This window comes from Tannerella sp. (assembly GCF_052170195.1).
GTDB lineage: Bacteria > Bacteroidota > Bacteroidia > Bacteroidales > Tannerellaceae > Tannerella.
This window is the reverse complement of record NZ_JBQNAZ010000027.1, coordinates 1-43446: the sequence shown is the minus strand read 5'-3', so window position 1 is coordinate 43446 and position 43446 is coordinate 1. Positions and strand designations below refer to the sequence as shown.

The 43446-nt window shown below is 46.6% G+C and carries 38 protein-coding genes and 2 pseudogenes; 25 read left to right on the top strand and 15 right to left on the bottom strand.

The window, feature by feature from the left end:
- Positions 1 to 701 precede the first annotated feature (701 nt).
- Both ACTTKA_RS08395 and ACTTKA_RS08390 read right to left on the bottom strand, forming a co-directional pair.
- A complete protein-coding gene (locus tag ACTTKA_RS08395) occupies positions 702 to 2264 on the bottom strand; it encodes a SusD/RagB family nutrient-binding outer membrane lipoprotein (protein WP_442724680.1) in 1563 nt (520 codons plus the stop codon).
- A gap of 23 nt (positions 2265 to 2287) precedes the next feature.
- On the bottom strand, positions 2288 to 5500 hold the full coding sequence (locus tag ACTTKA_RS08390) for a SusC/RagA family TonB-linked outer membrane protein (RefSeq protein ID WP_442724679.1): 3213 nt from the start codon (positions 5498 to 5500) through the stop codon (positions 2288 to 2290).
- A gap of 326 nt (positions 5501 to 5826) precedes the next feature.
- Here ACTTKA_RS08390 and ychF point away from each other — a divergent pair, with 326 nt between their 5' ends.
- Entirely contained in the window at positions 5827 to 6930 is a 1104-nt protein-coding gene (ychF, locus tag ACTTKA_RS08385; RefSeq protein ID WP_442724678.1) for a redox-regulated ATPase YchF, read from the top strand.
- 52 nt (positions 6931 to 6982) lie between these two features.
- On the top strand, positions 6983 to 7723 hold the full coding sequence (locus ACTTKA_RS08380) for a helix-hairpin-helix domain-containing protein (protein WP_442724677.1): 741 nt from the start codon (positions 6983 to 6985) through the stop codon (positions 7721 to 7723).
- Positions 7724 to 7840: 117 nt separating this feature from the next.
- Here the strand turns inward: ACTTKA_RS08380 and ACTTKA_RS08375 are convergent, their stop codons facing one another.
- The 3 genes from ACTTKA_RS08375 to ACTTKA_RS08365 form a co-directional block, all read right to left on the bottom strand.
- A complete protein-coding gene (locus tag ACTTKA_RS08375) occupies positions 7841 to 10018 on the bottom strand; it encodes a DPP IV N-terminal domain-containing protein (protein ID WP_442724676.1) in 2178 nt (725 codons plus the stop codon).
- Between the two features lie 63 nt (positions 10019 to 10081).
- Entirely contained in the window at positions 10082 to 11515 is a 1434-nt protein-coding gene (locus ACTTKA_RS08370; RefSeq protein WP_442724675.1) for a THUMP domain-containing class I SAM-dependent RNA methyltransferase, read from the bottom strand.
- Positions 11516 to 11519: 4 nt separating this feature from the next.
- Positions 11520 to 11978, bottom strand: coding sequence for a hypothetical protein (locus ACTTKA_RS08365; RefSeq protein WP_442724674.1), 459 nt, complete (start codon positions 11976 to 11978; stop codon positions 11520 to 11522).
- 278 nt (positions 11979 to 12256) lie between these two features.
- Here ACTTKA_RS08365 and ACTTKA_RS08360 point away from each other — a divergent pair.
- From ACTTKA_RS08360 to ACTTKA_RS08335, 6 genes and pseudogenes are all read left to right on the top strand, one after another.
- Positions 12257 to 12367: pseudogene (locus tag ACTTKA_RS08360) on the top strand (integrase); the annotation flags it as partial.
- Between the two features lie 158 nt (positions 12368 to 12525).
- Positions 12526 to 12750, top strand: coding sequence for a hypothetical protein (locus ACTTKA_RS08355; RefSeq protein WP_442713150.1), 225 nt, complete (start codon positions 12526 to 12528; stop codon positions 12748 to 12750).
- A gap of 29 nt (positions 12751 to 12779) precedes the next feature.
- On the top strand, positions 12780 to 13634 hold the full coding sequence (locus tag ACTTKA_RS08350) for a GLPGLI family protein (protein WP_442724673.1): 855 nt from the start codon (positions 12780 to 12782) through the stop codon (positions 13632 to 13634).
- Positions 13635 to 13824: 190 nt separating this feature from the next.
- The gene (locus ACTTKA_RS08345; RefSeq protein ID WP_442724672.1) at positions 13825 to 14475 is read left to right on the top strand and encodes a hypothetical protein; all 651 of its coding nucleotides are present in this window, start codon (positions 13825 to 13827) and stop codon (positions 14473 to 14475) included.
- Entirely contained in the window at positions 14456 to 16456 is a 2001-nt protein-coding gene (locus tag ACTTKA_RS08340; protein WP_442724671.1) for a hypothetical protein, read from the top strand. The genes ACTTKA_RS08345 and ACTTKA_RS08340 overlap by 20 nt, the downstream gene beginning before the upstream one ends.
- 138 nt (positions 16457 to 16594) lie before the next feature.
- Positions 16595 to 16979, top strand: a pseudogene (locus ACTTKA_RS08335) (transposase); the annotation flags it as partial.
- A gap of 182 nt (positions 16980 to 17161) precedes the next feature.
- Here ACTTKA_RS08335 and ACTTKA_RS08330 read toward each other — a convergent pair.
- Positions 17162 to 17866, bottom strand: a complete 705-nt coding sequence (locus ACTTKA_RS08330; protein WP_442724670.1) for a peroxiredoxin — start codon at positions 17864 to 17866, stop codon at positions 17162 to 17164.
- Positions 17867 to 18025: 159 nt separating this feature from the next.
- Between ACTTKA_RS08330 and ACTTKA_RS08325 the strand changes: the two genes are divergently transcribed.
- From ACTTKA_RS08325 to ACTTKA_RS08295, 7 genes are all read left to right on the top strand, one after another.
- The gene (locus ACTTKA_RS08325) at positions 18026 to 18472 is read left to right on the top strand and encodes an outer membrane beta-barrel protein (RefSeq protein ID WP_442724669.1); all 447 of its coding nucleotides are present in this window, start codon (positions 18026 to 18028) and stop codon (positions 18470 to 18472) included.
- Complete coding sequence (locus ACTTKA_RS08320) at positions 18402 to 18734, top strand: outer membrane beta-barrel protein (protein ID WP_442724683.1); 333 nt, start codon at positions 18402 to 18404, stop codon at positions 18732 to 18734. Before ACTTKA_RS08325 ends, ACTTKA_RS08320 begins: the two co-directional genes overlap by 71 nt.
- 741 nt (positions 18735 to 19475) lie before the next feature.
- Positions 19476 to 20099, top strand: coding sequence for an SPASM domain-containing protein (locus ACTTKA_RS08315; protein ID WP_442724668.1), 624 nt, complete (start codon positions 19476 to 19478; stop codon positions 20097 to 20099).
- Between the two features lie 103 nt (positions 20100 to 20202).
- A complete protein-coding gene (locus tag ACTTKA_RS08310; protein WP_442724667.1) occupies positions 20203 to 22458 on the top strand; it encodes a TonB-dependent receptor domain-containing protein in 2256 nt (751 codons plus the stop codon).
- 4 nt (positions 22459 to 22462) lie between these two features.
- Positions 22463 to 24667, top strand: a complete 2205-nt coding sequence (locus tag ACTTKA_RS08305) for a peptidase domain-containing ABC transporter (protein WP_442724682.1) — start codon at positions 22463 to 22465, stop codon at positions 24665 to 24667.
- Positions 24668 to 24669: 2 nt separating this feature from the next.
- Entirely contained in the window at positions 24670 to 25137 is a 468-nt protein-coding gene (locus tag ACTTKA_RS08300; RefSeq protein WP_442724666.1) for a hypothetical protein, read from the top strand.
- Between the two features lie 291 nt (positions 25138 to 25428).
- Positions 25429 to 27750, top strand: coding sequence for an outer membrane beta-barrel protein (locus ACTTKA_RS08295; RefSeq protein WP_442724665.1), 2322 nt, complete (start codon positions 25429 to 25431; stop codon positions 27748 to 27750).
- Between the two features lie 82 nt (positions 27751 to 27832).
- On the opposite strand, the gene ACTTKA_RS08290 is transcribed toward ACTTKA_RS08295, so the two are convergent.
- The 7 genes from ACTTKA_RS08290 to ACTTKA_RS08260 form a co-directional block, all read right to left on the bottom strand.
- A complete protein-coding gene (locus tag ACTTKA_RS08290; protein WP_442724681.1) occupies positions 27833 to 28519 on the bottom strand; it encodes a UDP-2,3-diacylglucosamine diphosphatase in 687 nt (228 codons plus the stop codon).
- Positions 28520 to 28596: 77 nt separating this feature from the next.
- Complete coding sequence (locus tag ACTTKA_RS08285) at positions 28597 to 28914, bottom strand: metal-sulfur cluster assembly factor (RefSeq protein WP_014224788.1); 318 nt, start codon at positions 28912 to 28914, stop codon at positions 28597 to 28599.
- Positions 28915 to 28979: 65 nt separating this feature from the next.
- Positions 28980 to 29687 carry a RadC family protein gene (radC, locus tag ACTTKA_RS08280; protein ID WP_442724664.1) on the bottom strand — a complete coding sequence of 236 codons (708 nt, stop codon included), beginning with the start codon at positions 29685 to 29687 and terminating at the stop codon, positions 28980 to 28982.
- Positions 29688 to 29731: 44 nt separating this feature from the next.
- Complete coding sequence (efp, locus tag ACTTKA_RS08275; RefSeq protein WP_014224790.1) at positions 29732 to 30295, bottom strand: elongation factor P; 564 nt, start codon at positions 30293 to 30295, stop codon at positions 29732 to 29734.
- 683 nt (positions 30296 to 30978) lie between these two features.
- Entirely contained in the window at positions 30979 to 31452 is a 474-nt protein-coding gene (locus tag ACTTKA_RS08270; protein WP_442714576.1) for a CYTH domain-containing protein, read from the bottom strand.
- 4 nt (positions 31453 to 31456) lie between these two features.
- Entirely contained in the window at positions 31457 to 32521 is a 1065-nt protein-coding gene (locus tag ACTTKA_RS08265; RefSeq protein ID WP_442724663.1) for a DUF2027 domain-containing protein, read from the bottom strand.
- Positions 32522 to 32645: 124 nt separating this feature from the next.
- Positions 32646 to 33491 carry a CvfB family protein gene (locus ACTTKA_RS08260; RefSeq protein WP_442724662.1) on the bottom strand — a complete coding sequence of 282 codons (846 nt, stop codon included), beginning with the start codon at positions 33489 to 33491 and terminating at the stop codon, positions 32646 to 32648.
- A 166-nt stretch (positions 33492 to 33657) separates the two neighbouring features.
- Here ACTTKA_RS08260 and ACTTKA_RS08255 point away from each other — a divergent pair, with 166 nt between their 5' ends.
- From ACTTKA_RS08255 to ACTTKA_RS08230, 6 genes are all read left to right on the top strand, one after another.
- Positions 33658 to 34032 (top strand): hypothetical protein, encoded by a 375-nt coding sequence (locus ACTTKA_RS08255; RefSeq protein WP_442724661.1) that lies wholly within the window; start codon positions 33658 to 33660, stop codon positions 34030 to 34032.
- 25 nt (positions 34033 to 34057) lie between these two features.
- The gene (locus ACTTKA_RS08250; RefSeq protein ID WP_442724660.1) at positions 34058 to 36415 is read left to right on the top strand and encodes a TonB-dependent receptor; all 2358 of its coding nucleotides are present in this window, start codon (positions 34058 to 34060) and stop codon (positions 36413 to 36415) included.
- Between the two features lie 30 nt (positions 36416 to 36445).
- The gene (locus ACTTKA_RS08245) at positions 36446 to 37483 is read left to right on the top strand and encodes a histidine kinase (protein WP_442724659.1); all 1038 of its coding nucleotides are present in this window, start codon (positions 36446 to 36448) and stop codon (positions 37481 to 37483) included.
- Positions 37480 to 38544, top strand: coding sequence for a sensor histidine kinase (locus tag ACTTKA_RS08240; RefSeq protein ID WP_442724658.1), 1065 nt, complete (start codon positions 37480 to 37482; stop codon positions 38542 to 38544). Before ACTTKA_RS08245 ends, ACTTKA_RS08240 begins: the two co-directional genes overlap by 4 nt.
- Positions 38541 to 39254, top strand: coding sequence for a LytR/AlgR family response regulator transcription factor (locus tag ACTTKA_RS08235; RefSeq protein WP_442714569.1), 714 nt, complete (start codon positions 38541 to 38543; stop codon positions 39252 to 39254). The genes ACTTKA_RS08240 and ACTTKA_RS08235 overlap by 4 nt, the downstream gene beginning before the upstream one ends.
- A 233-nt stretch (positions 39255 to 39487) precedes the next feature.
- The gene (locus ACTTKA_RS08230) at positions 39488 to 39613 is read left to right on the top strand and encodes a hypothetical protein (protein ID WP_442714568.1); all 126 of its coding nucleotides are present in this window, start codon (positions 39488 to 39490) and stop codon (positions 39611 to 39613) included.
- Between the two features lie 273 nt (positions 39614 to 39886).
- Here ACTTKA_RS08230 and ACTTKA_RS08225 read toward each other — a convergent pair whose 3' ends face one another.
- Together ACTTKA_RS08225 and ACTTKA_RS08220 are read right to left on the bottom strand one after the other, a co-directional pair.
- Positions 39887 to 40576 carry a response regulator transcription factor gene (locus ACTTKA_RS08225; RefSeq protein ID WP_442724657.1) on the bottom strand — a complete coding sequence of 230 codons (690 nt, stop codon included), beginning with the start codon at positions 40574 to 40576 and terminating at the stop codon, positions 39887 to 39889.
- Positions 40573 to 41757, bottom strand: a complete 1185-nt coding sequence (locus ACTTKA_RS08220; protein WP_442724656.1) for a sensor histidine kinase — start codon at positions 41755 to 41757, stop codon at positions 40573 to 40575. Before ACTTKA_RS08220 ends, ACTTKA_RS08225 begins: the two co-directional genes overlap by 4 nt.
- A 334-nt stretch (positions 41758 to 42091) precedes the next feature.
- On the opposite strand from ACTTKA_RS08220, the gene ACTTKA_RS08215 reads away from it, so the two are divergent.
- The 4 genes from ACTTKA_RS08215 (at position 42092) to ACTTKA_RS08200 (ending at position 43303) form a co-directional block, all read left to right on the top strand.
- On the top strand, positions 42092 to 42280 hold the full coding sequence (locus ACTTKA_RS08215; protein WP_442724655.1) for a hypothetical protein: 189 nt from the start codon (positions 42092 to 42094) through the stop codon (positions 42278 to 42280).
- A gap of 196 nt (positions 42281 to 42476) precedes the next feature.
- Positions 42477 to 42650: a hypothetical protein gene (locus tag ACTTKA_RS08210; RefSeq protein ID WP_442724654.1), complete on the top strand. Its 174-nt coding sequence runs from the start codon at positions 42477 to 42479 to the stop codon at positions 42648 to 42650.
- Between the two features lie 21 nt (positions 42651 to 42671).
- Positions 42672 to 42845, top strand: coding sequence for a hypothetical protein (locus tag ACTTKA_RS08205; RefSeq protein WP_442724653.1), 174 nt, complete (start codon positions 42672 to 42674; stop codon positions 42843 to 42845).
- 326 nt (positions 42846 to 43171) lie between these two features.
- Positions 43172 to 43303 carry a hypothetical protein gene (locus tag ACTTKA_RS08200; RefSeq protein ID WP_442724652.1) on the top strand — a complete coding sequence of 44 codons (132 nt, stop codon included), beginning with the start codon at positions 43172 to 43174 and terminating at the stop codon, positions 43301 to 43303.
- Positions 43304 to 43446: the final 143 nt, after the last annotated feature.

Genomic DNA, 43446 nt, shown 5'->3' with positions numbered 1-43446 from the left:
AAAAAATATACTTTTATTCCTTTTTATTCAAAAAAATCAATTGTTAAGGAGTGACGAAATAATTCGGGCTTTCAGCCCTTTCGGACAATGGTTAATGGTTATGCGTGGTACACGCCGAATCATGTACCCGGCAAATAACCACTAATCATTGACAATTAACCATTGAAAAACAGCCTTGAAAGGGCGAGATAATTCAGCCCAATGCGAAGCGTTGGGAAAAAGGCATCGCATCTCGGCGGAGGGCTGTAAGCCTGAATGAATATTGATTTAGATACCCCTTTGTCATTCCGAACACCTCCTCTTGTCATTCCGAACACAGTGAGGAATCTCGCGGGGAAAAGGAGGAGATTCATCGCTTCGCTCTGAATGACAAAAGACCGAACGCAGAGGAACATCCCCCCTCCCCCCCTTCAAAGGGGGGAAGAGCGAAGCGAAGGGGGATGTTACCCCTTCAAAGGGGGAAGAGCGGAAGCGAAGCGTTGGGGAAAAAGGCATCGCATCTCGGCGAAGGGCTATAAGTCTGACGTAACCATTGTTGTACATTCGCACATCCATTATTAATGGTAAACGCCGAACAGTGTATCGCGTAATTTGGGTTAAACTTTAGCGCGATACTATTTCAGGACGAAACATTTTAGCGAAAAAAAGGACTGCTTTATGTTGGAGCAGTCCTTTTTATTGTTTGTAAATCAGTATTTTATTCAATCGTTATCTTTCGTATCCCACCATACTCGTGTTTCGAAATTATCCGGTCCCTGAGCAGCTATGGCAGCATCGTAATTTTCTTTGTTGACCTCATAGTCACCCAAATGATAGTATCTGCGATAAGGAACATGCTTAATTGTTCCCGCTGCCGCTTCACCCGGAGTCAACTTCGGTATATTCAATCGTCTCCAGTCAGACCAAGCTTCAATACCGTCTTCCATAAAACCATTCATCCAGCGCTGCATACCGATCTTTGCAATTTTCTCTTCCATAGTTCCTGTCAGAGCAACATTTGCCTGGGCTACATATTCATCCACATTCGTTATGAATCCATATTCATCCTGTAACTTTTTGAGAAGTTCAGGGTCGCTGTTTTCATATTTGGCTATATCGCTCTTAAAATCTTTCTCTTCAAACGACGCTTTGATAGCTTTTTTGTACAATTCCGCAGCATCCGCCGTAATCCAACCTCTCACAGCCGCTTCTGATTCCACAAGCAACATCCTGGCGGCAGAGATAATCGTAATGGTCGCATCCATGGCATACACCTTCGGATTCAACATCACAATTTTTCCTTTATATGCAGAAATATTCGCTCTGGCCACTCCGAAAGGAACAGCATCATATTTTCCTTGAGGATTAGGAACGCCATAACTTAAAGTGCGAGGATCCTTATGTGCAATTAAAGCATCGATGATCGTCTTGGCAGGAGCAAAGTCTTTACGCTTGCTGACTTCCATGTTATCATACAGAGGATTCATATTCGCTGTTTCATTTAAATAACGATATCTTAAATTGGACTCATTTGTTTTGATACCTCCATCGTTATAGGCTTTAACAAATCGCGCTTTTCCCGTTTCCGGCTCTACATCCGAAAGTTTAATGGCCATAAGCATACGTAACGAAGCGTTGAGCTGTTTCCATTTGGCGATTTTACCTCCATATAAAAGATCATACGTGGCATCGAATGTTTCTTTTTCGTTAAACATGGTATATGCTTCATTAAGTTTCGCATCCAAAGCCGTATAGATATCTTTCTGAGAATCGAATTTCGGTGTAAAATTTCCCTGATCTCCTTGTAATGCTTCAGAAAAATAGATCATGCCTACTATATCCGTCATGTGCATGTAATAAAAAGCTTCCAATGTCTTTGCGGCAGCGATCTGATTTGCATTGGAACCCATACCCATGACAAATTCGGTTGCTTTCTGCTTCTCATCCTGATTCATGGCAATGATAAGCTGGAGGTTGCGCAGGAACGTATAATAATAAATACCCATGTTAAAATCCACAATTCCAAATTCGGTATATTGGATATTTTGAGCCTCTGCAAGGTATTGGGGATATAACTGGCTAAACGGATCATAGGTGTCGGTACTTGGAGCCGGGGCGCTTGTAAACACTGCACTCGTTACTCCCTGCATCGCACGAGCAAATAAGAATCGGGTATCGGCCTGCGACGGATTATTCGGGTCTATGTTGATATCTCCAAAATCAGAGCAGCCTGAGAAAGAAAAAATACCGATCCAAACACATAAATATATTATTTTATTTTTCATATTTCTTAATCTTTTATCGTAAGTTAAAATGTAAGGTTTACTGTTACCCCGTAAGAACGGGTCGAAATCGATTGGCCTCCTTCTACATAGCCGCGACGAGCTCCGCTCGTTTCCGAAGGATCAATATTCGGTGTTCCCGAATAAATCAGCCAAGGATTCTGTGCGATAAATGAGAGACTAGCGGCCTTTACACCTAATTTAGAGGCCTCTAAAAGATTCTTCGGAAACTCATAACCCAGAGACACTTCTCTCAGTTTAACATAAGAGGCATCATAGACCGATGGAGCCCACACCCGAGGATAAAAACTTTGATAGTAGGTCTGTGTATCAAAATAACCTTCCAGTGGATTGCCATCTTTATCCACACCCTTCAGGTGAATACCTCCTCCGTCTTTTACCGGATCACGTAATGGTTTTCCCCGATCATTCAAACCAGTGGTAGTATTTAAGATACCCGATCCGTGTCCCCAATAATTGGTATATGAAACAAGACTTCCACCTTTTGAAAAATCCAAGACGGCAGACAATGTAATTCCCTTAAAATTAAGCGATGTTGAGAAACCACCTGTAAAATCCGGTTGAGCAATACCTAAATCCTGATCTTGGTTTTTGTCATCCCAATAGGGGCGGACATCTCCCAATTTATGACCATCGGGGAGTTTCCCTAATATCAAGTTGCCTTTTTCATCGCGTTTCCAGTCGTTTCCTTGTATAATACCGATAGGTTGCCCTTCGCGAGCATTGATGGAAATAGGATAATAAAACTTGGTCCACCAGATTTGATAAGGATCATCGTCTTTATCATTTTTAATCAATTCAACGAGGGTATTTCTATTTTTCGAAATATTAAAATTCACTGTCCACTGCAAATCCCTTGTTCTGATCGGCGTCCCCCCAAGCGTCAGTTCAACGCCCCGGTTACGGATTAATCCGGCATTGACTTTTGTAGTTCTATATCCGCTCGCAGGCGTTACGTTACGGTCGATAATCTGATTTTTCGAGTCCCGATTATAGAAGTTAAAATCACCCCAGAAACGATTATTAAACAAGCGGAATTCGGTTCCCACTTCGTAAGAAGTAGAGATGGTAGGCTTGATATCCGGATTTCTTAAGTTCTGACTTTGAATCATCGTTGTTTGATTTCCGTATTTACGTACAAAACCATGATCCCAATCCGTTATATAGATCGGATACACACGATAAGCATCCATCGTTGAACCTACCTGCGCAGCAGATGCTCTCAGCTTCCAAAAACTTAACCAATCAATTTTTATCAAATTACTCATCATGACTGAGGCACTCAATCCACCATAAAGATAGCTGTTGTGATCAGGGTGCAAAGTCGAACTCCAATCGTTACGCAGGTTCATATCCAGATAATACGTATCATCTAAGCCTAATGTTGCTGTACCGAATACACTTCTGGTCTTATAATGAATCAACTCCGACTCTCCTCCCGGTTTGCCAACAGAAGCTGATATATTCCAGAACTTATTCAGGAACAGTCCGTCACGAGTAAAAGCGCCCACTTTTTTATAGGTATAATTATTCTCTTCGATAAAAGCAGCGGCGTCGAATGTAAGACGCTCCGCAAGAAAACGGGTATTATACTTCAAAAATCCTTGTACCTGAATATCTATCAATGCATTTTGACTCTGTTTATATTCCGCTGTTTTCCCGAGATTCAGCGGGCGCTTGCCTTCTTCTATCATATTCCGGATATTGCCGTTTACATTCGTTCCGATCTTCAGGTTTTCCAGAATTTTATACTCAGCCGTACCACTGAAAACATTCCACTGGTAAGTTGTGGTGTTGTTCACCTCATTCATTAATGCATACGGATTCCAGTGATAAGCAGGAGTCAGATCGCTCGGGCTTGTGATATTCCATGTGCGGAATGTACCATCCGGACGTGTATAGTTATCTTTCAAATCTGCAAGATTTACGTTCGTATTTCCCCATTGCAAGTAAGAATACAAGAAATTACCAAACTCTCCATATCCTTCTGTTGCGGCATTATGATTTCTCCGATACGTATATTTATAGTCCAACGTTACGTTCAATTTTTCCGTAACGTCAAAAGAAGAACGGATCGAGAGGTAACGGCGAACGGCGTCACTGTTATATTGCACACCTTGCTTATCGACATTTGTAAATGAGATACGCGTATTGTATCCCTTTCCGGCCTTTGCAAAAGAAAGGTTGGTCGTATTCGCAATCCCTGTACGATATAAATCGTTAATATCCATGCCGAATTTCCATTCGGTTTGTTGTCCGAAGCGAGGATCGGTTGGATCCCATGCATACCAGGGCATATAAGTTTGTCCCGCATATTTAGGTCCCCAACTTGAATCATCTGCATAGTCATACATCAATCGACCATCAAACTGCTTCAAGTAATCAGGCATCGTATCTTCCCATTTGAAGGTAGGTAACTCAGCCGTAGCTCCCAAATATCCTCCGCCATACTCTTTCTGTACATTTACATGAGAATAAGCCTTTTCCCATGCTAACGTATGACTAACATTTATTTCAGATTTACCCTTGTCAACACTTTTGGTTGTAATGATGACGGCTCCATTTCCTCCACGAGATCCGTAGAGAGAGGTAGCGGCAGGCCCTTTTAAAACATTGATACTCGCCACATCATCCATATTGATGGAGTTGGGATTCGTGATAGCCCCATCCACGACGTAGATCGGTTCTGACCCAGTAGCAGAAGTCAACGAACTGGTTCCTCTAATATAAATTTTACCACTATCAAATTTGGAGCCGGAACCTCCCACAAAGCGGATACCTGAGATCTTACCTACTAATGCGTTGTTTAAGTCGGTTTGACGTGCTTTAACCAGATCCTCAGCCTTTACTTCCTGAGCAGCATAACCAATCGCTTTCTTAGAACGAGAGATTCCCATGGCCGTAACCACTACTTCTTCCAATGCTCTCGTATCACCTCTCAAAACAACTTGGAGATTGGGTGCAATCGCTACTTCCTGTGTAACCATTCCGATATACGAGATCATCAATGTCTTTGCTGAACTCGGCACCTCCGGCAAAGCAAACTTCCCGTCCATATCCGTCACGGTACCGACCGTCGTGCCCTTTACCACTACCGACGCTCCGATAACGGGCTCACCATTCTCGTCCGTCACCGTGCCTCGCACCTGTGTCTGAGCCATTACTACGCCTATTCCGATAAAGAACAAGGCTAAAAACAGTTTTAGTTTTCTTTTCATACTCTACTAATTTTAAAAAAACAACATACATTCATTTTGCTCAATTCATACATCCGATTTTATTGCTTCCGGACAAATTGATTTTTTATTTACACAGCTTCTATTCGCACTTTCAAATAAATTTTCATGTGTATCAACTTACTTTCTCTTGAAAAGTATCGACTGCAAAAATAACGAATATTTGTTATTTGCAAATATTTTCTGCTAAAAAAAACTTTTTATTCAAAATAAATTCTTCTCCATCGTGCTAATTCATAAAAAATTTGCGCTACATAGGGCTTTGCATTATCTTTGTCCTTTTATCATAAAAATAAATTCGTATCATTATGGCATTACAATGCGGCATTGTGGGACTACCGAATGTGGGAAAGTCGACGTTATTTAACTGTTTATCGAATGCGAAAGCGCAGGCGGCTAATTTTCCGTTCTGCACCATCGAACCCAATGTGGGGGTGATCACCGTCCCTGATGAACGACTCAGCAAGTTGGCTGAGTTAGTGCATCCGGCACGGATTGTTCCGACGACGGTCGAGATTGTCGACATTGCCGGCCTGGTGAAAGGCGCCAGTAAAGGAGAAGGGCTGGGAAACAAATTCTTGGCGAATATCCGTGAGACGGACGCCATCCTTCATGTACTACGTTGCTTCGACGATCCCAATGTTGTGCATGTAGACGGAAGTGTTAATCCCGTACGCGACAAGGAAATTATCGATACCGAGCTTCAGATCCGCGATCTGGAAACGGTCGACAGTCGTATCTCGAAAGTACAGAAACAAGCCCAAACGGGGGGAGATAAGCAAGCCAAGCTCGCCTATGAGGTGCTGGTCAGATATAGGGAAGCTCTTGAGCAGGGCCGGAATGCGCGCACGGTATCGTTCGAGACGAAAGATGAACAAAAAGTGGCCCGCGAGCTATTCCTGCTTACCGACAAGCCTGTACTGTACGTCTGCAATGTCGATGAAGCAAGCGCCGTGAATGGTAATGCCTATGTAGAGCAGGTACGCGAGGCTGTAAAAGACGAAGGGGCAGACATCCTTGTCGTGGCAGCAAAAATAGAGAGTGAGATTGCGGAGCTCGATACATACGAAGAGCGACAGATGTTCCTGGCCGAGGCTGGCCTTGAAGAGTCCGGTGTAAATCGTCTGATCAAAGCGGCTTATAAGTTGCTTGATCTGGAAACATTCTTGACAGCCGGTCCGGAAGAGGTACGTGCATGGACGTACCGCAAAGGGAGCAAGGCGCCGCAATGCGCGGGTGTAATCCACACCGATTTTGAAAAAGGTTTTATACGCGCCGAAGTCATCAAGTACGATGATTATATCCAATATGGCTCGGAAGCAGCCGTGAAAGAAGCCGGAAAGATGCACGTGGAAGGAAAGGAATACATCGTGCAGGACGGAGACATTATGCACTACCGTTTCAACGTGTAGCTTCCCCGCAAGAGAGACATCGTAAAAGTGAAACATTGAAGGAGGAAGCACATTGGGCTGGCGTGATTTCTTTTATTTCTCACGAGGTGAACGGCGAGGGTTAATCGTACTGCTCTGTCTGATTGCTTTGGCGGGTATCATCATGCTGCTGAAAAGTCCTTCATCGGATCAGGAACAGCCGACACATGGAGATACGACATCCGTTCGTCGGATGCTGCCCGGAAACACGCCTGATGGTCAGCCTGACGATCAGACCGCACAGTCGCAAAGGCAGTCTTTCAGCAGAGCGCGACCTGCCGTATCTCGAACACATGAAACCACCGGCGAGCGTATCAAACGATTGACCGATACGCGTCCGCGATACCCCCGATCCCAAAAACTTCCTGCGGGCTCCACCCTCGAACTGAATACTGCCGATACGACCGACCTTCAGAAAATACCGGGCATCGGCCCCGCGTTCTCTAAACGCATCGTCAAATACCGTAACTTATTGGGTGGGTATGCCGATGTATCTCAATTGGCGGAAGTATACGGGATCGATGAAGAAAAGTACACGGCATTGGCACCATGGTTTACGGTCGATCCGACACGGATACGAAAACTGAACGTGAATCGTCTGCCGGAAGATTCGCTGCGTCGTCATCCTTATATCGATTATCGTCAGGCAAAGCTAATGGTGCGTTTGCGCAGACAGCAAGGCGGCCTTACCGGATGGCACGATCTGACGCTTACGGAAGAGTTTACCGATGCAGACCGGAAGCGCCTCAAACCTTACCTCTCGTTCGACAAATAAATCCGGCATATCATCTCAATATATTCCTGAAAGAGGCTTATAAATAGAAGATTAAGAACCTGTTTAAACCTTGCAATTCTACAATTTTCAATTTGTTTTTATCCGACGGCATTGCTCTTAAAGACGATCTTCAAAATACCTCGTTATCTTTTCGTAGAGATGCGGGCGGTCTTTGCCGATGACATTGTGCGGATGACCGGGGTAGACGAAGTAGTCGGGGAATGTGCCGGCATCGATACAGGCTTTCAGAAAGAGCTGGCTATGCTGCCAAACGACAACCGGGTCTGTGGTGCCGTGAATAAGCAGCAGACGCCCTTTTAAATTGCCGGCTTTGCGTAGCAGGTTCGCCTTCTCATACCCTTCGGGATTCTCTTTCGGGTGATCCATATACCGCTCACCGTACATGATTTCGTAGCGGTGCCAGTCGATCACCGGACCTCCGGCTACGCCTGCTTTGAACACGTCGGGATGCGTCAGCATCAGGTTGGTCGTCATGAATCCACCGTAACTCCAGCCGTGTACGCCGAGACGCTCGCTGTCTACATAGGGCAACGATTTAAGCAGTTCGACCCCTTTCATCTGGTCGGCCATTTCCGCTTCGCCGAGGTTCCGGTGAATCACGCTCTCGAATTCGAATCCGCGATTGGCTGATCCGCGCCCGTCGATCGTGAGCATCACGTATCCTTTACGCGCCATATAAAGATCCCAACCGCCGACGCCGTTCATCCATCCGCCGGTGACGAGCTGCGCGTGAGGGCCTCCGTAGACGTAGATAATGGCCGGGTGCTTTTTCGTCTCGTCCATACCCGGAGGCGTCACGAGGCGATAATGCAGTGGAGTCTTGCCATCGGCCGCTGTGAGCGTGCCGGTTCGGATCGTCGGCATATCGTAGTTTGCGAAAGGGTCTTTGGCTGACAGGAGAGATTTTACCGTCCGTCGGTCATTGATGCGCACGAGGTCGATGTCGCGCGGTATCTGCGGCGACGAAACCCGGTCGATCAGGTAAGTATATGTCGCGTTGGCTGAAACACCGTGTATACCTTTCTTCTCGGTCAGGCAATCACGTTTGCCGGTTTTCATGTGCAGTCGCCATGCGTAGGTCTCGAGTGCGCTTCCGTCTTCCTGCGAATGGGCGTCACGCGGTGCCGTGGCGGTAAAGAACAGATTTTTGCCTTTGGCATCGAAACCGAGGACTTCCTTTACGATCCATCGCCCCGAAGTCAGTTGTTTGAGCAGTTTACCGTCGGTATCGTAAAGATAGAGGTGATTAAATCCGTCCCGCTGGCTTTGCCAGACGAACTGACGCGGGTTACCGGGACAAAACAGCACGGGCGCTTGCGGCTCGACGTAACGCGTGTTCGTTTCGACAAAAAGCTCCGCCTCACGTTGTCCGGTACGGGCGTCGTATCGTACCAGTCGGCAGGTATCCTGTCCACGGTTCAGTTCGGCCAGATAAATGCTTTTCGCGTCGGGGCTCCAAGCGATATTTGTCAGGTATTTCTCTTTCGGCAAACCGGTTTTCAGCCAGACGGTCTGTTTCGTAGAGAGATGATAGATGCCGACCGTTACCTCGTGACTTTTCATCCCGGCCATCGGATATTTGAACGGCTCGGCTCGCGCGATGCGTGCATCGACATGTACGATCGGGTAATCCGTAACCATGGTTTCGTCCATGCGATAGAAAGCCAGCGCCGCACCGTCGGGCGACCAGAAGAGCCCTTTGTGAATACCGAACTCGTTTTGGTGCACGGCTGTGCCGCAAACGATGCCTTTATCTGTCTCATTCGTCACCGTTTCGGTCGTACCGTCGGGCGAAAGAATACAGACATTGTTTTCGCGTGTGAATGCGATGCGTCCGTTTGCCTTGTCGTATTCCCAACGACTGCCTGCCTGATCCAGTGTATACTTCGCCGCGACCTGTCCGTTCCGCAGGTCGTAATGCACCCGATTCCCTTTGTACTGGAAAGCGATCACGGGCACGGAAGCATCCGGCACGAAGAACGCCGGCATGGACGAAATTTCGGGCAGACCGGCTGCAACGAGCCGGTCGCTTAGCCGGGCAGCTGTGAAAGCGACTTGCTCGGAGTCGTCTGTCGGTTTAGCCATCAGCAGGCTGTCACCTTTCACATACGTATAAAAATCACCGCACCATTGAAGTTGCCGGATGTTTTTCGGCACGAATCGATGGTTATTTCTTCCGCCGGGTATCAGGTCTTGAAATGTTAGTGTTTTTTCCTGTGCGCTCATTTGCGTTGCGAATAATGCGAGACAAAGCAATACGTAAATTTTTTTCATCGGTTTGTTTTTTAGGGTTGAGTTCATGTCGTTCGTCTTTTTTCTGACGTCCCTGTACGGTTTTTACGGCTCCGAAATATTTCGGTAGCCCTTCGGGTAACTGCCCGAAGGCCGTTTCAGTTTGTTTTCACCTTTCGGGTAACCGCCCGAAGGCTGTTTCAGTTTGTTTTCTCTCTTCGGGTAACTGTCCGAAGACCGTTTCCATTTGTTTTCTGCTTTCGGGTAATCGCCCGAAGGCCGTTTCAGTTTGTTTTCTCTCTTCGGGTAATTGCCCGAAGCCATTTCCTTTCGGTTTTGCTTTTCGGCGATTGCCCGAGGCGCTGCTTTTTTTCTTTCGCCCTCAGCTTTCTTGTAGGCTTTATTCGTTCCGGCAAACAGCTCGTAGCATCGGTACTCGCACTCGAGGTCGCCGTTCCTTAGTTTTATTTTGTGTTTGGGACGCAATCCGATACGATCGAAACATTCGTCTTTGTAGCTGAGTATCCATGCGCTGTATCCGGTGAATACGTGCTTCAGCCGTTCGCCGATCATACTGTACAATTCGCTGATGTTATCGGGCGTGATGCGTTCGCCATAAGGCGGATTCGTAATGAGGATACCCGGCTGCGGCGCTTCGGTGAATTGTTGAAAAGGCAGCGTCTGCAATTCGATGTATTTTGCCAGCCCCGCGCTTCGGATATTTTTTTCGGCTTTCTTGACGGTTAACGGCGAGATGTCCGACCCGTAGCATTTGAACGAAAACTCGCGTTCGGAGGAGTCGTCGTTGTATATCTCGTCGAACAGGTCGCGGTCGAAGTCGGGCCATCGTTCAAAGGCAAAGCCTTTGCGGTAGACGCCCGGGGCGATGTTCAGCGCGATCATGGCCGCTTCGATCAGCAGGGTGCCCGATCCACACATGGGATCGACGAAATGCGACGCGCCACGCCATCCTGTTTTCAGGATCATGCCGGCGGCAAGCACTTCGTTGAGAGGAGCCTCGCCTTGTGTCGTCCGGTAGCCTCGCTTGTGAAGGCTCTCGCCCGAACTGTCGATGGACAGCGTGCAGTCTTTGTGTGAGATGTGAATGTTGATGCACAGGTCAGGGTTGCTCAAACGCACGGACGGCCGTTCTCCCACGCGCTCGCTGAAGTAGTCGGCAATGGCATCTTTGGTGCGGTAGGCCACAAATTTGGAGTGGTGGAAGTCTTCGGAATAGATTACGGCATCGACCGAAAATGTTTTCTCGGGAGAGAGGTACTTTTCCCATTCGATCCGTTTCACTTCCTGATATACCATGTCGGCGTTGTTCGCACGAAACCGGGCGATCGGCACCAGAATGCGTAACGCCGTGCGGCAATGAAAGTTTGCCTTGTAGAGCATGGCTTTATCGCCCGTGAACGATACCATGCGTCGCCCCGTCTGCACGTTCTCGGCGCCGAGCGCCGTTAATTCTTCAGCCAAGATATCCTCTAACCCGTAGAGCGTCTTGGCGATCATCTCGAATGAGCCGTCTGTCATCGTCTTACCAGTTCATGACGATGCGGAACGTGCATGTCGGCGGAGGATTGCCGGTGTAAAAATCACTGTAGAATAAATGGAAGGCAATGGAACCGGGCATAAAGTCGAACGTATAGATTTCAGACCATAATTCCGTTTTGCCGTTCGCTTCTTTTCCCAACGGGATGGTATAAGGCAACGGAGTCTGTACTTCCGAACTCTTTCCTTCATCCTGTATCAGATAGCCGACAATTTTTCCATCCTTATAAATCGTTTTGGTCAGAGCATCTTCCTTGAACTCATACATAAAATGTGAACCGAGTGCGTCCTTCTTTCCAAGTAGCTTCCAGTCTCCGGCTTTCACCGTATAATATACGATTTTCCAGTTCAGCGCTTCTCCGTCTCTTCCGGGAGGGCCCATCGGACCTTCGCACGATGTAAGTGCTATTGCCAGCACACATATCAGTAACCCAATCTTTTTCATCGTTCTCTAATTTAAAATTCGTGTTGCAAACATACATAAAATCACTGTAATATTTGCAGAAAAATGGAAGTTTAATATAATTTGAGTTGATTACTAATTTGATAGGGTGTAAAATCGCAGAAGTTCCGTCTTTATCTGCCATAGCGCAGAAATACGCGGATAATAGCAGAAGAATAGTTGTCAAATCATGCCCCCAAAGCCGGGTTATTTCCTCTGTTCAAAAGGAGAAGAACGACGATTTTAGTGCATCCGCAGGAGTAGTGGTATGGGAAGGGCGACAAGGCAAAAGTAAGGAAGCTGTCGCCACCCACCTCTCACTCGACAACATCAAGGCACAAATCATCAAATTTTGTCAGCGCATTTCCGGCCGTGAGGCTTTCGTCACGGCGCACGGCATGGAGTTCCGCCGGTCGCCTTCCTGAAAAGAACGCAGGTAGACTATCTGTAATCATTGACCGGAGGGGGGAGGAAATAAATCAACATGCTGTACAACATATAAAAATATTTGCGCACATCTTCTCTTTTTTCAAACTTTGTATATATTAATATGCAAAATAGCAATAAGATAAAGAAGTTTATTTTTGCCTTAGGCTTAGTGACGGTAACCGGAGCAGTATCGGTTAACAGTAGCCCTGCAACGCAGGCGCAAGTCGAAAAACAGTGTGTTGTCAGTTTTTGTCAAGGCATTACGGTTTGTGATAATGCCTTCTCCGATTCTGATGTTGCCGCAGATTATCTTGATATGATGGAGTCTTTCTGCGACGGAGATTAAGTAAAACAAGAAAGTTCTTAAAGAAAAGAATGATGAAAAAGCAGATGCTTATTTTTCTTTTTGCGGCAGTTTCATTTTGCAATGTACTGTCGCAGGAAAAGCTTGACGATACCGTGTTTCGCGCAGTCTATACGTTTTCGTATAAGACTCGCCCGAATCAAACCGAGTATGCCAAAAGTGATTTAATGTATCTTGATATGGGACAAAAAGTGTCCAAGTTTTACAGTCGTAACCAGGAAGTGAGAGACTCTATCCGTCATGCGGCAATGGTGAAGAATTCATCTCCCGAAGGAGGCATAGAGGCTGCGAGAGGTTATAAACGAGGCACTCCCCATAGATATTATATCTTGCAAGATATAAAGAAAATACGTGTTACTACGGAGTACGTTCTTTATGGATATATGTATGAAGAACCGCTCGTAATGCCGAAATGGACGATGCTCGACGACACCATGACCCTTGTCGGCTATTCTTGCCGACGCGCAACGACCCAGTATTTGGGGCGCGAATGGGAAGTTTATTTCACGACAGATATCCCGATAAACAAAGGCCCTTGGAAATTATGGGGACTCCCGGGATTGATTGTAAGGGCCGAAAATAAAGAAGGATATTTTCGCTACGAACTGAATAATTTTGAAAAACAATCGTCGCCGACGCCTATTATTTATGTCCATCATAAGTTCGATACAGAAAAAGGGACGTATGCAGGCGAAGCATACAAGCATATTACCAAGAAAACGTACCAACAATACGAGAAAACATTCAACGAAGATTTTGCGGCTTTTTCACGTATCGAATTCGGGCGTAATATCCATATGAGCAATCAGGATGGCAGCCCTGTTACCCATAAAATAAGGAAAGATTATATTCCGCTGGAAAAATAAGAGATGAATAATCGGTTTTACTCTGTTTATAGATAGTTTTATCCAAAAGACAAAACGTTTGACCTCGAAAGTGAAATTTCATCGCATTGATAAGACGAAATACCTCAGCAGAATATATTCCAGCCAAACATTTTCATAATCCAAACAATAGATTCTATACAAATAATATGCTCAAAGAGAAACGTACACGATGAATTATTTAAGGCGATACTCCATATGGTTCTTTGCTTTGTGCATTGCGACGATGACTGTAGCGCAACAGTCGCTCACGGGGCGGATTAAGGACGTCCGAACAGATCAACCGGTACCGAATGTGTACGTCATGCTTATGAGTGAGAATGGGTCTAATATCTTGGCCTATGCTTTCTCGGCCGAGAATGGTCTCTATACCATCGATTATCCTGACGAGAAGCGGCCAACATACCTTATCTCTACCTCGTGCGTAGGCTACGAAACGTTCAAACAGAAGATTCCATCCCGTCTGCAAATATTCGATATCGCTCTCAAAGAATCGACCACCCCTTTACGGGAGGTTAAGATCACTTCGTTTCCTATTCGTCGGCAAGGCGATACGATCAACTATTACATGGCCAACTTCATCCGTCCGCAGGATCGTTCGCTGGCCGATGTGCTGGCACGCATGCCGGGCATTGAGGTGCGAAAAGACGGCCAAGTAAAGTACGACGGCAAACCCATCAATCGCTTTTATATCGAGGATATGAATCTTTTAGAGCGTCGCTATTCGCTGGCCACAAAGAACCTTTCGCCCTCCGTCCGACATCGCTACCGTACAGGTCTACGAGAATCACGAACCGATCAAGATGATGCGTGGACGAAGTAATTCGGAACAAGCAGCGTTAAATATCAAACTCAAAGAAGGAGCACGCTCCCGATGGTTATACACGATTGATTTCGGTCTGGGTGCATGGCCACCGCTCTACAATGCTACCGCAACATCGGCACGCTTTGCTCAAAAGAATCAGACGCTCATCGTAGGAAAAATCGACAATACGGGAACAGATATTTTTCAGGAGTTGAAACTGCATTCGCTTGGTGCAAGAGGCAAGGTGTTCGTTTTAGGCCAAGATGAGGGGCCTTCAGACCGTTTCTGGCCCATCCGGTCGTCTGCAGATCTGTTTGTACGCGATCGCGCACGCTTCAACACAAGCTCTATTATCTCCCTCAATCACTTGCGGCGCACAGCTGCAGATACGGATCTACGACTGAACATAAACTACGGATACGAGCGCGAAGAACGTGAGCGAAGCATAGAAACGGCGTATCATTTCAAAAAACACCCTCCCGTCATTTTGCGCGATTACACATCTCAGGCAGCGAACTGGCACAAGACAGAAACCGAACTGACTTTTCAGGCTAATAAGTCGACCTATTACCTCGAAGAAAAACTGACGGCTAACGTACATTGGAAAGATATTGCAGCAGACATCAAGGCTCCTCGTCATCAGATGACACAGCAAATGGCGTTGCCACGTATACATCTAAGAAACAAGACATCGTTTTCCCGTCTTGTCGGCAACGTATCGCTGGGCGTGGAAAACGAGACGGAATATACACGTCTGCCACAACAACTTACCATTGAGTCAACAGATACGCTACCGCTCTTCGGTGTACAGGCTGCAAAACAGTCGGTAACATTCGACGAGGCCTTCAGCCATACATACGCGACGGCAGGATATACGCGACGCCATCATACGTTCGATCTTACAATGGGTGGCATCCTTACATGGCAACGTATGCGGAGTCAACTGACACCGCGCCCCGAAGTGGCAGGCCGTTACGCGAACGACCTACAATGGCGATCGTGCAGATTCTACGCCCAACCCTCGTATCGATTCATCTACGGAAAATGGAACATCCGTACTTCTATCGCTGTCAATTCTCTGCACACGGATTATTCGGGTCGACGAAACCGACACACATACATCAATCCGCACATGCGTGTCATATTTGATTCACAGAGTGGGGTGAAACTCAGTGCAGGCTATTCTCGCGACCTCCGCTACGGCGATCTTGACGGGATGGAAACAGGCTATGTGATGACACGCTATAACACCTTTTCGCGCGGCATCGATCAACCGAAGCGCAACACTTCGCAAACGATTGACGCAAACGCAATATATAAAACGTTCTCACAATTTATGACATTGAATTATAATATAATTTATTCACAATACAATGATAACCTGATACCCGTAAGTTTTATCCGCGATATGTATGCGTTCTATGGACAGGAAGCGCGTGACAGAACGTTCTCTTCTTGGACAAACCGCTTATCGGTAAGCAAGCTGTTTCCGGCAATATCCCTTACTGCCGGGCTCAGTCTGTCGTACAACCGATCCGGTTCATCCATCGAACAGCAAGGAACGAATTACGACTATATCAACCATTCGTTTGGTGTCGAGCCGTCACTGAGATGGAACGCAAGCCCAAAAATAAATTTCGATTACACAATGGATGCCTCTCTTTCCGGTATCAGTGTGAATCGTCAACCTGTCCTTACCTATATTCCTCTCGTCGAGCATCGACTCTATACGTTCTTTGGCGCTACCGATAAACTCTCTTTCACGCTTAACTTACAACATTTCTATAACAAAGCCCCTAATGCATCAGCCTCGAATCTGCTGTTTGCAGATTTAGGTATTCACTATGCGTTCAAACATATAGCCATCAGCTTAGACTGGACGAATTTGTTAAACCGCAAAGAGCATATCACCACCCGATACAATACGATCAACACGGTCATGTACACCGAACGTCTCCGCCCGTCAGAAGTACTGATCAGTGTCCGATTCAAGCACTGAAGAACAGACGCTATTCCTCGTGTATCGTCATTCTTTCCATTTACGATCATAACCTACCCAAGACTCTAATCGTGCTTATTTTGTTTTTTTAAAGTTTGATTATTAACCTCTTTGCGATAGATGTTGATTCTTCGGTAGTTTGCCAATCAAGCCTGCTCAATGGTTGATGTTTGGCGTACCTACCGTATGCGTGGAGATGCTGAGAACAGAATAAAAGAGTTGAAACAGGATTTTGGAGCGGAAAGTTTTAATATGAAGGACTTTTATGCAACTCAAAGCTGCCTTGATTTTTTCGATGATAGCCTACAATTTAATGTCGCTGTTCCGTCTATTTGTTCTGCAAGAAAAAACGCAAAAAGCACTATCTACGCTGCGTTACAGAACCATTGCCATTGGTGTATATTTTGAAAGGACTGGCGATACGCTCAAACTAAAAATAGCACTTACTAAAAAACGACGAAAATGGTTCATCGGACTATGGGATTACCCCATCAATCTAAACCAAAAAGTTCCTATCGAGTAATCTGGGATAATCCGAAATCTTAATTCCGAATTCCGCAATCTTTTCATCTGCAAATCTGCTAATTTTCTCATCTGCTAATCATCACATCAAAAATCCCCAATCCCATATCCCCGACAGCCACAAAAAAAACGGAAGCGCATGCGCCTCCGTTTTCCCTAAAAAAAAAATTGTTTTACTGACAATTACTTGCCAAGTTTCTCTTCCACTTGTTCTTTGGAGATTTTCTTAGTGCAGAAGAACCAGTCGTAGCAGTGCATCTCCTTGTCTTCGCCTGCCATACGCGATTTGGCGACACCGCACGAACCCGCCGGCGGAACGATGACTTCATCACCCGGACGCCAGTCGGCAGGAAGTGCCACCCCAAAGTTATCAACAGTCTGAAGCCCGATAAGCACACGCTTGATTTCATCGAAGTTACGTCCGAGAGAGAGCGGATAGTACATGATGGTGCGGATCTTGTTGCTGGGATCGATGAAGAACACCGCACGCACGGCTGCAGTGCTGGCTTCACCCGGCTGAATCATACCATACAGGTTGGCCACATCCATGGTGATGTCGACAATCAACGGAAATTTCACTTCCAAATTCTTAAAGCCCTTCCAGTCAATCTTATCGTGAATGGTGCGGAGCCAAGCGATGTGGCTGTGCAGCCCGTCAACAGAAAGACCGACCAGCTGGCAGTTGAGCCTGTCAAACTCCTCTTGCATGGAGGCAAAAGTCATGAACTCCGATGTGCAAACCGGTGTAAAGTCTGCAGGGTGGCTGAACAAAATTTTCCATTTTCCACTGAAGTCATTGGGAAAATTGATCTCACCCTGTGTTGTAGTTGCCTGAAATTCAGGTGCCAAATCGCCAATTCTCGGCATTGCATTTACTTGATTTTCCATTGTTCTAATTTTTTATTGATGACACATTTTTTACTTATTGATTTTTTTACGGTACAAAGATACACGATTAATTGCTATAGAGCGCATTGATTTTTTCTATCCCTGTATCAATAGAATCTATAAATACAACCCTGCAACAGTTGGAATACATTGTGCCGCTTGAAAAAATACCGGCATTTCACATCCGGCAACGCGTTGAGTACCGGTGTGAGCTACCGGTTGATCCGTACGGATTACGACCTGCGTGACTTCCGAAACATCACCGAAAAACCCGAGGCACGCGGACAGATGCCGGCTTTCTTCTCCGAGTTCAAGGGACAGAAAAACAATTTCCAGTACGGCATCGGACTGAGAGTACAGCAAAACCGCATCGAGTACCACCCATCCGACCGGACAGCAAGCAGCAAACATTCGGACTGGGACCTTTATCCTTCGGCCGATTTGCTCTACATGATCAATCCCGACCAAGGACATCTGTTTATGCTGTCGTACAAAAGAAGTGTCGATGAGATACCGTACAGTGCGATAAGCCCTTATCGAAAATACGAGAGCGAACACTCTCACGTTCTCCAAAAACGCGGGTGCCACACTCGAAGGATATTATGAACCGACTTTTACATTCACCAACGAACGGTACCGGACTGTATATGAAATGAGCGGCAGTGTATACAAAAAGTTCTTCAACGACAAACTGGAATGCCGGCTCAAATGTAAATTCTTCCGAAAAGGACGTGTCATCGAAACCGATACGCCTAAACTCTGGAAGAGCTATGCGAACCAAACGAATGAGCAATATCTGCAAATATCGCTGTCCTACTCCTTCAGAGGTGGGAAAAAGGTAAGCGTCAAGCAGACCGAAAGTCTTTAAGAATACAACAAAATAGAGCGTTCCCAAAGATAACCTCATGCTTTTCCCCTTTGTCAAACAACCCGATGCGATGGATTGCGAGCCGGCGTGCCTGACCATAATCCCATAAGAAAATTATTTTATTATGTTTTTTAACGCAGATAATTTGCACAAATCCGATTCATGATATTTCTTTGTAATTAAGATATATGATCTCTTCGACTGGTGTAAAAACCGAACGAAAGGAAATCATGGAAGAACATAGGTACCCTCTCACTGCGGACTCTTTAAAAAGGTAAAAGCCGATAGTGATCACTTGCATTTGCATACAGAGACTTGTTTGACACAAGCAGATGTGCGTTATTTGAATACAAGAACACGAAAACAGGGCAGCCTGAGGAACTGCCGGATTAGAAGGAACCAAATGCCTAAGGCATATAGACTTTGACAACTCTGAGAACAGTTTGCTCTCGCAAGAGAGACAAACACACAGAGGAAACACGATTTTCACGATGTATAATCCCAACAAGCCGGAAAAGGCACTGCAGAAATTGTAAAAAAGATATTTCACCTAGTTTCTTATGTCTGCTGAAAGCGAAGTACAGTAACGAAGTATGGCAGTGTAGCAATCTCCAACCGATATCTTCATATCGGAAAACTGCATCAAACAATGGACGCGGATTTCGAAAAGCGAAACGAGTAGAAAAGAAAATTAAAATGTAAATGACATGGAAGAAATAAAATTTATCATTGAAAGTCAAGATGTTGAACAATGTAGAAAATATTTTCAGAATAATACCTAAATGTCATGTTATCATTAGAATGAACACTCATATTGAAAATGAGGAAGATTTTCCATTACTATATGAGATGTTGACCAAAAGGTGGGGAAATCAGAATTATTCAGTTCAAATGAAATACGTTAATAAACACAATAGCGGATGTAAAGTTGAATGTATCAAAAATAAAAACCAAGCCTTTCATCTTCAAAAACTTTACAGAAAATACAACCTCAATAATACTGATTTATTCCCTTCCCCTCAAATAGGAGGATGTGTTGCAACTCAAATTAATTCATTCGTTATAGGAACCAAAGGAGAAATTTATAAATGTTGGGTTGATGTAGGAAAAAAAGATCGAGTAGTTGGAAATATTTTTTCAAATGAATATAATATGACACTAATCTCAGAGTATATATTAGGTACCGACATGTTTAACGATAAAAAATGTTTAAAATGCATCTTACTGCCCATTTGTGATGGCGGTTGCAATCTACAAAGATTAGAACATAAAATATCAGGTAAGAACTTTGATAATTGTCCTGTTGATACAAAAAAATTAGACATCCTACTAGACATGCTATATGAAATAAAGCATTCTAAGTAACCCTATTTTAAAAAAATATTATTGCATTTATATATTGATTATGGTAATATACTTCCTATCATTCTTTTTATGCTTTGTTCAACAAACACAAGAGCAGCAGATCATGGGTCGGGTGGTCGATACACAGAACAAACCTCTCGAGTTCGCGAATGTCGCACTGTATGCGTTGCCTGATACGACCTTGATAATGGGAACGATTACTGATACGGAAGGGCGGTTTACACTTGCAACAAGACATTCTGAATCAAAAGTATGGCTACAAGTTTCGTTCGTGGGATATCAGGACTTCGGACGGGAAATCGCATCGGAAGATTACGGTACGGAGTTGCAGCCGATCGTTCTTTACGAAACATTCTTCGGAATCAAAGAGATAACGATTACAGCCGAACACCCTGCTATCAGTAGCCGGAATGGAATTTTGACGACCACCGTTGCGAATACACTTCTAGCAAAGGAGCATTCGGTCTATGATGTCCTAAGTAAAGTGCCCGGCCTTATCAATAACAAAGGAACGATAGAAGTCTTTGGTAGCGGACGGCCTGTCTATTACATCAACAATCGAAAGGTGAAAAACAAGGATGAGATCGGATTGCTTAATGTGCAAAACATACAGAAAATCGAATTGATTACAAATCCCGGTGCAACATATGATGCCGATGTAAACGCTGTCATTAAAATATATACACTCCGAAAAGAGTCGGGTTGGTCAGTTTTGGCAGGAGCGTATGCGGCACAAAGCGAAAAGTTCAGCCATTGGGAAAATATCAGAATCGGATACAAAAATGAGAAACTGAACGCATCAGCCTATTATAGTTTCTATGATTACCGGAATAAGGCATATCAATACCTGATCAAAGAGATTCACGCAGATACCGTCCGAAAATACACGACAGACAGGACGCAGCTCCCAGTTTCTAAGATACATAATTACAGCATCAATACAGATTATGAAATAAGACCTAACCAAATTGCCGGCTTCCAGATCACTGGTTCAAGAACAGACAATCGGTTTAATACGCACGAACAAAACAGTGTCGAAATGAACCGTATCTTAAGCGGCACTTTCCAAAGCCCGAATGACACAAAAGATATAACAGACAATGTACAGTTCAACATGTTCCACAATGCTCAATGGAATGACCGGCTGTCGTCATCACTGAACATGGACTATGTATGTTATCGTGATAACCGGGAACAATCTATTCGAGAAATAATGCCTCAGAAGACCTATATCACCGATTCCAGAATTCGTTCCGATTACGATATCTATGCAGCAGAATTTATTCTGAACGACAACCTGAATGAGCACCACTCTCTTTCGGGCGGAGTGGAATACAGTGCGATCGACGGTAGCGGAACACTCGACATCCTGTCAGGTGCCCTGAATGATTCCCGTTACACAAGTCATGAACGTAAGTATGCAGGGTTTATGGAATATACGTTTAAGAACGACGCCCTTTCGGTTCATGCAGGCCTACGCTATGAAAATGTACAAAGAAAACACACGGATTTAAATGAAGCCGCGAACAATCTGAGCGATTCCGACAGTAAATTTTATCCTTCTGCGACCCTGTCTTATACGAAGAACGGAATAAGTAATTCTCTGTCTTTCTCGGCTAAAACAGCTCGACCGGCACTCTCGTATCTGAATGGCCGGACCTATTACCAGAACCGTTTTCTGTATCAGAAAGGAAATCCGAACCTAAAGCCTCAAACGTCTTATATATTAGAGTGGATATTCGGTTATCGATGGATAACCTTTCGGACAAGTTATACACAAACAAATGATTTTATTTCCGATACCTTTGTTGATAGCCCTTCCATTGATCCATCCGTCATAGTCAGTACATGGCAAAATTTCAAAAAAGCCGAATACCTGAAAGCCAACTTAACCATGCGACATTCATTCGGCTTCTGGCATCCGTCGTTATCAGCAGGTATGATCCAACCATATCTCAGCAGTGTGTACCTTGGAGAAACAATCCATTATAACCATCTCAACTTTTATATCCAATGTGGGAACTATTTCAAACTACCTGCAGGTTATACGGCATCTGTCAATTATTATTACAATAGCGGAGGCAGTCAGCGAATCTTCCGGTTCGATCCGTTTCAGTCATTAGACGTAAGTGTGCAAAAATCATTTCTGCACGACAGACTTGATGTAAAGCTGTCTGCAAACGATCTTTTACGGAAATTAAACTACTACGAACATGCAAAGATCAATAAATTCACATTCTACCAAAACGAGAACTATTCTCAGTGGAATTTTTCTCTTAGTCTGATCTATCGTTTCAATCAGCAGAGCCTCAAATATCGTGGAAAGTCGGCAGCAAAAGAAGAAAAAGACAGGTTATAACCTCATGCTTTTCCCCTTTGTCAAACAACCCGATGCGATGGATTGTGGGCCGGCATGCCTGACCATGATTGCTGCACATTACGGGCGACATTATACGCTGGATCATCTGCGCGAGCAATGTTTTATCGGGCGTGAGGGCGTATCGCTCTTAGGTATCAGCAAAGCAGCCGAACAGATCGGTTTTCGCACTGTGGGAGGACGACTGACGTTCGACAAGTTGGCGGAGAAAGCATTGCTTCCATGCGTCGTGCATTGGAATCAGGAGCATTTTGTCGTGGTATATGCCATCCGGAAAAAGAAGAAAGAATACACCGTTTCGGTCGCTGATCCGGGCAAGGGGCTCGTTACCTATTCGCGTGAAGCGTTCTGCCGGCACTGGATCAGTACCTGCACCGGAGGCGAAGAGAAAGGCATCGCTTTGCTGTTGGAACCGACACAGTTATTTTACGAACAGGAGGGCGACAGGCTTCCCTCGGAAAACCGTATCCGCTTCCTCTGGAAATACTTGATCAAATATAAGCGTTTCTTCGGACAACTTATGTTGGGGTTGTTTATCGGCAGCCTGCTGCAACTTATTTTTCCGTTCCTCACACAGGCCATTGTCGATACGGGGATTCAAGGCAAGGATATCGGCTTTATCTGGTTGGTGCTGATCGCACAGATGGTGTTACTTTTCAGTCGTACAGCCATCGACTTTATCCGCCGGAAAATTCTGCTGCACATCAGTACGCGCATCAACGTTTCACTGATCTCCGATTTCTTTATCAAATTGATGAAGCTACCGATGAAGTTTTTCGATACCAAGCTTACAGGCGACTTGCTGCAACGCATCGAAGATCATCGGCGCATCGAAAACTTCCTGACCAATCAAACGATCTCGATTGTTTTCTCCGTCTTTACCTTTATGATCTTTTCGATCGTACTGTTCGTCTACCATCTTCCGATTTTTACCGTTTTCATCACCGGAAGCATACTCTATGGGTTATGGATACGGATATTTCTGAAGAAAAGACGTCTGCTCGATTATAAGATGTTCGAACAGCAGGGGATGAACCGTAATGTCGTTTACCAATTGATTACCGGTATGCAGGAGATCAAGCTGCAAGGCTGTGAGCAGCGTAAGCGATGGGAATGGGAAGACGTACAGGCCGACCTGTTCGATGTGAACATGCAATCGCTCAACCTGCGGCAGAATCAGGAGGCAGGCGGTATCTTTATCAATGAGTTGAAGAACATTCTTGTAACGGTATTAGCGGCTACGGCTGTCATCAATGGCAGCCTGACCTTGGGTATGATGCTCTCGATCCAATATATCATCGGACAGCTCAACAGTCCGGTAGAGCAACTGATGAGTTTTATCTACCAATGGCAAGATGTCAGCATCAGTCTTGATCGCATGAATGAGATCCATACGCAGCAGAACGACGAAGGCACGGGCCGTTCCATAACCGCTTTACCGCGTGATGTGGAGACGGATATACACATTCGTAATGTCTGCTTCCGGTACGATGGCGCCCGGCCGGATTATGTACTGAAAGGCATCGACCTGCACATCCCGCAGGGGAAGGTCACGGCCATCGTGGGGGCCAGCGGAAGCGGCAAAACGACCCTGATCAAATTGCTGCTCGGATACTACATGCCGAACGAAGGCGAACTGCTCGTCGGCGGTGAGAATCTGTCGCAATTCAATCCCGCATGGTGGCGCACGCAATGCGGTGCGGTGATGCAGGAAGGATACCTGTTTTCGGATACGATTGCCCGCAATATCGCGGTCTCGGACGATGAGATCGATACCGACCGTCTGCGTCATGCCGCCCAAACGGCCCATATTGCCGAGTATATCGAAGGTTTGCCGTTGGGATACAATACGAAAATCGGGCAGGATGGGCAAGGGGTCAGTCAGGGACAGCGACAACGTATCCTGATCGCGCGAGTGGTGTACAAGAACCCGCCGTTTGTCTTTCTGGATGAGGCCACGAATGCGTTGGATGCGAATAACGAACGAGCGATCGTAGAGAATCTGTCGGAATTTTACAAAGGCAAGACGGTTGTTGTGGTAGCACATCGCCTGAGCACCGTCAAGCATGCCGATCGGATTGTCGTGCTCGAAGGTGGACGAATAGCGGAAACCGGTACGCATGCCGAACTGACCACCCGGAAAGGACGGTATTATGAATTAGTACGTAACCAGTTAGAGTTGGGAAAGTAAACATGGAAGAACGGAAGCCTATTGAATTGCGAAGCGAGAAAGTCCGTAACATTATCGGACAGATCCCCCCTGTATTACTCCGCTATGGCACGGTGATCATCGGCGTGACACTGGCTGCATTGTGCATGCTGTCGATGTATATCCCCTATCGTGAAACGATTCCGGTACATATCATCATCGAGCAATCGAATGATACGGTCTATGGCCTTGCTCTTGTACCTAAAGACCGGATTCCATTGATGCAAACAGGAAACAGGGTAATGATTCATGACCCGCTGTCCGGTTCGCCGGAAGCAACCGTCTCGCATATCTCGACTGTCCCGGCACGTAGCGATGGTCGCCGGCGCGAAGTGCAGATCGCTTTCCCTCCCACGGTCACCATGCAGCCGGGCGATGTATTGGAAGGACGCATTATCCTTTCGGACATGTCTGTATTTAACCGATTCTTACAATCACTAAGAGGAAGATGATCTGGATTGTTTTGAGATATCTTGATAAAACACAAGTGCAATTAAATCAGATCGATTGGTTTTGTTTCCGATAACCATGAAAAACATAGGTTAATCAAAGAACATGCTAACGGATGTTCTCACGTTAAAAAAATCAAGAGTATATTATTACGATTATTGTAACCTTCCATCCGCTCTACTCGTCTATAAAGTAAAATACCGGGAAAAGAGAAAACAAGTTGTTCGGTTCATTCCCTCGTATATAATAAAGATTAAGTTCGATTCGTTCATTTACATAAACGTCAAAACATCATGAGAACATTTCAAAGTATGCTGATTTTTCTGCTGAGCGGTATGGTATGGTCACTTTCCGCACAGATCACCGGTCGCGTGGTCGATACACAGAACCAACCTGTCGAGTTTGCGAATGTCGCATTGTATGGATTGCCCGATACGACCTTGATCACGGGAACTATCACCGACAGCGAAGGCAAATTTATACTCTCCTCCACTCATTCCGGTCAATCGATTCTGCGAATCTCGATGCTGGGTTATGAAACGAAAGAGATCGATCCGTCGAAAGGCGAGCCGGGAACAATTGTGCTAAACGCCATCGCACAGCAACTTGAAGATGTGGTTGTCACTGCCCGAAGGATAAAGCGAAGTCCCGGGGGGTATGCGGTGAATCTTCAGGGTGAGCAAACGACTCAGGGCAAGCAGGCGAATGAATTGCTTCCTTTTTTGCCGGGTATAACGACCGAAAACGGGCTCTTAAAAGTCCTGGGACAAAACATCGGCGTGATTTATCTGGACGGCATACGCATCAAAGACCAGAAAGAGCTGGCCGCCATTCCGGCAGAGCAGATTCAGACGGTACAAGTCGATTATCTGGCCGGGAGTGAAGAGTTCGCCTCGATCAAAGGAGCCGTTATCCGGATCCAACTCAAAAAGCAACCGCAGGGCGGATACTACGGACGACTAAGCGGAGGAGCGACTTTTATGAGCAAATACGGTTTCACCGACGATCATCTCACGTCTACCTACAGTTATCGCTACAAAAAACTAAGTCTTTATAACAGCCTTTACTACAACGATTCCAAAGCAATCGGGGATATTGAAAACCAGACTCTTTTCCTTCAGTCGGGCACGAAGATCAATACGGTCGAGCAATACCGAAGCCAGGGAAGATATATCCATGACCGCCTGAGTCTTACATACGACCTGACGGAGAATCAGACCCTCGGCGCCTCCTTCTTTGTTTCCACCCACCATGCCAAGCCAACTAACGACGTACGAAGCGAGACCATCACGACCGATCGGAAAACGCTCAGCCGATCGACCGTCGAAACACCCTACGATTACCTGCGGTATCAGGCTACGGCCCGATATAATTATGTCACGGACGAAAATGGTAGCGAGCTCGCCGTCGTGGCCGATTATCTTCAGAACAACGAAGAAGACCGGATGAAGACCAGTATTTTGGGCGAGGAATACGCCGCCGGAATCACCGAGAGTCGCTCCCGGCAAATCACCCGGATGATGGAAACGCAAATCTCTTACGATAAACTTTTCACATCCGGCAACGCGTTGAGTACCGGTGTGAGCTACCGGTTGATCCGTACGGATTACGACCTGCGTGACTTCCGAAACATCACCGAAAAACCCGAGGCACGCGGACAGATGCCGGCTTTCTTCTCCGAGTTCAAGGGACAGAAAAACAATTTCCAGTACGGCATCGGACTGAGAGTACAGCAAAACCGCATCGAGTACCACCCATCCGACCGGACAGCAAGCAGCAAACATTCGGACTGGGACCTTTATCCTTCGGCCGATTTGCTCTACATGATCAATCCCGACCAAGGACATCTGTTTATGCTGTCGTACAAAAGAAGTGTCGATGAGATACCGTACAGTGCAATAAGCCCTTATCGAAAATATGAGAGCGAACACTCATACCTCAGAGGTAACCCGGATATGATTGCTCCCAAACAAAGCATGGTGATGGCCGGATTAGAACTTTTTGACAAAGTATCGATCAGCGGAATATATATGTATGGTCGAAATCCGATTTATCATTCTACCCGGGTGGATCCCGAGAATCCGCAGCTCACTTACATGATACCCAAAAACGGTCATCACGAAACATTGCTGGGAATCAATCTGGAGACACGCCTCCAACCCGCTTTATGGTGGAAGCTGAAAGCCCACGCGATGTATTCCCTGTACGGTTCGGAGACGGAAGATTTTAAAGTGAGCAACCAGTCCAAATATTACTTTTCGATGAACAACCATTTCACGTTCTCCAAAAACGCGGGTGCCACACTCGAAGGATATTACGAACCGACTTTTACATTCACCAACGAACGGTACCGGACTGTATATGAAATGAGCGGCAGTGTATACAAAAAGTTCTTCAACGACAAACTGGAATGCCGGCTCAAATGTAAATTCTTCCGAAAAGGACGTGTCATCGAAACCGATACGCCTAAACTCTGGAAGAGCTATGCGAACCAAACGAATGAGCAATATCTGCAAATATCGCTGTCCTACTCCTTCAGAGGTGGGAAAAAGGTAAGCGTCAAGCAGACCGAAAGTCTTCAGGAATACAATAAAATAGAGCGTTCCCAAAGATAACCTCATGCTTTTCCCCTTTGTCAAACAGGCGGATAGCATGAGGCACAAACAAACGTCCTCCGACTGAAAAAAGAGGGATGCCTCAATACTGTTTCAATTCGAGCAGCTGACCGTCCCAGACGGCATAGGAATAGAATTGCATCCAGTCGCCGAGAATCATCAGGCGAGCATGGTCGGTAATGGCTTTGTCGACCATCAGGTGCAGGTGACCGAAGAGGAAGAAACGCGTGTCCGGGTGCGTCGGAAGATATTCTTTCGCGAAGGTTTCGAGCGATTGGATATTGCGCGCCTGTGCGGCAGCGAGTCGTTCGGCGGCCAGCCCGCTCTTACGGCTGCTGAGCGACCAGCGACGGGCAAAGCCAAAAGTCCACCGCGGATGGATGGCGGCGTACAGGATCTGACACAGCCGATTGCGGAAGATGCGCTGAATAACGCGATATGTAAAAGGTTGATAACCGACCTCATCGCCGTGCGCGAGGAAGAAACGTTTGCCCAACAGCTCGGTATCGAGCGGCTTGCGGTGTATGACGGCTCCGACTTCCTGCGGCAGATAGTCGAACATCCAGATGTCGTGATTGCCGATAAAGAGATGTATTTCGACACCGAGATCGCTCAGTTCGGCGATCTTACCGAGAAAACGCACGTGTCCGCGCGGCACGACGTATTTGTATTCGTACCAATAGTCGAAGACATCGCCCAGAAAATAGACGGCAGCTGCATCGTGTTTAATCTCGTCGAGCCATCGGACGAGACGTTTCTCCGCCGCCATCGGGTCGCTCGAATAGCGGTTGCCGAGATGGACGTCGGATGCGAAATAAATCTTCTTCACGGTTTTCCGGTGCAAGATTACAGCAGACCGAGTTCGAGTTTGGCCTCTTCGCTCATCATGTCCTTATTCCATTCCGGCTCGAAGACGATGTTGATCTGTGCGTTCCGTACACCGTCGATCGAGCTGACTTTCTGGCGTACATCTTCGATGATAAAGTCGGCCGCCGGGCAGTTGGGAGCGGTGAACGTCATGTCGATCTCCACGTTCCGACCGTCATCCACCTCTACTTTGTATATCAGTCCGAGATCGTAGATGTTGACCGGAATTTCCGGATCATAGACCGTTCGTAACATCTTCACGATTTCTTCTTCCGTCTTCAGAAATTCATTTTCCATCTGTTCCTGTATTTAAATTTTAACGGTACTTCTCCTTCACGCTCTTTCCCGAAGGAGAAAGGTTTCTACGCCGGAAGGTTGCCGGAAAGTTTACCTTCGTCGGCGTAGCTATAATAAGATTTGTCGCTGATGATGATATGGTCGAGTAAACGGATATCCATCAGTTGCGCCGCTTTCTGCAAACGAGCCGTAAGCCGGTCGTCCTGCGGACTGGGCTGTATGTTCCCCGACGGATGATTGTGGCACAGGACAATACCGGAGCACAGCGTACTGATCGCCCCTTTCATCACGATGCGCAGGTCGGCAGCGGTTTCGCTCGTTCCACCCCGGCTGATGACTGTCTGCTCAATCACTTTCCCGCTCCGGCTGATAAATGCTGCCCGCAATTCTTCGTGAGGCAGATCGCACAGCACGGGATAAAACAGCCGGAAAGCATCCTGACTGGAACGGATCGCGGGACGTTCGGGCAGCTCGGATAATCCCCTTCTTCGCCCGAGCTCCATGGCTGCGAGCAAGGTAATCCCCTTTGCTTCGCCAATGCCCTTATAGGTCATCAGCTCACGGAGCGTCAGTTTACCGAGTGCGTTCAGGTTATTCCGGACGCCGTTGAGGATGTGCTGAGCAAGCTGTATAGCCGTTTCCTGACTGTTCCCCGAACCGATCAGTATGGCAATCAACTCCGCATCGCTCAGTGAAGAAGCTCCCTTGAGGAGCATCTTCTCGCGCGGGCGGTCTTCCGCTGCCAACTCCTTGATGCGAAGTCGCTCGTCCATCGCCAACTACATGTACTATATCGAAACGATTGCAGGAGTGCCGATTATTTCACCCGACCGGTATACGACCCTTCCTGCGTATTGATTTCGATGATATCGCCTTCGTTGATAAACAGCGGCACGCGTACCTCCGCTCCGGTTTCTACCTTCGCAGGCTTCAGCGTGTTCGTTGCGGTATCTCCTCTCAGGCCCGGCTCGGTATATGTCACGGCCAATTGCACCTTGATCGGCATATCGGCAAAAAGAATGGTTTCGGTCGAAGCATCGGAAACAACATCGACGATCTGTCCCTCTTTCATGAAATCGACCCCATTAATCAGGTCATGCGCAATGGGTATCTGTTCGAAGGTTTCCTGATTCATAAAAATATATTCGCCTCCTTCCTGATAAAGGTATTGATACTGGCGCCGTTCCACACGTACATCTTCCAGCTTCTCGCCGATGTTGAAACGCCGTTCGATGACGTTGCCTTTCACGACGTCTTTCAGCGTCGTACGCATGATCGTATTGCCTTTTCCGGGCTTTACGTGCAAGAAGTCGATACAAAAATAGAGTTTTCCGTCGAGGCGGATACACGTTCCTTTTTTAATGTCTTGTGAGTTAATCATCTTTATGTTTCTTTGTTAATATAAATCGTTCAGAATAAACCGGCTGCAAAAATACGTTTTTCCGACCAAAGATGCAAGCGTTTCACCGGTCAGCGTTAATTAATTGTTAATTGTCAATGGTTATTCAGTGGTCAGTCCTTCGGATGTTGATTTGTTTAGTTGTTTATGAATGTAGGGGCGAACCTTGTGTTCGCCCGCCGGAACAACATTTGCGAAATTTGCGTTCGGTTCCTTGTCATTCAGAGCGTAAGCGAAGAATCTCTTTCCGTTACTTTTGGCTTGACCCAAAAGTAACCAGAAAGTCAAGGCTTCGGGCGCTTCGCACGACTTCGCGACGCTTGCAGGTCGGAAAATCAGGTAACTCGCTTCGCTTCGGACAGCCTGATTTTCTTTCGCCCTGCTCGCTGCTCCGTCGGCTCACCGCCGGAATTAATTGTCAATGGTTAATTGTTAATTGTCGATGGTTATTTTCTAAATACATGATTCGGCGTGTACTACGCATAACAATTGACCGTTAACAATTGAATTATGTCAGGCTTTCAGCCCTCCGCTGAGGGGGTCGCCTGTTTTCCCAACGCTTCGCTTCGCTACACATTGGGCTGAATTAATGCGCCCTTTCAGGGCTTTTACAGCAGTCAGCCAACAATTAAATAACTAAACAACTCAACAATTCAATATCTCAACTACTTTTCCCACTGCGAGAAAGGGTGGCGGGAGAGCATGGCGTTATAATAACGCGGGTCACCACTGACTTCTTCGCCCACCCAGCAGGGTTTCTCGAACGGTTCGTCTTCCGAAGGCAGCTCGATCTCGGCCATGACGAGGCCGGCATTGTCGCCATAGAAAATATCGACCTCCCATGTATGGCCGGCAAAGGGGATCCAGTGCCGCACCTTCTCGATCACACCCGAGCAGCAAAGCGTCAGCAGCTCTTCGGCATCGGCGAGCGGTATCGTCTGTTCAAATTCGTAGCGGCTCCATCCACGTTCGTTCGTAGCGCTCTTAATTGTCAGGAAAGCCTCGTCGCCACAGATGCGTACTCGCACCGTGCGCACCTCGTCCGAGCACAGATAGCCCTGCACGATCCGGCTGCGACGAGCCACCATCGGCTCGAAATCGCCCCGCACCAAAAATTTGCGTTCGATCTCCAATCCCATCGTCTCAACGTATTTTGACCATCGTAGCCCCGAATCCGTATTCACGAAACGAAGCATCCTGATAGTCGCACGATTTGTAACGCGTTTTCAGTTCCTTCTCAATGGCGGCACGCAACACGCCTTCGCCCTTGCCGTGTATAAACACGATCTTCCGCCCCTTCTGCTCGGCATGCTCCTGCATGACGGCATGAAACTTATCGAGCTGATAGTTGAGCATATCCGAAGCGCTCATGCCCGTCGTGTCGTCGAGGAGCTGAGAGATATGCAAGTCGATCTCGAGTATCGGATTTTCGGGTGTTTTCGGTTTGGATACCGGTTGAGGTTTGCGGCGGTCGTCGCGTTTCTTCTGCATCATCGCCTCTTGCAGGTCTGTGGCGGAAATCAGCAGCGGACGCTCCGGCACGTCGTTCCGTACGACAGAGACAAGCAGCGCATCCTCGTCGAAGAAATCATTTGGAGTGAAGCAGTGCATTTTGTAGAACTTGACCGTATCGAGCCGAAGCTCTACCGACATCGCATTTTTCAGCGCATACGGTTTCTTCTTCTTGAAGGCAATCAGTTGCACACAGACTCGTTCCAGATCGTTCAAATCCTCCTTACCGAACTCCTCCATAAAAATGCGTGTATTAGGCTCGATGATTCCCGACGAACGACTTGTCCAACTCCGGTTCGAGGCATTCATATAATTATAAAACAGGTAGTAGTTACTGTCGTTCACCAAATACGCTTCGTATCCGCTTGATGTGAGGTTCTTCGGGTCTACCGGCAAGTAAGCGATCGACAGGTTGAGGCGTTCGCCTTCGGGTGTCTCTTCGACCCGATATTCTTCCGACTCCTTACGTACGGGTAGTTCTACCGGCTGTACTGCCGACGAGCGTTCTTCGCCTGCGGAGCGAGTATGACGGGCTGTGCCTCCGCCTTCATCCACCACGACACATTCGCTCACCGAAACGGGAAACTCAAACCCGCTCTCATCTTCCACCAGCGCGGTATGCTTATCGCGAAAACCTCTGACGATGCCCCCGCCTACGCTGTTCAAGAAACGTACCTTATCTCCTTTTTTTATCATATCGTATTGTTTTATCGGAACATATTCAAATTATAATTTCCATATTTATCCGTCAAAGGTACACAATAAAACATTAAGAACAGAAGTGTAGATTCCGCGTTTTTAGCAATATTTGAGAGATATTTCACTCTTCACTTATCCTTGTTCGTTGTGTGATCCCGTTTTCGTCGAGGGTAATGAGCTGTTGCTTGTAGAGAGCTCCGATGGCTTTTTTAAAGCTCTTCTTGCTGCATCCCAAGAGGGCGTAGATTTCGTCGGCATCGCTTTTATCGTGCAGCGGCAAGGTACCGTTGTTTTGCTCCAACGCCCGGAGAATCTGTTGGGCGATACCTTCTACCTTATCGTAGCCAAGAGGCTGAAGACTCACGTCGATCTTGTCGTCTTCACGCACTTCTTTGATATAGCCTTTCGTTTTCTCACCCTTGCGGAGGGTACGGAAGACCTCGTTGCGGTAGAGTAGTCCCCAGTGCAGATGGTTGATGATGACCTTGTAGCCAAGCTCGGTCTCGTCGGCCACGATGAGATCAACCTCCTGATTGTATTCGTAACGTGGCGGCAGATTATCGAGGAACTTGTCGATACGCGCCGAGGCCACTACACGTTGGGTAATGAAATCGAGGTAGACGTAGACCAGATACCACCGTCCGGCGATCATCTCGGCTTTCTGCTCCCGATAAGGCACGAGGAGTTCTTTCATCAGCCCCCACTCGAGGAAGGCACCGGCATTTGTCACCTGATTCGCCTTCATCCACTGAAACTCGCCGACGGTGGCCAGCGGACGCTGCGTGGTAGCAATCAGACGCCCTTCGTTATCGTGGTAAATGAATACTTCGATCTCGTCGTCGATGTCCAACCCTTCGGGCACAAAACGCTTCGGCAGGAGGATTTCATGCTGATCGCCTCCGTCCAGATATACGCCGAACGCCACTTTCTTTACGACACGTAACGTGTTATATCTTCCTATCTCCACGGTTATTCCTTGTTTTTGTCCGACAAAGTTAGAGATTAAATTTGGTATATGAAAGAGTCTTATCCGTCGCAGCGGGGAGGGGGTTTGTCTCTTAAAATCAAACGGCCTTGCCGGGCAGACTATCTTTGTGATCGTAAATGGAAAATGAACCTAAAAGAAGGAAGCAATGAACAAAAGAGAAACTGTACAAGCCGTTTCGAACGGCACCGGGATAGCAACCGGAACATGCGTCCGTATTCTGGACTCTTTGGAAGTGGTGTCGATGCACGAGATGGAAAACGCCGGCGGAATAACCCTGTTTTTCGATCATATCTACCGGTTGACCGATCGGCTGAAAAGGATGCGGGAGAAGCAGGTCGAAGAAGAAACGTCCGCTTTGGTCCGGAAGGTTGCCTGTTTGTCCGAAACAGGTACGGAGGAGACACAACGCGTATTGAAGGCGTTGTCCGATCTGCTGAATCATCGGTTGGAGACCTCGAGAAGCGCGAGGTTCCAATACCGCATCTTCGTTCGGCTGGTCGATTTCTTCAGACATACATAATCGTAACATATAAAACCTTAGAAAGATGAGACATTTGAATGTATTCCTATTCGTAATTTGGGGTATCGTATGCTCCGCAAAGATGTATGCACAGGAGGATAAACCCGTACAAACGATCCGTGGCGTTGTCGTCGATTACGCTTCGGGAGCGCCCATCGCCTACGCTACCGTGGGCTTGCTGAATATGCCTCAAATGGGAGCGGCCACCGATAACGAAGGCCGGTTCGAAATAAAGCATATCCCGGTGGGTCGTCATGATTTGCAGGCAAGTTTCTTAGGATACGAGCCGGCTGTTTTTCGGGAAATCCTGTTGACATCGGCCAAAGAGGTGTATTTGGAGATTCAACTGCGCGAAAGCGTCTTGCAACTGGACGAAGTGGTCATCCAGCCTCGCATTCATAAAGAAGTACCGTTGAATAAGATGGCCTTGTCGGGGGCGCGTATGCTGAGCGTGGAGGAGGCCGGCCGTTTTGCGGGCGGCATGGACGATCCCGCGCGTTTGGTCAGTTCTTATGCCGGAATATCGTCTGCGGTAAGCAGCAACGGTATCTCCGTGCACGGCAATGCGCCGAGTCTGCTTCAATGGCGGTTGGAAGAGGTGGAGATTCCGAATCCCAACCACTTTGCCGATGTGGCTTCGTTGGGCGGTGGGGTCTTGTCGTCGTTAAGCAAGAACGTATTGGGAAATTCCGATTTTTATACGGGCGCCTTTCCTGCCGAATACAACAACGCGGTTTCGGGCATTTTCGATATGAAACTGAGGAACGGAAACAGCCAAAAGTTCCAACATACCCTGCAAGCGGGCATATTGGGCCTCGATGTCGCTTCGGAAGGGCCGTTGAGCAAAAAGCGGGAAGCCTCATACCTGTTTAACTACCGCTACTCGACGACCGGATTGATGAACAAGGTAAATCCTGCCGGCGAGCAGGAACAGGTGCTGGATTATCAGGATTTAAATTTCAAGTTCAACCTTCCGACCGAAAAAGCCGGCACGTTCTCGCTTTGGGGAACGACATTGGTCGACAAAGTCAAACCCAAGATCAACACTCCCGACAAATGGGATTATGCGGACGATGCGAAAGATTCGAGGATGAAGCAGACGTCGGCCGCCGCGGGGCTGACCCATCGTTATGCTTTCAAAAACGGAGGCGTATGGAAAACGACCTTGGCCGCTACCTATGCCAAAACAAACGCATGGGAAAGCATCTACGATTCGCAGATGAAGTCTTCGCCGCGCCTCGATTTCAGAAGTCAATATACGCACCTTGTCCTTACCTCTTCGTTCAATAAGAAATACAGTCCCAGGCACACGAATAAAACGGGCTTTACGGTAACGCACATGATGTATGATATGGATTTCGACTTGTCGCCTTTCTACGCCCAACCCATGCACCGCATATCGGAGGGCAAAGGAAATACCAACCTGATAGCGGCTTATACCAGCTCTCTGTTCCGCATCAACGATCGGTTATCCGCCACTTTGGGAGTGAACGGGCAACTCTTTACGCTGAATCATACGTGGACGATCGAACCGCGTGCCGCCATCAAATGGCAGGTTTCGCCCCGAAGCTCGTTCGGACTGGCTTACGGATTGCATAGCCGAATGGAGAAGTTGGACGTCTATTTTGTAAAGAAAAAGGAAGCGGGCGACAAACTCGTAAATAAAGCATTGGACTTTACGAAAACGCATCATCTCGCCTTGTCGTACAGCCACAAGCTGTCGGACGATATGAATTTGAAAATTGAGCCTTACTTCCAGTACCTGTACGATGTGCCGGTTATTGCCGACAGCTCCTATTCCGTGCTCAACCGCAGCACCTTTTATGTGGAAGATGCCCTCGTGAATACCGGGAAAGGACGCAACTACGGGGTCGATCTGACGTTCGAAAAGTATATGACCCGGGGACTGTATTACATTGTAACGGCCTCCCTCTTCCGTTCGGAATACGCCGGCGGCGACGGGATATGGCACCATACGAAGTTCAACCGCAACTATATCGTCAACGGGTTGATCGGTAAGGAGTGGATGATAGGACGCCATAAGCAGGACGTGCTCAGCGTGAACCTGCGGTTGACGTTGCAGGGAGGCGAACGGCATTCGCCCGTAAACGAGCAGGCTACCTTACGCCATCCCGATAAAGCAACGCAATACGACGAAACGAAAGCCTACTCGCAGCAGCTGTCGCCCATGTTCCTCGCCAACTACACGGTCAGCTACCGGATGAACCGCAGGAAGGTGTCTCACGAATTTGCCGTAAAGGGGATGAACGCGACCGGATACAAAGAATATTTCGGACATGAATACAACCTGAAAACGGGAGCGATAGAGCCCAGACGATTGAAAAATTCCATCTTCGACATTACGTACAGACTTGAATTTTAACGTATCTTTGTCCATACGATATTTGTACGAATGACACGAACGAGAGAACATCATTTCATGCTCCGGTTTCTGTTTGCCCCGAACTACCGGATCGGGAGGCATGTGATTTTTATCATGCTCTGGGCGGTTATTACGTTTAATCAGGTGTTTATCGCGTATCGGGACAGTCTGTCCGTTTTAGGCAATCGCATCTATCTGGTTTGTCTGATCTCGTGCATGACCTGCCTGATGGCGATGTATTTCAATTACTTCTATCTGGCGCCCAAATTCCTGTTGAAGGGAAAACATACGGCTTATGCCATCGCCCTGTGCGTCATCGTGCTTGTATTGCCCACTTTGTCTGTCTGGAGCGAATACGGGGTGCGCAATATGTTGAATCTACCGCATCGGATTACGTCCTATACCCATCCGCTGATTGTGGTCGACAACCTGTCGACGTCGGTGGTTACAGCCATCTGTTTTTGCGGGACCTCCGTGATGCTGTTTTTCGGGAAATGGATCAAAGGCAACGAAGAAGTTAGCCGGATGGAACGGGAGCATGTGCGGTCGGAACTGAATAAGTTGAAAGGTCAGATCGCTCCTGCCTTTCTATCGCAGACGCTCCGGAATGCTTCCTCATTGGCCGCATCGCAGCCGCAAAACACATCGAAGATGTTGATGCAGCTGGGACAATTATTAAGGTACCAGCTCTACGACTGCCATCGGGACAGGATATTGCTGAAATCGGAAATTCAGGTGCTGACTGTGATGTTTGAATTGGAGCGGTCGAACCGTCCCGCGTTTGAATACCGGATCCGGACGGACGGAGAGGTGAGTAACAGGTTTGTTTCGCCCATGCTCTTTCTGTCGCTCGTTCAATGTGTCATTGCCGGTAGCCGTTCGGTGGAGCTGCTTTTCAGACTGCGGGATGAGACGCTGCTTTTTACGTGCCGGACTGATCATAAGGAGATATGCGATGGCGATACTCTTTCGTCGATCAGGCAGCGGCTGGAGTTGCAGTATCCCGATAGACATACCTTGCAATTGAGCGAGGGAACGATAACGCTTACCATCGATTTATCGCTATGAAACCAAGCAAAGAAAAAAACGGCAACGCTCTGTCTTCGTTCGTGATGGATGACCAATATGCGATCCACCGGCATCTTGTCTTGCAAGGCGTTATTCTGGCCATATCCGTCGGCATCTTTTTCGATGCCCCGGACAGGCTGAACCTTTCCCTGAACCGCTTCTACGGCTGGATCAGTTATTACCTGTTCCTCAATATGCTGGTATATGTCAATGTATATGTGCTGTTTCCGCGGTATCTGGCAAAAAACAAAGTGTTCGCTTATGTGGTGTCGGTCTTTCTGTTTACTGTCTTCTCCATCGTGATCATGGTCATCTTGCAGGATTTATTTTACGACATAACGGTCATGCGTCAAACGCCTTCCGCCATCGCCGTTTTTCTGAGTATCGCCTCTTCCATGTGCGCGATCTTCCTTTTTCTGGGAGGGATATCAATGTTTATGCTGTTTCGGCAATGGGCCATCGGCAACCGGAAGATCAACAGTTTGCAAGTCGCTACTTTCCGCTCGGAACTGAATTTTCTTAAAAGCCAGATCAATCCGCATTTCCTCTTCAATATGATCAACAATGCGAATATCATGGTGGACGAAGATCCGGAAATCACGTCCCATATTTTAGACAAACTCGACCGGATGTTGCAGTATCAATTCAACGACAGCACACAAGACCGAGTGCTTCTGTCGGCCGACATCGCTTTTCTGACCGATTTTCTGGCGTTGGAAAAAGTGCGTCGCGACGATTTTGAATATACGGTTGCGATAGAGGGCGATATGGAAGAGACGGAAGTGCCGCCTTTGCTCTTTATTCCGTTCGTGGAGAATGCCGTTAAGCATAATCAGGACGTGAATCGCTCGTATGTGCACCTCGAATTCCGGAAGGAAGGGCAGCGGCTGTTTTTTGAATGCGAGAACTCCAAACCCTCCAAACCTGCGAAACGCGACGTGGGCGGATTGGGCTTGGCGAATATCCGGCGCCGCCTCGATTTGTTGTTCGAAAACAGCCATCTGCTCGAGATCGTAGAAACAGAGACAACGTATACCGTAAAGTTACAATTAAACAGATGAAATGTATTATCGTAGATGACGAGCCGATCGCTCGCAAGGGAATAAAAAAACTGGTCGATCAGATTCCGCAACTGGAGCTGCTGGAGTGCTTCAACTGTGCCGAAACGGCCTCGGAGTATCTGCAAACAACGGAGGTCGATCTGATTTTTCTGGATATTCAGATGCCGGGCATCAACGGAATCGAATTCGCCCGGAGCATCCCCAGACATACGCTTGTTATTTTCACCACCGCCTATCTGGAATATGCGCTCGACAGCTATGAGGTGGATGCCGTTGATTACCTCGTGAAACCGATCGACGCCTCCAAGTTCAGAAAAGCGGTGGATAAGGCGATTACGTATCACTCCTTACTCCTCGACGAAGAAAAAAAGAGCGTGGAGAACGTGGAAGACGAATGCATCTTCGTGAAATCCGACAGGCGGTATTTCAAAGTCAACCTGAAAGAGATTCTTTTTATCGAAGGCCTGAAAGATTATGTCATCATCCAGATGGAGGGGCAGCGCATCATCACCCGCATGAATGTGAAGACGATACACGACTTGTTGCCTAAGAACGTCTTCCTGAGAATCAACCGTTCGTATATCGTGAACCGGAATCGTATCGATTCGTTCGACAACAACGATGTGTTTATAAAGAAATATGAGATAGCGATCGGCAATTCCTACCGGGATGCCTTCTTTGAAGAGCTTATGAAAAACAAAACGTGGTAAAGTAGCCGAGCTTGTGGTTGGCTTAGCCGTCGTTGTGTTATGTTAAGAGGGTGTGCCCAAAAAATTGGCACATTGGGTAAAGAGCCTTATCTGCCATAGGAGGGAGAAGTGTCTGTTTCTTAAAATCAAATATTGCTGTCCGCTAAAACCTTTTTCTACCGTATAAATTTAGGGCTGACACTCCTCTGCAAAGACGACTTACACGCCCTTGGAACTTCTCGGGATTAGCTACGATGGTAAGAATCGTCCTGATGTACTACATCAATATGGATACGTTCCTCGAACGACCTGACGAAGACTTGAAATTACTCCTAAAACAAACAGCCGAAGAACCTCCGGAAGAAGAGAATTTGACATAAGGGGGCTTATCTGCAAGCAGAAATAATCCCAACACGTAATAGGTAGCGAGTTGGGAGTAGATAATGATGGTTTAGCGGACGGTAATAATTACAAATATTATCGACTTTGGTGGCTTACTTTTTCTTTGAGAAGAAACCATCCATAAACCTCTATCAGGAGATTATGGATAACTCAAGATGGATGACCGCTTAGATCGAACTCACGCTGTTTAAAACTCATTGTTGTGCAACAACGGAGCGGAAACGAATATTTTGGTACATTTTCGGTTGCCTTCAGTACATCAACTTGAGTCCGACTCCTCGCACGGTTACGATGGAAACGTGTTCGTCTTCGGCAAGGTAGTTGCGCAATTGTGTAACGAATACGTCGAGACTGCGCGAGGTGAAATAATCGGCTTCCGGCCAGAATCGTTCGAGAATGGCTTCGCGTCTGACGATTTCGTTCCGGTGCTCGCATAAGAGTTGCAGGATCTGCGTTTCGCGCGGGCTGAGCGAAATCGTTTTCCCGTTCTTGTCATGCAGTTCCGACTTCGACGCGTCGAACCGGAAGCTGCCCAGCGTAAACTGTAATGTAGTATCTTGGGCCCGTTCGCTGTTCTGCGTCCTGAGCAACGCTTGGATATGTTCGTTAAGTTCTTCCGGAGTATACGGTTTCTTGATGTAATTATTGGCGCCGACCTGATAGCCGTGTATTAAATCTTTCGGAGAAAGAAGACCTGTAGCGAAAATAATCGGTGTCCGGCCGTCTGTCTGGCGAATTTTCGAGACCATTTCGAAGCCGTTCATCACGGGCATTTCAATATCGGAGACGATCATATCCGGCGTCTGTTTTTTCCATTGCTGCAATCCCTCTTTACCGTTCACGGCCGTGAGGACTTCGTAGCCGCCAATCATATCCTCCAGTCCACTACGCACCATGTAGAGCAGCTGGGCGTCGTCTTCGATCAGTAAAAGTTTAATCATGTTGTTTCGGGGGTTAATTGAAAGGATATTTCTTGCATCAGAAGAGGGAAAATCAGTGTAAATTCACTCCCTTGCCCTTCGATGCTTTCTACTTCTATGCTTCCGCCGTGTGCCTGCATGACTTGCTGCACGTAGGTCAGCCCCAGCCCGAAGCCGGTCGCTCCTCCGCGCAGCGAACGTTTGTTGGCGGCCGAGGCGCGTTCAAACTTTTCAAAAATCAACGCCTGATCTTTTAGCGGGATGCCGAATCCGTTGTCCGAAACGCTGATTCTTTTCTCATTCGGAGTGGTCTGGCACGACAGATTGATATGTACCGAGGCTCCGGAATATTTGACGGCGTTGTCGATCAGGTTGCTGATAATCTCACGCAAATGCATCGGATCGGCATAGACCTGCTCCGTTTCTGGACAATGTACTTCGAACGTAATCTGTTTGTCCGTTCGGATCAAGAGGTTGCGGCCCAGTTCGTCGATCAGCGGCTTCAACGGCACTTCGGTACGGTCGAGTATCAGTTTGTCTTCTTCTATTTTCGCAAGCGTCAGTACTTTGTCACTCAACGAAAGCAGATGATGACATTTGTCTTCTATGATGTCGAAATGTTTCTTTTTCTTCTCCGTATCGTGGTCGATCTTACCGCTACTCAGGATCCTCGCTCCCATCAGGATGGTGTTCAGCGGTGTTTTCATATCATGCACCATCGCATTCGAGAAATTTTTGCGCAACTCGGCAATCCGGTTTTGGAGTAGGATAATTTTGACCTGATAAGCGATGCCCCACCCCACAAAAAACATGGAGACTAACGAGCCGATGAAAAGAAGCCCCAGCCGGCTGAACACATTTTTGTGAGGCGAAACGATAACGGCGCGAATTGCTTCGGTGCTGTCTCGGCGGAGGAGCGCGGGCTCCGTCTCGACCGTGCCCCACCATGCGCGAAACGTAGGGTCGGTACTCTCCAACACTTCGCCCGTACGCAGATTGATTTTATTGATAATCGTTTTTGTATGGATATTTTCGGCAATCAGATCAGCACGGTAAATCGAATCGAACTGTGTCAGTGAAATGGGGGCATTATACTTGATAAGGATTTCTTGAAAAGGAACATAATCATCTTTTCCGTCTTCACTCACTTTGCCTGCAACAATCCTCGTTCCTTCAGGAATCGTTCCCTTTGTACGTCTCATAATATCTTTAAACGTAGAGGCAACGAAAACCACATTGCATCTTTCTTCCAACTGCCTATACTGCATGTGATACGTATAAACTGACCACATTGTTTGCAAACAGAACAATACAAACAACGATGCAGCAGTTACAATCTTAGGTCTCCTTGTATTCATGATACCATGTTATGGTTTTAATCAATGAGACAAAGGTAAAAAAACTTTTTTTAAATCGAACAAATTTTCGAGCAAAAAAAATAACCTTCCCATAACCTTGGATAACGTAACGTTAACATAGCGTGAATTTCGGAAGCCGTACCTTTGCCGTATCAAAAACAATTAAAAAAGGATCGATATGAAAAAGAATGTATTTAATGTATGCAGAAAGGGCTTCGCAAAAAAGAATGCGATGGCGCAAGTACCGGATGGGTACCTGACCTGTCTGACAAACCGTGAGATGGAAATGATTGAAGGAGGAGACTGGGAATATATTATTGTAAATGGAGATTTTGTCAGAATTTATGTCCCTAAAAAATTAACGTAAAGATAACATAGCGTTAACACAGGGGTGGAAAAAGCAACGTTACCTTTGCGGTATGAATTTTAGAAATGGATTTCTCCGGTCAAACGCAATTGAGCTCTTTGGTTTTATTTTTTTGCCGGCTATAAATAAAGGAAGAGTGAAATGCCGGGATTGTGAGAATGAAAGATAACCGTATTAATTTTTAAAACAAAAAAAGATGAAAAACAATTTGAATGAATCCACTTATGCAGTGGAAGTGATGAGTGAGAGTGAAATGGCGGAAGTCAATGGCGGACTGATTATTGAAGTAATTGCTGTGTGTGCTGCCCTATTTACCATAGGATATCAGATGGGGAAGGATTGTGCTGAAGCAGACAGAAGAAATCGTTAATAGTCATAAAGGAAGAAAACTATGAAGAAGATGATTAATTTTGAAGACTGGAAGTGTATAGAATTAGAAGAAAATGAAATTCTGGATATTAATGGTGGCATATCCCAGAAAACAATGTTAATTGGGAATACTCTCACATTTCTCTGTCCTGTGGTGGGAGCTGGTTTCTGGATATCATACGTGATAAACTCATAAGAGATGTTATTTATAGCTATTGCCTTATGCGTTCTTGTATTGGCTATACGATGCAAGAATAAAAAAATAAAATATGCATTGTTGGCATGTTCGCTGATCCTGTTGATTTTAAGTATGCTTATTTGACTCTGATTTTTATTTTGTGAAAGTGTACCACTTTTCCGCTGATTTCAGGGTTTATTCGGCAAGACAGGAAGTGATGTTTTTGACTGGAGAGGGACCGATTTTCCTCTCCGGTCACTTATCGCCTTTTCGGGCAATTGGATAATTGAAATCTTCTGTTTAATTTTGCATCCATGAATATTTAACGATTAAAAAAGAAACGTATGAAGCGGTGTATTTTTAGAAAAGAGACGAATGCGGAAAAAGCATTAGTGATTTTATTTTGCCTGTCTATTATTATTTATATGGCCGGCGAAATAGCATACCAGTTCGGACAGGCTTTGGCTGCCGGGTAAAAGTTTTACTTGATTTTTAAGTGGAACCGTAAAATCCCATTAGGACATAAAAAAAACAATTTGGAAAACAGCCTTGATCACCCTTGGTATCAGGGGTGACGCATTAAAATTGCATTGTCATTAGTTGTTGTGGCTTCATTCGA

Coding starts and splice junctions, on each gene's coding strand:
- ACTTKA_RS08265 (WP_442724663.1), bottom strand. CDS start 32,521: ATGATAAAAAAAGGAGATAAGGTACGTTTCTTGAACAGCGTAGGCGGG.
- ACTTKA_RS08295 (WP_442724665.1), top strand. CDS start 25,429: ATGAGAACATTTCAAAGTATGCTGATTTTTCTGCTGAGCGGTATGGTA.
- ACTTKA_RS08210 (WP_442724654.1), top strand. CDS start 42,477: ATGAAAAACAATTTGAATGAATCCACTTATGCAGTGGAAGTGATGAGT.
- ACTTKA_RS08285 (WP_014224788.1), bottom strand. CDS start 28,914: ATGGAAAATGAATTTCTGAAGACGGAAGAAGAAATCGTGAAGATGTTA.
- ACTTKA_RS08225 (WP_442724657.1), bottom strand. CDS start 40,576: ATGATTAAACTTTTACTGATCGAAGACGACGCCCAGCTGCTCTACATG.
- ACTTKA_RS08230 (WP_442714568.1), top strand. CDS start 39,488: ATGGTAAGAATCGTCCTGATGTACTACATCAATATGGATACGTTCCTC.
- ychF (WP_442724678.1), top strand. CDS start 5,827: ATGGCATTACAATGCGGCATTGTGGGACTACCGAATGTGGGAAAGTCG.
- ACTTKA_RS08310 (WP_442724667.1), top strand. CDS start 20,203: ATGGGTCGGGTGGTCGATACACAGAACAAACCTCTCGAGTTCGCGAAT.
- ACTTKA_RS08205 (WP_442724653.1), top strand. CDS start 42,672: ATGAAGAAGATGATTAATTTTGAAGACTGGAAGTGTATAGAATTAGAA.
- ACTTKA_RS08355 (WP_442713150.1), top strand. CDS start 12,526: ATGCAAAATAGCAATAAGATAAAGAAGTTTATTTTTGCCTTAGGCTTA.
- ACTTKA_RS08315 (WP_442724668.1), top strand. CDS start 19,476: ATGTTGAACAATGTAGAAAATATTTTCAGAATAATACCTAAATGTCAT.
- efp (WP_014224790.1), bottom strand. CDS start 30,295: ATGATTAACTCACAAGACATTAAAAAAGGAACGTGTATCCGCCTCGAC.
- ACTTKA_RS08300 (WP_442724666.1), top strand. CDS start 24,670: ATGGAAGAACGGAAGCCTATTGAATTGCGAAGCGAGAAAGTCCGTAAC.
- ACTTKA_RS08250 (WP_442724660.1), top strand. CDS start 34,058: ATGAGACATTTGAATGTATTCCTATTCGTAATTTGGGGTATCGTATGC.
- ACTTKA_RS08370 (WP_442724675.1), bottom strand. CDS start 11,515: ATGACAGACGGCTCATTCGAGATGATCGCCAAGACGCTCTACGGGTTA.
- ACTTKA_RS08345 (WP_442724672.1), top strand. CDS start 13,825: ATGAATTATTTAAGGCGATACTCCATATGGTTCTTTGCTTTGTGCATT.
- ACTTKA_RS08215 (WP_442724655.1), top strand. CDS start 42,092: ATGAAAAAGAATGTATTTAATGTATGCAGAAAGGGCTTCGCAAAAAAG.
- ACTTKA_RS08270 (WP_442714576.1), bottom strand. CDS start 31,452: ATGGGATTGGAGATCGAACGCAAATTTTTGGTGCGGGGCGATTTCGAG.
- ACTTKA_RS08340 (WP_442724671.1), top strand. CDS start 14,456: ATGATGCGTGGACGAAGTAATTCGGAACAAGCAGCGTTAAATATCAAA.
- ACTTKA_RS08245 (WP_442724659.1), top strand. CDS start 36,446: ATGACACGAACGAGAGAACATCATTTCATGCTCCGGTTTCTGTTTGCC.
- ACTTKA_RS08290 (WP_442724681.1), bottom strand. CDS start 28,519: ATGGCGGCGGAGAAACGTCTCGTCCGATGGCTCGACGAGATTAAACAC.
- ACTTKA_RS08365 (WP_442724674.1), bottom strand. CDS start 11,978: ATGAAAAAGATTGGGTTACTGATATGTGTGCTGGCAATAGCACTTACA.
- ACTTKA_RS08330 (WP_442724670.1), bottom strand. CDS start 17,866: ATGGAAAATCAAGTAAATGCAATGCCGAGAATTGGCGATTTGGCACCT.
- ACTTKA_RS08235 (WP_442714569.1), top strand. CDS start 38,541: ATGAAATGTATTATCGTAGATGACGAGCCGATCGCTCGCAAGGGAATA.
- ACTTKA_RS08375 (WP_442724676.1), bottom strand. CDS start 10,018: ATGAAAAAAATTTACGTATTGCTTTGTCTCGCATTATTCGCAACGCAA.
- ACTTKA_RS08350 (WP_442724673.1), top strand. CDS start 12,780: ATGATGAAAAAGCAGATGCTTATTTTTCTTTTTGCGGCAGTTTCATTT.
- ACTTKA_RS08240 (WP_442724658.1), top strand. CDS start 37,480: ATGAAACCAAGCAAAGAAAAAAACGGCAACGCTCTGTCTTCGTTCGTG.
- ACTTKA_RS08305 (WP_442724682.1), top strand. CDS start 22,463: ATGCTTTTCCCCTTTGTCAAACAACCCGATGCGATGGATTGTGGGCCG.
- ACTTKA_RS08395 (WP_442724680.1), bottom strand. CDS start 2,264: ATGAAAAATAAAATAATATATTTATGTGTTTGGATCGGTATTTTTTCT.
- ACTTKA_RS08390 (WP_442724679.1), bottom strand. CDS start 5,500: ATGAAAAGAAAACTAAAACTGTTTTTAGCCTTGTTCTTTATCGGAATA.
- ACTTKA_RS08220 (WP_442724656.1), bottom strand. CDS start 41,757: ATGAGACGTACAAAGGGAACGATTCCTGAAGGAACGAGGATTGTTGCA.
- ACTTKA_RS08200 (WP_442724652.1), top strand. CDS start 43,172: ATGAAGCGGTGTATTTTTAGAAAAGAGACGAATGCGGAAAAAGCATTA.
- radC (WP_442724664.1), bottom strand. CDS start 29,687: ATGGACGAGCGACTTCGCATCAAGGAGTTGGCAGCGGAAGACCGCCCG.
- ACTTKA_RS08255 (WP_442724661.1), top strand. CDS start 33,658: ATGAACAAAAGAGAAACTGTACAAGCCGTTTCGAACGGCACCGGGATA.